The sequence below is a fragment of the Streptomyces sp. NPDC029526 genome, assembly GCF_040637405.1.
GTDB lineage: Bacteria > Actinomycetota > Actinomycetes > Streptomycetales > Streptomycetaceae > Streptomyces.
Genome location: NZ_JBEZWE010000005.1, coordinates 268631 through 320094, shown reverse-complemented (window position 1 = coordinate 320094; position 51464 = coordinate 268631). Strand labels below are relative to the sequence as shown.

At 74.4% G+C, this 51464-nt stretch carries 41 protein-coding genes and 1 pseudogene; 15 read left to right on the top strand and 27 right to left on the bottom strand.

Annotated features, from left to right (window positions below):
* Positions 1-141: 141 nt before the first annotated feature.
* From AB0F01_RS15965 to AB0F01_RS15940, 6 genes are all read right to left on the bottom strand, one after another.
* Complete coding sequence (locus tag AB0F01_RS15965; protein WP_362095109.1) at positions 142-1026, bottom strand: lysozyme; 885 nt, start codon at positions 1024-1026, stop codon at positions 142-144.
* A gap of 246 nt (positions 1027-1272) precedes the next feature.
* Complete coding sequence (locus AB0F01_RS15960) at positions 1273-1704, bottom strand: thioesterase family protein (protein ID WP_362095106.1); 432 nt, start codon at positions 1702-1704, stop codon at positions 1273-1275.
* A gap of 87 nt (positions 1705-1791) precedes the next feature.
* Positions 1792-2433 (bottom strand): hypothetical protein, encoded by a 642-nt coding sequence (locus tag AB0F01_RS15955; RefSeq protein ID WP_362095103.1) that lies wholly within the window; start codon positions 2431-2433, stop codon positions 1792-1794.
* A complete protein-coding gene (locus AB0F01_RS15950; RefSeq protein WP_362095101.1) occupies positions 2430-2636 on the bottom strand; it encodes a DUF397 domain-containing protein in 207 nt (68 codons plus the stop codon). Before AB0F01_RS15950 ends, AB0F01_RS15955 begins: the two co-directional genes overlap by 4 nt.
* Entirely contained in the window at positions 2633-3463 is an 831-nt protein-coding gene (locus AB0F01_RS15945; RefSeq protein ID WP_362095098.1) for a helix-turn-helix transcriptional regulator, read from the bottom strand. The genes AB0F01_RS15950 and AB0F01_RS15945 overlap by 4 nt, the downstream gene beginning before the upstream one ends.
* A 127-nt stretch (positions 3464-3590) precedes the next feature.
* A complete protein-coding gene (locus AB0F01_RS15940) occupies positions 3591-4799 on the bottom strand; it encodes a pyridoxal phosphate-dependent aminotransferase (RefSeq protein WP_362095095.1) in 1209 nt (402 codons plus the stop codon).
* An 82-nt stretch (positions 4800-4881) separates the two neighbouring features.
* Here AB0F01_RS15940 and AB0F01_RS15935 point away from each other — a divergent pair, with 82 nt between their 5' ends.
* The 5 genes from AB0F01_RS15935 to AB0F01_RS15915 all read left to right on the top strand — a co-directional run bounded on the left by AB0F01_RS15935 (position 4882) and on the right by AB0F01_RS15915 (position 9312).
* A complete protein-coding gene (locus tag AB0F01_RS15935) occupies positions 4882-5577 on the top strand; it encodes a helix-turn-helix domain-containing protein (RefSeq protein WP_362095093.1) in 696 nt (231 codons plus the stop codon).
* Positions 5578-5796: 219 nt separating this feature from the next.
* Positions 5797-6636, top strand: coding sequence for a type II CAAX endopeptidase family protein (locus AB0F01_RS15930; RefSeq protein WP_362095091.1), 840 nt, complete (start codon positions 5797-5799; stop codon positions 6634-6636).
* Complete coding sequence (locus tag AB0F01_RS15925) at positions 6633-7799, top strand: histidine kinase (RefSeq protein WP_362095088.1); 1167 nt, start codon at positions 6633-6635, stop codon at positions 7797-7799. The genes AB0F01_RS15930 and AB0F01_RS15925 overlap by 4 nt, the downstream gene beginning before the upstream one ends.
* Positions 7796-8455: a response regulator transcription factor gene (locus AB0F01_RS15920; protein ID WP_362095085.1), complete on the top strand. Its 660-nt coding sequence runs from the start codon at positions 7796-7798 to the stop codon at positions 8453-8455. The genes AB0F01_RS15925 and AB0F01_RS15920 overlap by 4 nt, the downstream gene beginning before the upstream one ends.
* Before the next feature lie 254 nt (positions 8456-8709).
* On the top strand, positions 8710-9312 hold the full coding sequence (locus AB0F01_RS15915) for a VanZ family protein (RefSeq protein WP_362095082.1): 603 nt from the start codon (positions 8710-8712) through the stop codon (positions 9310-9312).
* A 322-nt stretch (positions 9313-9634) separates the two neighbouring features.
* Here AB0F01_RS15915 and AB0F01_RS15910 read toward each other — a convergent pair whose 3' ends face one another.
* The 4 genes from AB0F01_RS15910 to AB0F01_RS15895 form a co-directional block, all read right to left on the bottom strand.
* Entirely contained in the window at positions 9635-10177 is a 543-nt protein-coding gene (locus tag AB0F01_RS15910) for an SMI1/KNR4 family protein (RefSeq protein ID WP_362095079.1), read from the bottom strand.
* Positions 10178-10406: 229 nt separating this feature from the next.
* A complete protein-coding gene (locus AB0F01_RS15905) occupies positions 10407-11219 on the bottom strand; it encodes a hypothetical protein (protein WP_362095077.1) in 813 nt (270 codons plus the stop codon).
* Positions 11219-12490, bottom strand: coding sequence for a VWA domain-containing protein (locus AB0F01_RS15900; protein WP_362095075.1), 1272 nt, complete (start codon positions 12488-12490; stop codon positions 11219-11221). The genes AB0F01_RS15905 and AB0F01_RS15900 overlap by 1 nt, the downstream gene beginning before the upstream one ends.
* A 45-nt stretch (positions 12491-12535) precedes the next feature.
* Positions 12536-14062 carry an IucA/IucC family protein gene (locus tag AB0F01_RS15895; RefSeq protein ID WP_362095072.1) on the bottom strand — a complete coding sequence of 509 codons (1527 nt, stop codon included), beginning with the start codon at positions 14060-14062 and terminating at the stop codon, positions 12536-12538.
* Between the two features lie 95 nt (positions 14063-14157).
* On the opposite strand from AB0F01_RS15895, the gene AB0F01_RS15890 reads away from it, so the two are divergent.
* Positions 14158-15738, top strand: coding sequence for an IucA/IucC family protein (locus AB0F01_RS15890; RefSeq protein ID WP_362095070.1), 1581 nt, complete (start codon positions 14158-14160; stop codon positions 15736-15738).
* Between the two features lie 43 nt (positions 15739-15781).
* On the opposite strand, the gene AB0F01_RS15885 is transcribed toward AB0F01_RS15890, so the two are convergent.
* The 12 genes from AB0F01_RS15885 to AB0F01_RS15830 form a co-directional block, all read right to left on the bottom strand.
* Positions 15782-17146, bottom strand: a complete 1365-nt coding sequence (locus AB0F01_RS15885) for an amidohydrolase (protein ID WP_362095067.1) — start codon at positions 17144-17146, stop codon at positions 15782-15784.
* A gap of 183 nt (positions 17147-17329) precedes the next feature.
* Positions 17330-19255 (bottom strand): TOMM precursor leader peptide-binding protein, encoded by a 1926-nt coding sequence (locus AB0F01_RS15880; RefSeq protein WP_362095257.1) that lies wholly within the window; start codon positions 19253-19255, stop codon positions 17330-17332.
* Between the two features lie 32 nt (positions 19256-19287).
* On the bottom strand, positions 19288-20043 hold the full coding sequence (locus AB0F01_RS15875) for an ABC transporter permease (protein WP_362095064.1): 756 nt from the start codon (positions 20041-20043) through the stop codon (positions 19288-19290).
* Entirely contained in the window at positions 20040-21050 is a 1011-nt protein-coding gene (locus AB0F01_RS15870) for an ABC transporter ATP-binding protein (protein WP_362095061.1), read from the bottom strand. Before AB0F01_RS15870 ends, AB0F01_RS15875 begins: the two co-directional genes overlap by 4 nt.
* Before the next feature lie 87 nt (positions 21051-21137).
* A complete protein-coding gene (locus AB0F01_RS15865) occupies positions 21138-22463 on the bottom strand; it encodes a M50 family metallopeptidase (protein ID WP_362095058.1) in 1326 nt (441 codons plus the stop codon).
* Positions 22460-23596 (bottom strand): lantibiotic dehydratase C-terminal domain-containing protein, encoded by a 1137-nt coding sequence (locus AB0F01_RS15860; protein ID WP_362095056.1) that lies wholly within the window; start codon positions 23594-23596, stop codon positions 22460-22462. Before AB0F01_RS15860 ends, AB0F01_RS15865 begins: the two co-directional genes overlap by 4 nt.
* Positions 23584-26580 (bottom strand): lantibiotic dehydratase, encoded by a 2997-nt coding sequence (locus AB0F01_RS15855; RefSeq protein WP_362095053.1) that lies wholly within the window; start codon positions 26578-26580, stop codon positions 23584-23586. Before AB0F01_RS15855 ends, AB0F01_RS15860 begins: the two co-directional genes overlap by 13 nt.
* Before the next feature lie 19 nt (positions 26581-26599).
* Positions 26600-28375: a nitroreductase family protein gene (locus tag AB0F01_RS15850; protein WP_362095051.1), complete on the bottom strand. Its 1776-nt coding sequence runs from the start codon at positions 28373-28375 to the stop codon at positions 26600-26602.
* Positions 28376-28759: 384 nt separating this feature from the next.
* The gene (locus tag AB0F01_RS15845; RefSeq protein ID WP_362095048.1) at positions 28760-30832 is read right to left on the bottom strand and encodes a TOMM precursor leader peptide-binding protein; all 2073 of its coding nucleotides are present in this window, start codon (positions 30830-30832) and stop codon (positions 28760-28762) included.
* Complete coding sequence (locus AB0F01_RS15840) at positions 30822-33326, bottom strand: TOMM precursor leader peptide-binding protein (RefSeq protein ID WP_362095045.1); 2505 nt, start codon at positions 33324-33326, stop codon at positions 30822-30824. The genes AB0F01_RS15845 and AB0F01_RS15840 overlap by 11 nt, the downstream gene beginning before the upstream one ends.
* A 314-nt stretch (positions 33327-33640) precedes the next feature.
* The gene (locus AB0F01_RS15835; protein ID WP_362095041.1) at positions 33641-35878 is read right to left on the bottom strand and encodes a BTAD domain-containing putative transcriptional regulator; all 2238 of its coding nucleotides are present in this window, start codon (positions 35876-35878) and stop codon (positions 33641-33643) included.
* 544 nt (positions 35879-36422) lie between these two features.
* Positions 36423-36593: a thiazolylpeptide-type bacteriocin gene (locus AB0F01_RS15830; protein ID WP_103543201.1), complete on the bottom strand. Its 171-nt coding sequence runs from the start codon at positions 36591-36593 to the stop codon at positions 36423-36425.
* Positions 36594-36794: 201 nt separating this feature from the next.
* Between AB0F01_RS15830 and AB0F01_RS15825 the strand changes: the two genes are divergently transcribed.
* Positions 36795-37709 (top strand): HipA family kinase, encoded by a 915-nt coding sequence (locus AB0F01_RS15825; protein WP_362095038.1) that lies wholly within the window; start codon positions 36795-36797, stop codon positions 37707-37709.
* Between the two features lie 11 nt (positions 37710-37720).
* Here the strand turns inward: AB0F01_RS15825 and aceB are convergent, their stop codons facing one another.
* Both aceB and AB0F01_RS15815 read right to left on the bottom strand, forming a co-directional pair.
* The gene (gene aceB, locus AB0F01_RS15820; protein WP_362095035.1) at positions 37721-39346 is read right to left on the bottom strand and encodes a malate synthase A; all 1626 of its coding nucleotides are present in this window, start codon (positions 39344-39346) and stop codon (positions 37721-37723) included.
* A 186-nt stretch (positions 39347-39532) separates the two neighbouring features.
* Entirely contained in the window at positions 39533-40147 is a 615-nt protein-coding gene (locus tag AB0F01_RS15815; RefSeq protein ID WP_362095032.1) for a nucleotidyltransferase family protein, read from the bottom strand.
* On the opposite strand from AB0F01_RS15815, the gene AB0F01_RS15810 reads away from it, so the two are divergent.
* Positions 40146-40691, top strand: a complete 546-nt coding sequence (locus tag AB0F01_RS15810; protein ID WP_362095030.1) for a DUF5955 family protein — start codon at positions 40146-40148, stop codon at positions 40689-40691. The genes AB0F01_RS15815 and AB0F01_RS15810 overlap by 2 nt on opposite strands.
* Positions 40692-40940: 249 nt before the next feature.
* On the opposite strand, the gene AB0F01_RS15805 is transcribed toward AB0F01_RS15810, so the two are convergent.
* Positions 40941-41750 carry an IclR family transcriptional regulator gene (locus tag AB0F01_RS15805; RefSeq protein WP_362095029.1) on the bottom strand — a complete coding sequence of 270 codons (810 nt, stop codon included), beginning with the start codon at positions 41748-41750 and terminating at the stop codon, positions 40941-40943.
* Positions 41751-42491: 741 nt separating this feature from the next.
* Between AB0F01_RS15805 and allB the strand changes: the two genes are divergently transcribed.
* The 3 genes from allB to AB0F01_RS15790 all read left to right on the top strand — a co-directional run bounded on the left by allB (position 42492) and on the right by AB0F01_RS15790 (position 46044).
* Positions 42492-43832 (top strand): allantoinase AllB, encoded by a 1341-nt coding sequence (gene allB, locus AB0F01_RS15800; RefSeq protein ID WP_362095026.1) that lies wholly within the window; start codon positions 42492-42494, stop codon positions 43830-43832.
* 51 nt (positions 43833-43883) lie between these two features.
* Positions 43884-44999: an allantoicase gene (gene alc, locus AB0F01_RS15795; protein WP_362095024.1), complete on the top strand. Its 1116-nt coding sequence runs from the start codon at positions 43884-43886 to the stop codon at positions 44997-44999.
* Between the two features lie 418 nt (positions 45000-45417).
* A complete protein-coding gene (locus tag AB0F01_RS15790) occupies positions 45418-46044 on the top strand; it encodes a dihydrofolate reductase family protein (RefSeq protein WP_362095021.1) in 627 nt (208 codons plus the stop codon).
* A gap of 214 nt (positions 46045-46258) precedes the next feature.
* Here the strand turns inward: AB0F01_RS15790 and AB0F01_RS15785 are convergent, their stop codons facing one another.
* The gene (locus AB0F01_RS15785) at positions 46259-46459 is read right to left on the bottom strand and encodes a hypothetical protein (protein ID WP_362095018.1); all 201 of its coding nucleotides are present in this window, start codon (positions 46457-46459) and stop codon (positions 46259-46261) included.
* A gap of 179 nt (positions 46460-46638) precedes the next feature.
* Between AB0F01_RS15785 and AB0F01_RS15780 the strand changes: the two genes are divergently transcribed.
* The 3 genes and pseudogenes from AB0F01_RS15780 to AB0F01_RS15770 all read left to right on the top strand — a co-directional run.
* Positions 46639-47892, top strand: coding sequence for a histidine kinase (locus tag AB0F01_RS15780; RefSeq protein ID WP_362095015.1), 1254 nt, complete (start codon positions 46639-46641; stop codon positions 47890-47892).
* Between the two features lie 165 nt (positions 47893-48057).
* A complete protein-coding gene (locus AB0F01_RS15775) occupies positions 48058-48735 on the top strand; it encodes a response regulator transcription factor (RefSeq protein ID WP_362095012.1) in 678 nt (225 codons plus the stop codon).
* Between the two features lie 85 nt (positions 48736-48820).
* Positions 48821-49237: pseudogene (locus AB0F01_RS15770) on the top strand (PaaI family thioesterase); the annotation flags it as partial.
* 238 nt (positions 49238-49475) lie between these two features.
* Here the strand turns inward: AB0F01_RS15770 and AB0F01_RS15765 are convergent.
* Entirely contained in the window at positions 49476-50498 is a 1023-nt protein-coding gene (locus AB0F01_RS15765) for a Gfo/Idh/MocA family oxidoreductase (RefSeq protein WP_362095009.1), read from the bottom strand.
* A 116-nt stretch (positions 50499-50614) separates the two neighbouring features.
* Between AB0F01_RS15765 and AB0F01_RS15760 the strand changes: the two genes are divergently transcribed.
* Positions 50615-51364, top strand: coding sequence for a GntR family transcriptional regulator (locus tag AB0F01_RS15760; protein WP_362095254.1), 750 nt, complete (start codon positions 50615-50617; stop codon positions 51362-51364).
* Positions 51365-51464: the final 100 nt, after the last annotated feature.

The following is a 51464-nucleotide window of genomic DNA, read 5'->3' as shown; positions in this document are numbered from 1 at the left end:
GGGGGTTGTGGGTGGCCCACCTCCGCGGGGGGGGGGGGTGGGGGTGGGGGGGGGGGGGGGGGGCGGCCCGGGGGCCGTGGGGCCCCCGGCTCCGCCGCGTGATCGCGTACGTGACGGGACTACCGTGACGGGACTACGGCGTCACGTGTTGTTGGCGAGCGCCAGCAGCCGGTCGCGGGAGCCGTTGAACTGGTTGCGGTCCACGTTGCCGGAGACGCCGCTCACCGAACCGGTGCTGGTGTACTGCCACACCGTCCAGGTGGGGAAGCCGCTGGGGATGGTCGGGGCCGAGGCGGAGGTCCAGTGCGCCACCCACAGCGGGCTCTTGGCGGACATGCCGGTCCAGTTGCCGGTGCACGTGTTCCACCAGCCGGCGGTCGTGTAGATGACCACGTCACGGCCGGTCCGCGACTTGTAGGCGGTGTAGAAGTCGTTGATCCAGGTGCGCATCTGCGTGGTCGACAGGCCGTAGCACATGGCCCCGTACGGGTTGTGCTCGATGTCCAGCACGCCCGGCAGGGTGAGGTTGTCCCGGGACCACGCGCCGCCGTTGTTGACGAAGTAGTTCGCCTGGGTGGCACCGTTGGAGAGGTTCGGGCGCGCGAAGTGGTACGCGCCGCGGATCACGCCGGCGCGGTGGGCGGCCGGGTAGTTCGTGTTGAAGCTGGAGTCCTTGTAGCCGGTGCCCTCGGTCGCCTTCATCCAGGCGAACTGGATGCCGGCGTTGCGCACCGAGGTCCAGTTGATGGCGCCCTGCCAGTGCGAGACGTCGATGCCCTGCACGCCGCCGGTCGGCGCCAGGACGCCCATCGACGGCTCGTCGGCGGGGACGTCGTCGTGGACGCGGGCGCCGACACCCATGTACGCCTGTCCGGGTTCGACGGTGACCTTGTCCCGGTCGGGCTGCGGCGCGGCGCCGGCCGTCCCGACGGTGGTGGCGGTGAGGGCGAGGGCGGCTCCCACCACGCCGAGCGCGGTGGCGATCCGTCTGGTGGGACCGGGGGTGAAGCGGGGGAGAGAGAACACGGGGCTGCCTCCTGACACATGTGGGGATGAGCGAAGGAGGTGACGTCGGCCGCTGCCACCTGGGCAGATACCTACAGTTGACGTGCGCGCGTCATTAGTTACGCACGTAGATTCCGGGCGTGTAAAGAGTCTTCGGCGCTCTCTGGTGGTCTGGTCCACTGTAGGAGCGGACGGCCTGGAAACTCGGCAACCGGACGGCGGAAACTTTCAGCGGGTGAAAGCTGAGCCCCGCTCGCCTCTCCCGTACTACAGCCCGAACAGCCCCGGATCGGTGGCCAGTCGACGGAAGACCTCCGCCGGGTCCGCCACCAGCTTGCGCCGTTCGAGGTCCAGCACCCCGCCGACCCCGGTCAGCTCCGCCGCCACGGTCCCGTCGGCCTTCGTGAGCTGCTGCTCGATGGTGAACGTCCGGCCGCCGCCCCAGCCGAACACGCAGCTGACGTCCACCTCGTCCCCGGCGAGCAGCTCACGGCGGTAGCGGATGGTGGTCTCCAGGGCGACCGGCCCCACACCCTGCGCGATCAACCCGGACTGGCTGATCCCGGCCGCCTGGAGCAGCGACCAGCGCGCGTGCTCCGCGTAGTTCAGGTACACGGCCTGGTTCAGGTGGCCCTGGGTGTCGGTCTCGTACCCGCGCACGGTCACCCGGACGGAGAACGGCTCGCTCGCCTCGCTCACTGCGTGGTCCCCTTCGTGGTGCGCGGTCCAGGGCCCGCCTTCACGGTGCCCGCCGGACGGCCCGGCCCCCCGATCCTGACACGCCCGTCACACCCGGCGCGGAGAGGCCAGCACGTAACGCGTCCGCGTCCTCGGCTCCGTGTACTCCCCGGCCTGCCAGCCCGCCCGCTCCAGCGTGCCCGCACAGGCCCGCAGCTCCCCGTCGTCCGGCGCGTACACGGCGACCGCCTCCGGCTGCGGCGTCTCCCGCACCCGGTAGCCGTCGCCGCCGTCCGGGCCGGCCGGACGGTGCCCGGCGGCCTCCAGGGCCAGCGCGGCGGCCTGCACCAGATGCCCGCGCTCCCAGCCGCACGGCCGGTCCGTCGCGCCGTCGGGGTTGGTCATCCGGCGCAGCTCCAGCAGGCCCTGCCAGGCACCGCGCACCTCCCGGAGCCGGGCCGGTCCGGACCCGGGTGACGGATCCTCACCGCCCACCCGCGCGGCGAACCCCCCGGAGGCGGACGCGGCGGGCGCCGCCCGCGTCTCCGTCGCCTCCGGCTCGGGCTCCGCCTCCCGCACCCGGTGCCCGGCGGGCGTCAGGAAGTGGTCGTGCGGAGGCCGCGGGTGCCGGAAGGCGAGCCCGCGCCGCACCAGCGCCGCCAACTGCGCGTCGGTCCCCTTCAGCCGCCCGGTCACGGGATCGGCGGCCTCGATGAGACGGCGCTGCGCGGCGGTGGGCGGTCGGGTCATCGCTCTCCGCAGGCGTAGGGCAGGAAGGCGGCCCAGTGGGCGGGGGAGAAGGTGAGGTGGGGACCCGGTATGTGCTTGGAGTCGCGGACGTGGACGGTGCGGGGGGTGGTGGCGATCTCGACGCACTCCGGGCCGTCGTTGGTGCTGTAGCTGCTCCTGAACCACTCCAGCGCGGAACCGTCCCGGGACGTGCGGTGGGTCATGGTGTCTCTCCCAGCACTTTCTCGATGAAGGCCAGCGACTCACGGGGCGTGAGGGCCTGGGCCCGGATGATGCCATAGCGAATCTCGAGCGTCTGGATCTCCTTGGGGTCCGAGATCACCCGGCTGAGCAACTGGACCTCCACGTGCCCCACGGTCACTCCCTCCCTCAGCCGCACCAGCTGGAGCGCCCCGGCGAGCCCCGCGTGCTCCTCGCGGTCCGTGGGCAGTACCTGGATCTCCACGTTCCGCCGCCGTCCGACCTCCAGCAGATGCTCCAACTGCTGCCGCATCACCATTCTGCCCCCGAGAGGGCGGCGCAACGTCACCTCCTCCTGGACGAAGCTGAAGACCGGGGCGGGCTGCCGGGTGAGAATTCCCTGACGTGCCAGCCGGGCCTCGACCAGCTCGTCCACCTGCTCCTCCGGGTACGGAGGCCGACGCATCCCGTAGAGGGCCCGCGCGTACTCCGGTGTCTGGAGCAGCCCGTGCACGACGTGGTTCGCGTAGGCGCACAGTTCGACCGCCTCGCCCTCCAGCTGGGCCAGATCCCGCACCTTCTTCGGGAACCTGGCCTTCGCCACCTCCGCCTTCAGTCCCGAGAGCAGGCCCTGCGCCTCCAGCACCCGGTCCGCCGCGTCGAGGAAGGAGCCCGCCGGCGCCCGCCGCGCCCGCTCCACCGAGGACACCTGCTCCTCGCTGTACCCGATCTGCGTGCCGAGCGCGGCCTGTGTCAGGCCCTGCCGCTCCCGGCACATCTTGATGATCCGCCCGACCGTCCGCAGGACGGCCGCCGACTCCTCGTCCGCGCCGTACGGTTCCACGCTCATGTCCCCACACCTCCGTCTGCCGCCCCGTGTCCAACCGGCCGTCGGCGCCGCACGTCACGCGTCGCGGCCCGGACAGGCCCGGACAGGGTCGTGCGGCGCCCGGACGCGGCCCGGGGCACCGGCGGGTCTACTGCCGGTAGCCGCCGAGGAACCGGCCGATCCGGCCGATCGCCGCCTCCAGGTCATCGGCGTGGGGGAGGGTGAGGATGCGGAAGTGGTCGGGGGAGGGCCAGTTGAAGCCGGTGCCCTGGACCACCTGGATCTTCTCCCGCAGCAGCAGGTCGAGGACGAACTTCTCGTCGTCGTGGATCCGGTGCACCTTGGGGTCCAGGCGCGGGAACGCGTAGAGCGCGCCCTTGGGTTTCACGCAGCTCACGCCCGGGATCTCGTTCAGCTTCTCCCAGGCCACGTCCCGCTGTTCGCGCAGTCTGCCGCCGGGTGCGGTGAGCTCGTGGATGGACTGGCGGCCGCCCAGCGCGGCCTGGATGGCGTACTGGGCGGGGGCGTTGGCGCACAGGCGCATGGAGGCCAGCATGGTCAGGCCCTCCAGGTAGTCCTTCGCGTGCTGCTTCGGACCGGTGACCACCAGCCAGCCGGAGCGGAAGCCCGCCACGCGGTAGGTCTTGGAGAGGCCGCAGAAGGTGAGGACCACCAGGTCGGGGGCGAGGGCGGCGGCCGAGTGGTGGACGGCGTCGTCGTAGAGGATCTGGTCGTAGATCTCGTCGGCGAAGACCATGAGGCCGTGCCGCCGGGCCAGGTCGAGGATGCCCTCGACGACCTCCTTCGGGTACACGGCGCCGGTCGGGTTGTTGGGGTTGATGATGACGACGGCCTTGGTGCGGTCCGTGATCTTCGCGGCCATGTCGTCCAGGTCCGGGTACCAGTCGGCCTGCTCGTCGCACAGGTAGTGCACGGCCCTGCCGCCCGCGAGGTTGGTCACGGCGGTCCACAGCGGGAAGTCCGGGGCGGGGACGAGGACTTCGTCACCGTCCTCCAGCAGTGCCTGCACCGCCATGGACACCAGTTCCGAGACGCCGTTGCCGAGGAAGACGTCGTCGACGTCGACCTCCAGGCCGAGGGTCTGGTACCGCTGGGCGACGGCGCGGCGGGCGGACAGGATGCCGCGCGAGTCGGTGTATCCGTGCGCCTGCGGCAGCATCCGGATCATGTCCTGGAGGATCTCCTCCGGCGCCTCGAAGCCGAACAGGGCCGGGTTGCCGGTGTTGAGGCGCAGCACGCTGTGGCCCGCCTCCTCCAGCGCGTTGGCGTGCTCGATGACCGGGCCGCGGATCTCGTAACAGACCTCGCTGAGCTTGCTCGACTGCCGGAACTCCATGCGCCCCTCCGGTTCACTGGTGATGCTTGGTTTTACCAAGTGGGTGCTTGGAAAGTCCAACGACATGTCTAGACTGCGACGCATGCCACCTCGCCGAAGCTACGACCAGTACTGTTCCGCCGCGCGCGCCCTCGACTCCGTCGGCGACCGCTGGACCCTGCTGATCGTCCGGGAACTGCTCGCGGGCCCACGGCGCTACACCGACCTGCACGCGGACCTGCCGGGCGTCAGCACCGACGTCCTGGCCTCCCGTCTGCGGGACATGGAGCGCGACGGCCTCACCACCCGCCGCAGGCTCCCCCCGCCCGGCGCGGCCCACGTCTACGAACTCACCGCACGGGGCGCCGCGTTGCTGCCGGTTCTCCAGGCCCTCGGCGCCTGGGGCGAGGAGGCGCTGGGGGAGCGCCGGCCCACCGACGCGGTGCGGGCCCACTGGTTCGCGCTGCCCCTGCTGCGGGCGCTGGACGGGGAGACGGGACTGGTCGAAGTCCGCCTGGACGAAGGGGTGTTCCACCTGAGGGCGGGCGCGTCCCCCGTGCACGGCGTGGGCTCCGCTGACGGGGGCGGACTCGTCCAGGGCGGCGGTGGCTTCCCCGGCGACGGTCCCGTCTACGGCGATGGTCCCGCGGACGGAGAGCCGGACGCGGTGCTGTCCCTGGACACGGACACCTGCACCGCCGTCAGCCGCGGCGACCTCGCCCTGACCGAGGCGGTCCGCGCGGGACGGGTCGTGGTCACCGGCGACGGCCCGCTCGCCAAGCGGCTGCGCGAGGCGTGACGGAAGGGGGCGGAGTCCCGCAGTCCCGGAGTTCCGGAGTCCCGGGGTCGCGGAGTCCCGCAACAGCGATTCCCCCCTCCGGAGGGACGGCACCGGGCTTGTCCCCCGTGCGAGCTACCGACAGGTGTCCACCGCGAGGTGACGATCTCCGAACGCCGTTTCCGTAGCGTCCCGTTGCAGCACGCGACACACCGGTCGCGGCCCGGCAGAGGGGTGTTCATGCGGTTCGTTCGGCAGTTCCTGACGATCCTGGTGGTGTACGCACTGAGCGGCGTCGCCGTCAACGCGGTGCGCGACAACGAGTGGTTCACGCTCGTCCTCGGTCTCGCGTCCGCCGCTCTGATCGTCCTCGTCTATGCCTGGGTCGTGCGGCGGACCGAGCACCGGCCCGCGACGGACGTGGCGCGGGAGGGAGCCGTGTCCCGGACCGCCTGGGGCATCCTGATCGGCGGCGGGATGTTCACGGCCGTCATCGTCAACCTCTACACCGCCGGGCACTACGACATCGACGGCGTCGGCTCGGTGACCGGCGCGGTGGGGCTGCTCGGCTTCATGGCCGCCGCCGCGGCGACCGAGGAAGTGGTGTATCGGGGGGTGCTGTTCCGGATCGTCGAGGAACACATCGGCACCTACGCGGCCATGGGGCTGACCGGTCTCGTGTTCGGCCTCTCGCACCTGTTCAACGAGAACGCCACCCTGTGGGGCGCGCTGGCCATCGCGATCGAGGCCGGATTCATGCTCGCCGCCGTGTACGCCGCCACCCGCAGCCTGTGGCTCGCGATCGGCGTGCACTTCGGCTGGAACTTCGCCGCGGCCGGCGTCTTCAGCACCGAGGTCTCCGGCAACGGCGCCAACGAGGGCCTCCTGGACGCCACGACGTCGGGGCCGGAACTGCTCACCGGCGGCGCGTTCGGGCCCGAGGGCAGCGTGTACTCGGTGGGCTTCGGAGCCATGCTGACCCTGGTGTTCCTCTGGCTGGCCCACCGGCGCGGGAACGTCGTCCCCTTCGGTGCCCGCCGGGCGGCCCGCCGCGACTCCGCGACTACACTGCCCCGGTGATCGATCGCCGACGTGTCCCGGAGCTGTGGCGCCGCCTCGATGTCACGGCCCGGGACCTCCCGCTCGGGATCCTGCTCCTCGTGGCGTCGGTCGTGCCGGGCTTCCACGGCAACGGCACCGAGTTCGGCGGTGTGCCGACCCGCCCCGCCGACGCGCTCGCCGTCGTCGCGGCCGTCCTGCAGAGCCTCCCGCTCGCCGCGCGCCGGCGGTGGCCGCTCGTCTGCCTCGCCCTGGTGTCCTGCGGTTTCGCCCTCGACCAGCTCCGCGGCTACCACCTCTTCGCGGGCATCGCGCTGCCCATCGCGCTCCTGAGCGCCGGGTCGTACCTGGAGCGGTTCCGGCGCACCACCCTGGTCGCCTCCACCGTGGCGTATGTGGCCCTGGCGGTCGCGCTGGACCGGACCGGGCCCGGCGAACCCGCCGCGGAATACGTGACGTTCTACCTGGCGCTGGCCCTCGCCTGGGGCATCGGCGCGTGGATGCGCTCCGCCCGCGCCGCCGAGGCCGAACGGCGCCGCCGCGTCGCCGAGGACGCCCGCACCGCGGAGCGCACCCGCATCGCCCGGGAACTCCACGACGTCGTGACCCATCACGTGACCGCGATGGTCGTGCAGACCGAGGCCGCCCGGTACCTCACCGCCTCGCCGGACCGCCTCGACCAGTCGCTGACCAGCGTCAGCGACACGGGCCGACGAGCTCTCACCGACCTGCGGCACCTGCTCGACCTGCTCAACCCCGAATACGGCACAGGCCACCGGAGTGAGGACCGGACACCGCCCGTCGGCCGGGTGCTCACGCTCGTCGAGCAGACCCGGCGTGCCGGACAACCGGTAGAACTGACCGAGGAGGGCACGCCCCCGGATGCGACCGGCAGCGCCGACCTCGTCGCCTACCGCGTCGTGCAGGAAGCCCTCACCAACGCGCTCAAGTACGACCACGGCAGCCGGACCTCGGTCCTGGTGCGCCACGGCGGAATGGAGATCACCGTGGAGGTCGGCACGGACGGTTCCGGCTCCCGGGCCGCGTCCCCCGGCGGCAGCGGGCGGGGACTGGCGGGCCTGCGCGAGCGGGTCGACGTCCTGGGCGGCGACTTCGAGGCGGGCCCCCGGGCCGACGGCGGCTTCCTCGTCCGCGCGCGGATACCCATGGGGACCCCGGCGTGAGCGCGCCCGTCCGGGTCCTCGTCTGCGACGACCAGGCGCTGATCCGCACCGGCCTGTCGACCATCATCGACGCCCAGCCCGACATGGCCGTCGCCGGCGAGTGCGGGGACGGGCGGACCGCGGTCGAACTGGCCGGGCGGCTGCGCCCGGACGTCGTCGTCATGGACGTGCGCATGCCGGTCCTGGACGGCATCGAGGCCACCCGGCAGCTGGCCGGCGCCGGGGTCGAGCACCCCGTGAAAGTGCTCGTGGTCACCACCTTCAACCTCGACGAGTACGTCTACGAGGCCCTGCGGGCCGGCGCGAGCGGCTTCCTCCTCAAGGACGCCCCACCGGACCGCCTCCTGCACGGCATCCGCACCGTGGCCACCGGCGCGGCCCTGCTGGACCCCGACGTGACGCGCCGCCTCGTCGGCCACTACGCCGCCCGCATCCGGCCCGCCGGGGGCAGCCCGCAGGACACCCCGCTCACCCCCCGCGAACTGGAGGTCCTCCGCCTGATCGCGGACGGCCGCTCCAACAGCGAGATCGCCGCCGCGCTCGTCATCAGCCAGGAGACCGTCAAGACCTTCGTCTCCCGCATCCTCACCAAGCTGGGCCTGCGCGACCGCGTCCAGGCGGTGGTGTACGCGTACCGGCAGGGGCTGGTGAACTAGCGCCGCGATCAGCATCGTTCCCGCCCGGTGACCGCCCTGGGCGTCGCGGCCGTGCTGAGGGCTGAGGGTGTGCCGGCCTCGGTGCCGAGCAAGTGGTCCGCCCGGACGTGGCGTTCGGGAAGCAGGCCGGTGGCGGGCAGCGTGAGACACGGCGGAAAGGGCGTGCATCACCCCGTGGTCTGCCCCGGGACGAGCCGGGGCGAGCGGCAGCCGTAGGTTGGTCGCCCCGCCACGTCACCGAATCCGAGGTTCTCATGCCCCTCTGGCAGACGATCTTCCTCGTCACGCCGGTACGCACGGTCGTCGTGCTGCTGGTCGCCCCGTTCGTGGTGGCGGTGTTCCTCGCGCTGTCGGCACGGCGCGCCGAGGCAATGCGCGTGGCAGGGCTGATCGGGCTCACCCTCTATGTCCTTCTCGTGCTCGTCGCCACGTTCTCACTGAACCGGTCGGAGGGCGGGGGCGGCGGGCTTTCGCTCGGTTCGCTCGGATACCTCATGTCCGGGGGCGAGAACCTGGGAAGCATGGAGAAGGACATGATCGTCAGGCAGTCGCTCGCCAACGTCCTGATGTTCGTGCCCTTTCCCGCCCTGATCAGGCTCTCCTGGCCGCGGACCGGGCGGTGGACGGCCCTTGGTGCCTGTGTGCTCCTGACCTTCCTGATCGAGACGTGTCAGTTCCTCGTCGGAGGAGGGCGGGTGGCCGACGTCGAGGACTTCCTGCTCAACTCCCTCGGCGGAGGTGTCGGCCTGCTGGTCCTCGTGGCTGCGCAGGCGGTGTGCAGGGTGGTCGGAGGGGGAGCCGGAGCGGGTGCCCGGCGGAAGCGCGAGAAGCGCGTCACGGCCGGTCAGCGCACCTGATCAGGCGCGTATCGGGTCGGCTCACTCACCGTCACCCGGCAGCGAAACGGGTCCGCCGGTTCGGTGTGAGCGCATCGCGGTGGGACGTCCCCGACCCAGTGGGCTTTTTCAGAACAGCCACTGATCGGGTGACTTGGGTCGAGTCAGGACGAGGACCGCAACGCACAGGGCTTCCGCGCCGTTGAGGGAGGAGTTCGAAGTCTCAACCCATCGACTGGGTCAACCTCGACGGGTTCACCGCTCCCACTCCGTAACCGGAGCATGAGAAGCACCCCGGGACGTTCTTCGGCTCCAGGGCAATCCTGTTCACGGCCTCGGGGCGTCATGACCAGACAAGTCGCCCTTCAGCAACCGAACAGACCGGATGGTCTCCCGCGCCGATCCTCGTCAGCATCTCCGCCACGGAGTCGAAGTAGTCAGCCAATGACGCGTACTCGCCGGTGACCGTGAGTTCACCCACGAACCATCTGCCGACACGTCCGTCCCTCGCATCGATGAAGTGTCCCGCCCAGCCGTCCTGATCCGACACGAACGGGATCCACTCCTCGCGCCATTCGCTCCCGCCGGACAAGGGGTGATTCGTATAGAGCTTCTCCATCGCCCGGATGCCCAGAAAGAAGCTCGCCTCGTCCGGGAAGCCGGCGTAACCGCAGCAGGCCGTGTCATCGTCCACCTGGTCCCCGGGAACATCCAGGTTGCTCTGCAACAGCCACGCCCGCAGTTCCTGAGGCAACAAAAGACCCATGCGCTCCTCGGCGGCCGCGAGCATCCACTCCGTGGCCGGGCCGGGCAAGTCCGCGTGATCGACCGGAGCATACTCCTCAAGAAGATCCATTACGCGGGCCCAGCTCTCCACCACACTCATCCCCCCGCTGCCTCTCTGCACGGATTCGCTATGCCACTCAACCGGCTCACCTACTGTGATTCGAACACCTCCCTCGACGGCGCGGAAGCCCTGCGCACTGCGGTTCTCGACCTGACGCGACCCGAGCCATCCGATCAGTGGCCACTCTGAAAAGGCTCAGTGGTCCGGTCGGCCGTCCGCACACGGGAGGCCCGCACAAGGCGGGCCTCCCTGGGGTGTGTTGCCGGTGTCAGGCGCCCGGCGGCACCCGTGAGGGGCGGCCGGAGCCGCGGGTCAGGCGGTAGCCGGCGACGCCCGCCAGGGCGGCCAGGGCGCCGCCTGCCGCGGTCCACAGCCAGCGGTCGGACCACCAGCCGGAGGCCCAGCCGTCCTCGGGTTCCAGGGCTGCCAGGACGGCGGAGGCCGAGTCGTCCTCCTGGTCCTCGTCCGCAGCCGTTCGGGCCGCGATGCCCGGGACCAGCGGCTCCGACAGGGAGCCGTCGACCGCCGCCGCGCCGCCCATGTCCTTGGACTCGACGCGCAGTTCGGCGTTCACCGCCTGGCCTAGGTCGGCCGCGGACATGCGCAGCGCCGTGAGCCGCACGTAGTAGGTGCCCGGCAGCGGGTCGTTGGCCCACGGCTCCGACCAGGCGCGGACGGTGCGCAGCACGCAGGTCAGCTCCACCGAGGGGGTGTCCGCGGGGGCCGTGCGGGTCTGGGCGCCGTACTGGCAGGCCTGGCGGCGGCGCAGACCGTCGTACACGTCGACCTGCCAGGTCTGGGCGGCGTGTGTCTCGGGGAGCTTCACCGTGGCCCGCACGGTGGGGCGTTGGCCCGCGTCCGCCGGGAACGACCAGTACAGGTAGTCGCCCGTGGAGGCGCGCGCGGTGGCGGTCTGCCCCTGCTCGACCTCCGTCGCGGTGCGGAACGAGGTGCCCGCGCGGGTGGGGCCCGCGCCGTCCCCGGACGCCTCCGGGGAGGGCGAGGAGTCGGCCGCGGCGGGCGCGGCGGCCAGGCCGAGGGCCAGCAGGGCGGTACTCAGTACGCGTACGGCGCGGCGCATCAGTGGGTCCTCCAGACAGCGAACCGCCAGCGGGACAGCCAGCCCCACAGCAGGCCGGCGACGAAGCCGGTGACGAGCAGGGCGCCGAGCAGCCACCAGCCGCGGCCCAGGCCGAAGGAGGCGACGTCGGACGCCTCACCGGGGCCGTCCACCACGTCGAGCGTCAGTTCCAGCGGCAGGCCGGGGGTCGTCTTGACCCCGGAGCCGGGTGTGAAGGACGTGGTGACCGCCAGGCACACCGTCTCGGCGGCCGGTTCTCCCTCGTCGTCGTCGCGTTCCGGCTTCGGGTACCGCAGGCCGGTGGAGAGCACGTCGGTGCGGCCGGTGCCGGTGGCCTCACCGCGCACGATCTCGCGGCCGTGGACCGTGACCGCGCGCAGCAGCACGCCGTGGTCGGGGCGCACGGCGCGGTCCGCCGCCACGCTCACCGAGGCGCGCAGTTCCTGTCCCGGGAGCACGTCGACGCGGTACCAGCGCTGCCGGTCGAAGTCCTGGCGGTCGGTGTACAGGCCGGACTTCAGGGTCGGCGCCTGGGTGCAGCGGTCGCCGCCCTCGGTGGCCACCGGCGTCACCACCGGCTCGGCCGCCCGGTCCACCAACTCGTTGACCCGGTCGGTCAGTTCGTCCTGGTGCTCGACGGAGGTGTAGGTCCCGCCGGTCGCCTCGGCGATGCAGCTGAGCTGGCGGCTCAGCTTGGCGTTCGGCACCAGACCCAGGGTGTCGATGGTCAGCCCGATGCCCTTCGCGGCGATCTCCCGGGCCACCTCGCACGGGTCGAGCGGGGCGCAGGTGTCCTCGCCGTCGCTGATCAGCACGATCCGCTTGGATCCGTTGCCGCCGTCGAGGTCGTCGGCGGCCTCGAGCAGGGCCGGGCCGATCGGGGTCCAGCCGGTCGGGGTGAGCGTGGCCACCGCCGTCTTGGCCTCCGTGCGGTCCAGCGGGCCCACCGGGTAGAGCTGAGCGGTGTCCTTGCAGCCCTCCTTGCGGTCGTCGCCCGCGTAGTCCGCGCCGAGCGTGCGGATGCCGAGTTCGACCTCCTCGGGCGTGGCGTCCAGCACCTCGTTGAACGCCTGCTTCGCCGCCGCCATCCGGGACTGCCCGTCGATGTCCTTGGCTCGCATCGACCCGCTCACGTCGAGGAGCAGGTTGACCTTGGGCGCGTCCCGGCCCGTCGGTTCGTCGGCGGCCGCCCCCGCGGGGAAGGCCAGTCCGGCCGTCAGGGCGGCGAGCAGCGCACCGGCGCCTGCCACCGTCCGTCTTCTTGTGATCATCGGGGGATCCTATGGACGGTGGCTGACGCCTTTCAAAACGGGCCGTCAGAAGCAGGCGACTTGAAGCGGATTGGGCAGTTCCGTCCACTGGTCCCCGGCGGTGCCCGGAGACATCCGCATCAGCGTCAGCGCCTTCGCGGGCACCGGCCCGCCGGTCAGCGCGTCCAGGTCCGGACCGCTCGGAACATCCCGCACCGCGCCCTCCAGCACCGCCCGCAGCTGCGCTCCCGAACCCGCCGTCCCGGCCAGCGCACCGGCCACCAGGGAGCCGAACAGCTTGCGCCGCAACGCCCGTTCGTCGTCCGTGACGACCCGGTCCGGCACCTCGGGCGGGACGTCGATGCCGTGCCGGGCCAGCCGGGCCGGGGAGACCCGGATGTCCGCCAGGTCGCGGTAGACCAGCCGCAGCGGCTCCCCGGCCGGCGACAGCACCACCAGCAGGTTCTGGCCGTGCGCCTCCAGCGCCACCCCCAGCTCCAGCAGCCGCAGCCCCACCGTCAGCGCCAGCCGCGCCAGCCGCACCGTCCACCCGGGCCGGTCCGGCAGCCCCGTCGTCACCAGCGCCGCCACCGGCACCACCCGCTCCCCGGCCGCCGCGTACTCCTGCGGCGAATGGCGCAGCACCGCCGCGAAGTCCGGCGAACCGGCCGCCACCGCCGCCACCGTCCGCGTGACGTGCAACAGCCCGCCCGCACGGGCCGCCACCGCCTCCCCGAGGACCGACAGGGCCCCCGAGGCGGCCACCGAGCCCAGCGAGATGTCCCGCACCGAGGACGTCAGCCGGGCGCTGAACGCCGTCTTCACCTGCGGACCGCCGGGCAGCGCCAGGGTGCGCAGCGCCATCAGCGGGTGGGCCGCCAGCCGCTCGGCAGCCGTCCGCTTCAGCACGTGCGCCTCCTGCCACGGGTGCACCGGGACCAGGAGCCGCCCCCCGTCGCGCAGCCACCCGGGCCAGGCGCCCGACACCAGGCACTCCTCCGCCGGCACCGGCAGCAGCCCCAGCCCCACCACCGGACGGTGCTCGGGCCCGTAGGCCAGCTGGTCCGCCACGGACAGCCCCGGCCGGGAACGGCACGAGGGGTGGAACGGATGCCCGTCCACCACCCGCTGCTCCCACTCCCAGTCCCGCACCGGCCACTCCTCCGGCCGATCCGGGCGCGCGTCGTGGCCCGGGTTCGCCGCCCGGGACAGTGCCAGCGAGGCGACGCTGTGCCCCAGTTCGGCGGCGAACACCGCAGAGTGCGGCACCGCCAGGTCCGTCACCAGCCGCGCCGGGTCGGCGTACTCCCGCCCGCCCAGCCGGACGGCCGTGACGTACGCCGCCGTCGCGTACGGATCGGCCGGCGGACCACTCAGGATCCGGCCGTCCGCCGGCCGCAGCACGACCCCGTCCCGGCTCGTCTCCCGGACCCCCGCCCACGGCAGCGGATCATGGACCAGACCCCTCCACAGCCTGGTCAGCACGGCCGCACGGGCACCGGGCAGCGCCCGCGCGTAACGGGCGGCGAGGTCCGGCCGCCGGGCGGCCAGTTCGTCGCCGATTTCGGCCTCCGCGGAGGGGGAACGGTGCACGGGCGGGCTCCTGTGGGTACGACCGGGACGGCACGAACGGGCCGGCCACGCCAGACATACTGATCGTCACCGCCCGTACAGACCGTAGGGAATCAGTGGAACGCGTGGACCTTCTTCCCCCGCCGGCGGACGACGACGCGGCCCGCCGCGACGGCCTCGCCCGCCGCGCCGACGCCTACGCCGCCGTGCCGCTGCTGAACTGCCTGCTGCGGGAGGTGGGCGAGCCGGTCGCCGACACCGACGGCCGCCGCACCTACCGGCTGCCCGGCTCGGGCCGGCTGCTGCGGGTGCGCGGCACCAGGCGCCCCACCGCCCCCGAGGTGCGCACCGCGGGCGGCTGGCAGCCCCTGGGCCACCCCGAACTGGTCAAACTCGCCGCGGAAGAACTGCGCCGCCACACCGGCGTCCCCAACCACGAACTGCCCACCGAGATGACCGACAGCCGGGACGTGGTCGCCGCCCTCCTCGCCGCCCGCGCCCGCTCCGACCCGCCCCACGACCCCTACCTACGGTCCGAGCAGGCCCTCGTCACCGGCCACACCCACCACCCCGCGCCCAAGTCCCGCGGCGGCGGCCCGGCCGCCGCCTGGCTGCCGTACGCGCCCGAGGCCCACGCCCGTTTCCCGCTGGCCCTGCTCGCCCTGCGCGAGGACACCGTCGTCGACGAGGGCGACACCTCCGCCCTCGACCGCCTCGGCAGCGCACCGCCCGGCTACCGGCTGCTGCCCGCCCACCCCTGGCAGCTCGACCTGGCCGCCGCCCGCCTCGCGCCCGCCTTCGCCGACGGCCGCCTCCTCCGGCTCGGCACCACCGGCTCCGACACCTGGCCCACGGCCGCCGTCCGCACCGTCTACGCACCCGGACGGGACCTGTTCCTGAAGTTCAGCCTCGACGTGCGCATCACCAACGACATCCGCCGCCTGTGGCGCCACGACCTGGACCGGCGCGCGCACACCGACGCCGCCGCCCGCTCCGCCCTCGCCGCCTTCGACGGCCCGGCGGCCTGGCTCAGCGACCGCGGGCACCGCACCGCCGACTTCGCCGACGAGGAACTCGCCGTCGTCGTGCGCGACGGGCTGCGCCGCCACCTGCTGCCCGGCGCCACCCCCTACCTGGCCGCAGCGCTCGCCGAGGGCTTCGACGGCAACCCGCTCGCCGCGGCGGCCGACCCCGACGCCTGGTGGGAGGCGTACCTGGCCCGGGTCGTCCCCCCGGCGCTGGCCGCCTACGCCCGGCACGGGGTCGTCCTGGAGGCGCACCTGCAGAACACCCTGGTCGCCATGGGCACCGACGGGCGTCCGGCCCAGGCCCTGTTCCGGGACGCCGAGGGCGTCAAGCTGCTGGCAGGGGCGGGACCCACCGGCCGGGCGGCGGGTGCGCCGCCCGGGGTGTCCCAAGAGGCGGGCTGGGAACGGCTGGTCTACTGCCTGGTCGTCAACCACCTCCTGGAGATCGCCGCCGCCCTCGCCGACCACCACCCCGGCCTCGACCCGTGGCCCGCCGTCCGCCGCGAACTGGCCCGCGCCGGGCTCCCCGAGGCCACCGCCCTGCTCACCGCGCCCACCCTGCCGGGCAAGACCAACCTGCTGCTCCGCTGGACCGGCGCGGACGGTGCGGACGCCCGCTACCGCCCGCTGCCCAACCCGCTGGCCGCGGGGCCGTCGACGGGACGCTGAACACCCGCCGGACGCGGGCCGCCGCCAGGACGCCGGACCGGCCTCACCCCACCCCGAACCGGTCCAGTGCCGCCCCCGCCAGCGCGGCCACCGCCGGGCGCAGGGCGCTGCCGACGTGCGGGGCGAAGTACGGGGAGTGGTTGGGGGCCAGCGGCGCCGCGCCCGGGCCCCCGGCCGTCGCCCGGCGCCACTCCTGCGCGCCCACCACCCCCAGCATCCAGTACACCAACGGCACCCCACGCTGACCGTGCAGCTCCTGCCCGGCGTCCCCGAACAGCGGGAAGTCCTCCGCCGCCATCGAGCCCGGCCAGTCCAGCACCCGCCGCCTCCCCAGCAGGGCGGTGTGCGCGGCCCGTACGGCCGAGGCGGTGTCCGGGTCGCACCACAGCGCCGCCGACCGCGAGGTGACGGTCACCTCCGGCTCCCGGGGGGAGCCCGCCACGGCACTCTCCGCCCGGACCACCCGCCGCACCTCCGCCAGCGCCTCGTCGAGCAGTTCGTCGCTCGCCGCTCGCACCGCCACCCCGAGCACCGCCCGGTCCGGGATGACGTTGGCGGCCGTCCCGGCCCGCAGCGTGCCCACCGTCAGGGTCACCCGGCCCTCCCCGGCCCCCGGGCCGGCGACGGCGTCCTGGAGCCGGGTGACGACGGCGGCCGCCGCGACCACCGGGTTCACCGCCAGGTGCGGCGTCGCCACGTGCCCGCCCCGCCCGTGCAGCACCACGTCGAGGGCGGCCCCGGCGGCGGTCGTCGGCAGGGCGGGCGCCGACCCCGCACCCGGCGGCGCGCCGTGCGCGACCGTGCCCGCCGGCAGCGGCGCCGCGTGCTGGGCGAGGACCACGGACGGGCGGCCGAACCGCTCGTACAGCCCGTCGCGCAGCATCCGCGCCGCTCCGTCCAGCGTCTCCTCCGCGGGCTGCCCCACCACGACGAGCGTGCCCCGCCAGCGGTCGGCCAGGCCGGCGAGGAGGTCGGTGGCGCCCGCCGCCGCGGCCAGGTGCAGATCGTGGCCGCAGGCGTGCATCGCGTCCGTGCGGCTCGCGTACGGCAGCCCCGTCCGCTCCCGCACCGGCAGCGCGTCGAGCTCCGCGCGCAGCCAGACCCGTGGCCCCTCCCCGTTGCGGAGCACGGCGACCACGCCGTGCCCGCCGACGCCCCGGGTGACCTCGCAGCCCGCCGCGGCGAGCCGCCGGGCGAACCGGTCCGCGGTGCGGGCCTCCTGCCCGGAGGGCTCCGGGTGGGCGTGCAGGTCCAGGTAGAGCGCCAGCGCGGGCCGCAGCACGCCCCCCGCACGGTCGAGGAGGTCCCCGGGGCCGACGCGAGCGGTGGCGCCGTCGCCGGCCGGCTCCTCGGGCGGGGCGGCGCGGGCCGGGGGCGTCGGACGGGGGGAGCCGGACGGTGGGTTCATCGGCGCGCTTCCGTTCGGGCCCGGGCCCCGCGCGCTCGGCGGCGGGACCCGGACGATGGACGTCGGACCGTCGGGACCGGTCGGGAGGAACCGGCCGGGAGAGCCGGGAGAGACCGGTCTCTCCCGACCGGCCGGAGGGACCGGTCGGGAGAGGCGGGATGAGGGGATTCGGGAGGGACCGGATCAGGGGAAGGGGTGCGGGGCCCGGCGGATCTCCGCGTCGGTCAGGTCACTGCCCCGGTGCCCGCCCCGGCGCAGCGCGGTGCGCAGCCGGGGCATCAGCAGGGCCCGCTGCCGGTTCCAGCCGAAGTCGATCGGCAGCAGTCCGGGCACCACGGTGGCGACCGTCCGCAGCCCCATCGCCTCCTGCTCCGGCGGGGTCTGGTCGACGACGATCACGTCGTGCCCGGCCCCCGTCAACTCGTCCACGACGGCGGTGACGTCGTCGCGCAGGTCACCGGTCCGGGGGCGGCCGTGCCGCTCCCAGTCGCCGTACAGCTCCGCGAACGGGCGGGCGGGGGACGGTTCCAGGTAGCTCGCCGCGTGCGCGGCCATCCGGGGCAGCCCGTACAGCTGTGGGTGGTCCTTGAGATGCCGGACCAGGGTGAAGTCGTCGGCCATGGCCTCCAGTTCGGCCCGCCGCTCGGCGGTCTGCCGGGCCAGGTGCGGGATGTAGCTGAGCACCTCGGACAGGGCTCCCTCGATCGCCGCCCGCGGGTCCAGGGAGGCCGCCGCCGCGAACGACAGGGTGCCCGGCCCGCCGTCCCGGCGGACCCCGACCACCGTGACGGCGGGGACCGCCAGGTCGATGCGGTTGTCGAGGACGTGGACGTCGTAGCCCTGGAGGGCGGCCCGCTCGGCCATCGCGGTGGCGGTGGCGCTGCCGACCGTGTCCAGGTCGACCCGGGGCAGCCGCGCCGAGCCGTACCAGGCGTTCAGGAACGCGTCCCGTTCGACGAGTTCGAGCAGCCCGCCCAGTACGGCCTCCTCGGCGCAGCCGCCGATGGCGCAGCCGTTGGAGCACTCGAAGACGAAGTTGTCGCCCGCCGTCGGGATGCTGTAGTACACCAGCCGCGACGGCACCAGCACCGGCCGGTCGTCGCGCAGTGACCACCCCCACTCCCACGGGACGGGCCGGCCCGGGTCGAACGGCTCCACCAGCGGGTCGTCGCGGTACGTCTCCGGACCGTACAGCCCGCACTCCGCGGGGTCGACCGCGTCCGCCCGCAGGTCGTCGTAGCTGCCGACGACCGGGGCCCGGCCGCCGCGTCGACGGGTGCCCGCGTACCGCTCCAGCCCCTCCAGGAACGCCAGCCGGCGGCTGGTCGCGAAGGAGTTCTCCTGCCCGCTCCAGGTGACGTCGTGCAGCCCCGCGTACCCCCGCACGAAGGCGCTGCCGGCCACCGGCGCGGTCGTGGACGAGGTGACGTCGTTCCAGGTGCCGGCGCCGAGCGCCCCGCACACCGGGTTGGCCAGGGCCTCGGTGGGCAGCGGGTGCGCGAAGGCGGACCGCAGCCGGTAGGTGTCCGGGGCCGGCTTCGGGCGGGGCACCGGCGACAGCGACGGCACCTCGTCCCGCGCGAGCACCCGCGGAGGCCCGGCGCAGTGCGGGCACAGCGGGTCGGCGAGCAGCGGATACGTCCGCACCGTCAGGTCCGCCAGGTCCAGCCGCGTCACCCGGGGCAGCGCCCGGTCGGCCGGGTCCCCGGCCGGCGGCCTCGGGCGCGGCCCGTGCAGCAGGGCCTCGCACAGGGCGGCCACCGTGTCCCGCAGGTGCGCCGTCAGCACCGGCCACTGCCCGGCAGGGCGCGGGCCGTCGGGGCCGCCGGTCTCCAGGGCGTTGCGCTCACTGCGGCTGCGCAGCCGCTGCCAGCGCACCGCGAGGCAGCGCCCGCAGGCACCGGCCCGGCCGTCGCCGCCCCACGGGCCCAACAGCACCGCCGAGGCGGTGACATGGACCAGCGCGCCGGGCCGCTCCGCCGCCCACGGATCCGGCGCCCCCGTGTCGCCGCCGCCCGCGCCGACGGCGCCCACGGGCACCACCCGGGGCGCGGCGGCACCGAAGCGGCCGTCGAGGAACTCCTGGAGGGCGTCCCGCGCCCCGGCCATCGGATGCGGCAGCAGGCCGCTCGCGGGCGCCGTCACGAGCTCTTCGTCCAGCGGAAGAGGCGTGCCGCGAGCACCCCGAACACCACGGCGAACACGACGAGTCCGGCACACCCCACCCCGATGTCGGACAGGTCGCCGCGGCCGGTCAGCGCCGCCGACACCGCGTCGTTGAGGTACCGCAGCGGCAGGACCAGGGAGATCTTCTGCAGCCAGTCCGGCATGGCGTCCAGCGGGAAGAACGAACCCGACAGGAACGCCATCGGCAGCATCAGGAAGTTGGCGATCGCGGCCACCGACTCCGGGGTGTTGCCGATGCTGCCGACGATCACCCCGAGCAGCAGGAACGTGGTGATGCCGAGGACCAGCACCGGCAGCAGCAGCGGCCACCGGGACGCGGGCACCAGGTCGAAGCCGGGCAGCATCGCCACGCCCACGAACAGCGCCGACTGCACCAGCCCCACGCCCACCGCGAGGACGTACCGGGACCCGATGACGGCGGACAGCGGTGCGGGCGACATGCGGATCATCCGCAGGATGTCGTCCGCCCGCCACTGCATCAGCGTGAACCCGATGCCGAACACGGCGGCGTTCGCGACGCCCCAGGACAGCACTCCGGCCGCCGTGTACGACAGGTAGGAGAAGCCGCTCTCCTCCACGTCCCGGCCGCGGAAGATCAGGCCGAAGACGACGAGGAAGATCAGCGGGAAGGCGAAGGTGAAGAAGACGGTGGTCTTGTCCCGGACCTGCGCGCGGTAGCCCGCCGCGGTCAGGGCGGTGTAGGCGCTCATGCCTGCTGCTCCTGGTGGTTCGGGGCCCGGTCGTCCGGGGCCGTGACGCCGTCCGTCCCGCCGGCCCGGCGGGCGGTGATGTCGAGGTAGACGTCCTCGAGGCTCGGCATGCGGGTCTGCACGCCGTCCAGTCCGGTGAGCGGATCGAGGGCGGCCAGCACCCGCCCGGTCTCCCTGGTCTCCAGCACCAGGTGCCCGCCCTGCACGGTGACCCGGTCCACGCCCGGCAGTGCGGCGGCCCCGGCCTCGTCGATCCGGCCCACCGGCACCAGCAGTTTCCCGCCCGCGCCGAACGAGCCGATCAGGTTCTGCGGGGCGTCGGTGACCACGAGCCGCCCCGCGACCAGGATGCCCACCCGGTCGCAGAGCGCCTCCGCCTCGTCCAGGTGGTGCGTCGTGTAGACGATGGTGCGGCCCTCGGCCTTGAGCCCCCGCAGCACCTCCCACAGGTCGCGCCGCCCCTCCGGGTCGAGGGAGGCCGTCGGCTCGTCGAGGAAGATCAGCTCCGGTCCGTGGACCAGTGCGGAGGCGATCGCCAGCCGCTGCCGCTGACCGCCGGACAGGTCGTCGACCCGGACCCGGTGCCGGTCGCCGAGGCCCACCGACTCCAGCGTCGCGTCGACGGCCGCGCGGTCCGCGCCGTAGAGCGCTGCGACGGTCCGCAGGTGCTCGTGCACCGTCTGCCGCACGAAGAACGCCGACGACTGGGTCTGCACGCCGAGCCGGGGCAGCAGCCCGGTGTTGCGCGGCCACGGGGACTCGCCGAACACCGCGACGGAGCCGGAGTCGGCCTTGCGCAGCCCCTCCATGATCTCCACCAGGGTGGATTTCCCGGCGCCGTTGGGGCCCAGCAGCCCGAAGAACTCGCCGCGCAGGACGTCCAGGGTGACACCGTCCACGGCCCGTCGGTCGCCGTACTGTTTGGTCACGTCCCGGACCGTGACGGCCGGTGGGGTCCCGTCGCCGGTGACGGGGGCGGTGGGGGTCATGTGCGGTACCTCATTCATCGGTCGAGCGGTCCTCGGTGCGGGGGGTGGGCCGCGGGTGGTTCCGGTGCGGCGTCGGCGGGGGCGTCGGACGGGTGGTCGGCGGGGTCATCGCATCACCAGCAGGGCGACGGCGGTACCGCTTCCGGCCACGGCGAGCAGCACCAGGGCGACCGCCGTGACCGCGTACGCGGTGTGCAGACGGCGGGCCCGCGGCGGGTAGGCGGCGACCGCGTCCCGGCCGCGCCGCCGCAGCCTCACGTAGGCCAGCGTCTCGGGGGCCAGGTTCGCGGCGCCCACGGCGTGGCTCAGCATCCGGTAGCCGTCCAGCGGCGGCAGCGGCACCAGGTTGCTGAGCGCCTGCACGATGCCGACGAACAGCATGCCGGTGAGCGGCGCGCGGGCCGGGTCGGACGGTTCCAGCAGCGCCCACCACAGCCCGAAGGGCAGCAGGAGCAGCAGGTTGACGTGGGCTCCCGCGGCGGCGACCACGAGCTTGGCCCGACGCCCGGGAAGGAACAGGTAGTTGCCGACCGTGCAGTACATCATCATGGCCGGGAACCGCCAGCGCAGGCCGATCTCCGTGACCTCCCCGCCGTAGTGCCGGGCGGCGACGCCGTGGGCGAGTTCGTGCGCGCAGACGCTGAACCACAGGAACACCGCGAACGGCACCAGCAGCAGGGGCCGCGTCAGCAGCTCCAGGGTGCCCTCCAGGGCCGCCCCCGGGTCGGCCAGGACGGCCACCGTCATCACCAGGACCGCCGCCAGCAGCGGCAGTTGGACCCCGGCGCGCAGCAGCGGGCGCAGCATGCGGTGCAGCCGCCCGGTGGTGGCCTGCGCGTCGGCGACGGTACGGCGGCTGCCCTTCCAGACGGTGCCGGTGCGGGCCGGGGGCGGCTCGGGCGGAGCCGGGTCCGGGGAGCCGTCGAGCAGGCCGCGCGTGCCCAGCAGCCCCAGCAGCCGCGTCCACTGCTCCGGCGGGAGCCGCCGCCGGAAGCGTTCGGCGTACGCCGCCTCGACGGCGTCGGCGTCCCGGGTGCCGTCGAGCAGGCCGAGGACGAACCGCTCCCGGGGGCCGATCTCGAACGCGGCGCCGCTGACGGGGTGTTTGACCAGGTGCACGGTCCGCGGACCCCGCAGCAGCGCCGGCCCGATCAGCACCCCGTCGCGCAGCGCGGGCCGGTACGCCCGCACGGCGTCGGCCGGGCGCGGCGGGGCGGAACCGTCGGGGGCGGCGGCCGGTGCGGAGGTGGCCGGGGCGGCGGCGCCGGGGTCGGGAGCGTGCGGCGCGGAGCCGCCCGGGACCGGGTCGGCCGGGACGCTGCCGCCGCGGGCGGTTCCGTCGGGCGCGGGGTCCGCCCGGTCCGCCCGGTCCGGGCGGTCCGGGCGGCCGGGCGCCGGGGCACCGGCGGCCCGGCGGTCGGTGGCGCTCACGAGGCGTCTCTCCGATCCCCGTCGGCCTTCGGATCCCGCAGCACGCGGCCGAGGACGAAGGCCAGGTACGCCTCGTCCCGGATGGTCACGTGCAGCCGGTTGTTCGTCATGTGCATGTACGGCGAGAGCAGGCGGGGCAGGACCGCCGGCACGTGCGTGACGGTCACCAGGGGGGCGGCGTCCGGATCCTCGGCCCGCTCCTGCCCGGCGTCCTCGCGCGCCGGGCCCTCCCACGCCGGGAACGCCAGGTCCCCGCGCTCCGTCAGCTCCACCACCCGCGCGCGCAACTCCAGGCAGTGCTCCGCCCAGCGCCGCAGGAAGGGCGGCAGCCGGTCCGTGCCCCCGTCCGCCACGACTCCGCGCAGCATCGCGAACCGGGCGCCGAGCGCGGGCGCCATCTGCGCGTAGGTGCGTTCGTACTCCGTGGAGCCGATGAAGCCGGTGCCGGGGAACAGCCGGTGCCAGAAGGCGTAGTAGGAGTCCAGGTAGTCGGCGAGCCGGTCCTCCTCGGGCAGGAAGCAGCTCGCCATCACCATCATCAGCTGCGCCGACGTGCCGAGCAGCACCGTCCGCACGTGCAGGTTCATGGTCCGGTACGCCTCCAGCACCAGGTCGCTGGAGTGCCGGAAGTGCCACTCGGCCAGTTCCACCCCGGCCGGGCCGCCGTACTTGGCGTACTCGGGCGCGTAGACCTCGTACGAGCGGGAGTTGTTCGGCCGCAGGTTCATCCGGCCGTCCGGGCCCATGTAGCGGGCCCGGTCCTCGCCGGGGAACTCGATGTCGAACAGCGAGTTGTAGAAGTCCTTCAGGAACCCGGAGTCGACCTCGTAGAGCGCCGGACGGGTCTTCAGGAAGCCGTCGATCGCCTCCTCGGCGCGGCGACGCACCTCCGGTTCGGCCTCCGGGCCGCTCGGCCGCAGTCGCAGCCGCACGTGCGGGCCCTCCAGCCAGTAGTTGATGAAGAAGTAGCCGGACAGCAGGCCGTCCGCGGTGAGCCCGTCGACCAGCGGGCGCACGCAGTTGACCAGCAGGGGCTGCGGGTTGGCGGCGTAGAAGACGTGCAGCGCCAGCCAGGGCGACGGGTCCGCGCCGGGTGCCGGACGGAACGCGGCGGGCTCGGTCAGTTCGGGCATGACGGGGAGACCTCCGTGGGGGACGAGGGCAGGGGGCGGGTGGTGAAGGTTTCCACGGCCAGCTCGGCCACGTGCCGGCCGCGCGCGGAGGTGAGGTGCAGGGCGTCCTCGGCGGGGAGCATCTCCCGGAACGTCACCCGGACACCGGGCCCGCGCTCCACCAGCGCCTCGAACGCGGCCAGTGAGAGCGCGCTGTCGAAGTCGACGTACAGGGGCTTGGCACCCAGGGGCCCCCGGTCGGGGGCCAGCACCGTGGCGAAGCAGCGGTCGGGCAGCCCGTGCGCCCGCTGCCAGCGCAGCCACGCCAGGTAGTGATCCTCCTCACCGGCCCCGGGCTCCCGGACCGGCAGCACCCGGGCGTCCGCGGTCCAACTGCGGCGGCTCACCACCACGTTGCCGTGCCGCACGCGCGGCCTGCGGGTGACGCCTTCGACGGGTTCCCCCTCCGGGACGCCCGCCCACACGTCGACGGGGGCCATCGTGCTGGGGGAGAGCAGCAGCAGGGTGCGCGGGATCTCCGGCAGCGCGATCGGCACCAGATAGCCGAGGTACACCGGGACGACCTCCCGGCCCAGGCGGCGCGAACGCAGCACCAGCCGCCCGGCCCGCTCGTCGTGCTCGACGTACAGGTCGTCGAGGTGGATGCGGGCGTCCTCCGGTACCGAACTCGTCTCGCCGGGGCAGACGATGTGGTGCCCGGTCAGCCGGCCGTGCAGGTTGAGGTTGCTGCTCACCGGCCCGCCGGTGACCTCCGCGAACACCGCGCCTTCCGGCGCCCGGGCGGCCATCTCCTCGCGCAGCGTCGCGGAGAGACCCGGCCCGTCGTCGCCGCCGGCGGCCGGTCCGTCGCCGTCGTAGAGGTGGGTGAACCGGCTGAAGGGGAAGGCCAGTCCGCCGTACGACTTGTTCAGGACGACCAGATCACGGTCGGGTCCCTCCGCGCCCCGGCAGAGCTGGAGATGGTGGCTCTGGGGGGCGAAGTGCCCGGTGAGCGGCTCCAGTCCGGCCGCGGTTTCGGCCAACAGCTGCTCAGGAAGTTCCAGTTCCTCCGCGTCCCGGCCGTCCTGCCACAGGGCGCGCATGCCGTCGTGGAAGTGGCGGCGGGCACGGTCGAGGGTGCGCATCTCGTCCTGCCCGAGCCAGTTCTCCTCCGGGACGTAGGCGCCCGAGGCGTCGAAGGGCACGCGCCGGCCGGTGAAGGACACGTACTGGTCGAAGAAGTCCTCGTGGAAGTCGTGCACGAGGCCCAGCAGGTCGTCGCAGCGGCCCCCGCGTCCGTAGCGGGCGAGGAAGAAGCCGAGCAGGGTGACGCGGTGCGGCAGCGTCAGGTCGAACAGCGGCAGCACCCCCTCCACGGCCCGCAGCGCCCGCCCGGTGTCACCGCCCAGCACCCCCGGACCGCACACCAGGTCGCCCCCGGTGTCGACGTCCTCGTACACCAGGGTCTGCGGCAGCGTCGGCTCCTCGGCCCCCAGGTCGCGCTGCGCGTCCAGCAGGCCGGCGCGCAGGGTGCTCAGCAGGCTGCGGCGCTCGGCGGTGTCCGCCCGGGGGTAGCGGTCCAGGCACCGCGCCGGGCCGTCCAGCAGGCCGGCCAGCCGGTCCGCCCAGGGCACCGCGAGGGAGCGCAGCGCCTCCTGGTAGGATCGCAGCGGGTCACGGCTGTGCACGTCGGTGCGCAGCACCGGGACCTGAACCATGCCCAGGTCCAGCAGCGCCGACGCGTACCGCTCGCACTCCTCGCGCCCGGCGCCGTGGTCGCGCTCCAGCCGGTCCACCAGGTCCCGGTGCCGCACCGGCTCCTCGCGGTCGCCGAGCCACTCCAGGAGGGCCTCCAGGGTGCCGCTGCTGCGCAGGAAGAACAGCCGGTCGCGCACGGCGTCGAAGGTCACCGCCGCGCTGTCGTCGCCCGCGGTCATCACGTGCCGCACGTAGCGGATGCGGTCGGCGTCGCGCCCCCAGCCGGGGGACAGCACCAGGGGCAGGTCGCGGCGGCGCTCCGGGTCGGCCGTGATCAGCTCCGTGAGCCGGGTCAGCACCACCACGTTGAGCCGGACATGGCTCACCCAGTCCTCGCCGCACGTCAGATCGGCCCCGTCGTCCCCGGGCGGACCGGCGAAGGTGCCGAGGCCGACACCGGTGAAGGTGCTGAACGGGCTGGTCTTGCAGGCGGTGCGGTACAGGTACGTCAGCGCCGACCGCTCGATCTTGCGCAGCCTGCTGCCCGGCCGCCCCGAACCGTCCTTCAGGTAGGAGTCGAGCCGGCCGTCGAGGGCGGGCGAGGCGAGCAGCAGGCCGTGCCGCAGCCGGTCGTCGGCCAGCGCGGTGCGCAACGCCCGTCGGCTGTCGTTGAGTTCGGCGGCGAGCAGGTCCCCGCCGTCCGCGCGCAGCTCCTCCAGCCGGGCGCGGTCGCGCAGCCAGTCGGCGGTGCGCCGGCCGGTGTCCGGGTCCCGGTCCGTCACCAGGCGGACGGCGGCCTCCGGGTCTGCGGGGAGCCGGTTGTTGAACACCTGACGGCGCAGGTTGATCAGGGCGCGGCGCGCGGCGGCGTCGCCGGGCGCCTCGTCGGGGCCGGTGGTCGCCTTGACCAGGGTGTGCAGCAGGTCGCTGAGTTCCGCCCCGGCCGCGGTCAGCCGGGTCTCCTCGGTGAGCACGACCTCCGCCCAGCGGCGGGTGCGGGGGCAGCGCAGCCCGTGCACGGTCTCGACCGGCAGCCCGGCCGCGCGGAGCAGGAACCGCCGTCCGGGCTCCCAGTGGGTGCCGGCGGGGCCGGGCAGGGGCGCGGGTGTGGGTGTGGGGCCGGGCAGGGTCGTGGGTGTGGGGCCGGGGAGGGTTGTGGGTGTGGGTGTGGGTGTGGGTGTGGGTGCGGGGCCGGGGGTAGGGGCGGGCGCGGGTGCGTCGGCTCCGTCGGCCGGGCGCGGGGCCGTGGCCGGAACGGGGTCCGGGGCCGCGGTGGGGTCCGGGGTGCCGGACTCGGTGGGTGTCATGAGCAGTCCTCTGCGGCCGTCAGGCGATCTCGTGGCGGAAGTCGGCGGACCCGGGCCGTTCGTGACCGAGGGCCATGATGAGCAGCGGGGCCTCGTCGCTCTCCGTCAGCCCCAGCCGCTCGGCGTACGACACGTTGTCGAAGCCCAGGGCCACCCCGGCGCCCAGCCCCAGCGCGGCGGCGGCCACGTAGAAGCTCTGGGCGACGGCCCCGGCGGTGCCGACGGCGAGCCGGTAGCCCCGGTCACCGACGGCGTCCAGGACGGCCGTGGTCCGCACCGTCGGCACCAGGACGGCACCGGCCTGCTCCAGGTTGTAGTTGGCGAGGAAGTAGTTCCGCTGGAGGAACTCCCCCTGTGGGCCTGGATGGACAAGGCGCAGCTCGTCCCGGTCCGGGTCGTAGGCGTAGGCCCCCTGCGCCACGTCCTGGACGTGGTTGACGAATGCGTAGAGCCGGGCGAGGCGGAGGCCGCCGGACGGGTCGCTGTCACCGGCCAGCCGGGTCTGCGCACAGGCCGCCAGGACCGCCGACAGTTCCCCGGCCCCGGTCCGGCGCCGGGCGTCGAACCGGCCGAAGCTGGAACGGCGTTCACGCAGCGCCCGGCGCACACCGGTGCCGGGGAGGGCGGGCGCGGGGAGGGGGACGTGTGGGGTGCCGGTGGCGGGAGCGGTGCCGATGGCGGTGGTGGCGGTGCTGGCGGGAGCGGTGCCGGTGGCGGTGGGGGCGGGAGCGGTGTCGGTGGCGGCGGCAGCGGCCAGGGCGCCGGGGGCGGGCCGGGTGGTGGCACCCGCCAGGGTCGCGGCGTGCATGGCGTTCAGCGCGTCGAACTCCAGCAGCCTGCGGGAGCGTTCGGCGTCCCGGTGCCGCGCGGCCGGCCGGTGCCTTGGGTCCGTGCGCGGCCGGCGGTCCATTGGGGCGGCGGGTTCGGGGGTGTCCAATGCAGGGGTGACCGATTCAGGGGTGCCCGAATCGGGGGTGCCGGGTTCACGGGCGCCGCCGGGTTCCTTGTGCGCCCAGTGCAGGGGCACCACGCCGAACACCGTCTCCTGCTCTCCCCGCACGCCCAGCAGCTCGTTCAGCCGGGGCTCGTCGAACCACAGCACCGGCGCGACCCGCAGGCCCCGGGGCGCGGCCCAGATCCGCCACGTCTGCACCAGGGTGCCGAGGTCGGTGCAGACCACGTGGAACGAGAAGCTGTTGTACTTGAAGGAGTTCTGCCAGTACTTGACCGAGAGGACGAGGTACTGGTCGGTGTCCAGGGCCTCCGCGGGGGCGTCGGCGCCCAGGGCGTCCCGCACCCGGTCCGTGACGTCACCGGTCAACAGCCGCTGCAGAGCGTGCCGTTGGACGTCGTAGTGGTGCAGCCCCGGGGTGAGAGGCGCGGACGGGCCGGACGCCCAGTGCACGGCCATCGGGTAGAGCCCGCCCCCGCCCGCCGTGCCGCGCGACCAGTTGGCGTGGGTGTGGAACGGCAGCCCGGGCAGGTCGGTGTTGGCCTGGATGCCGAGGCGCCGCCCGGTCAGGCCGTAGGAGTCCCGCAGCATCGCCGACAGCAGCGGCACGGTGAACCCGGGGGAGCGGTCCGCGTCCCGGGCGGGAACGGAGTCGGGCAGCAGCCCCGGCGCGACCGGGACGTCGGCCAGGTCCTCGGTGCCGGGCAGGGCGAACGCCGGTGCGCCGGGATAGAACTTGCCCTTGCGCGGGCCGTCGTCCCAGTCCACGACGTGGTCGGTGGGCTCCATCGGGACGCGGCCGCGGTGCAGGACCGCGTGCGCGTACTCATGGGCGTACCCCATGGCATCCCCCTTTCCTTGTGTCCTTCTGGCTTCGGTGCGAGCAGCGCTCTCGATGTGAGCGGTGCTCTCGGTGCGGGCAGTGCTCTCGGTGTGAGCGGTGCTCTTGGCGTATGCGGTGCTCTTTAGGTGAGCGGTGCTCTCGGTGTGAGCAGTGCTCTCGTGCGAGCAGGGCTCTCAGGCGTGAGCGGTGCTCACCGCCGTGAGTCGTGCTCTCGCGCGAGCACTGCTCCTGCGCGGGAGCACTGCTCTCGATGTGCGCGGCGTCGGCGGTGCTCGTGGGGCTTCCGCTGGTGACGGTGCTCGTGGTGCTCACGGCGCCCCCGCTGTTCACAGCGCCCGTGGGGTTCACGGTGCTCATGGTGGGCGGGGCGATGCGGTGGCCGGTCATGGGAATGGGTGGGGGCCGGGGTTGAGGTCCGCCGGGGTGAGGTCGTCCGGCCGCAGGCCGGCCTCCCGCAGCGCGGTGAACATCCGTGGCAGGTGCCGGGCGCGTTGCCGGCTCCAGCCGAAGTCGAGCGGGAGCAGCCCCGGAACCAGCACCTTGACGGTGTGCAGGCCGAGGGCGCGCTGCTCGGGCGCGGTCTGGTCGACGACGACCACGTCGAACCCGGCCTCCGTCACCGCCTCCACGGCCGCGAGCAGGTCGTCCCGCACGTCCGGACCCGTACCGTCCGCACGGTCCCAGCGCAGCGAGGCCACCTCCCGCGGTTCCACGGCTCGGGTTCCGGGGGCCGGGCGTAGCAGGAAGTCGGCGAAGCGGCCCATCTCCGGGACCGCGTAGACCAGCGGATGGTCGTGCAGGCTGGTGATCCGCGTGAAATCGGCGGCCATCGCGCGGTAGGCGGCCTCGTCGCGCCGGAAGCGCTGCAGCAGTTGCACCGAATCGGTGGCGATCTCGCACAGGGCTGCCGCCAGCGCGGCCTCCGGGTCGAGAGAGGCCCCGGCGCCGAAGCACATGCGGGCCGGGCCGCCGTCGAACCGCTCCGCCACGCCGGTCACGACCGGCACCGGGAAGGTGATCCGGGTGTCGAAGAACCGCGCCCGGTAGCCGTACAGGGCCATGCGCTCGACCATGAACCGGGTGCGCGGTTCCGTGCTGGTCGCCGGGTCGATCTCGGGCAGCGGCTGTCTCCCGTGCCACGCCAGCAGGAAGGCGTCCCGCTCCAGCACCTCCATCAGCCCGCTCAGCACGGCCTCCTCCAGACTGCCCCCGGAGGCGCAGCCGTTGGAGCTCTCCTGCACGAACCGGTGCTCGATGCCCGGCTTGTGGTAGTAGGCGAGGATCTCCGGAACCGGCCGGGCGCGCCCGTCCCGCAGCGACCACCCCCACACCCACGGGACCGGGCGGTCCGGCGCGAAGGGCGGCACCCACGGGTTCGCCCGGTGGAACGCGTCCGTGTACAGGCCGGTCTGCCGGGGGTCGACGGCGTCCGGGCCGAGTTCGTCCAACGTGGCGGTGAGCGTGACGGCGCGGCCCCGGGCCCGCATCCCGGCGTACCGTTCGAGGCCCTCCAGCACCCCGATCAGGGTGCTGTCGTGGTATGTGTCGGTGTGGCCGCCCCAGAACGTCTCGCGCAGGTAGTCGCCCGAACGGCTGGAGAAGCAGCCCACGGTGGCGGAGGTCGTCGGCGAGGTGACGTCGCAGACGACGGACGGTCCGACCGCGCCCCAGTGCGGGTTGGCGAACGCGTCCACCTGAAGGCCGTAGGAGTCCACCGGTCGGACCCTGCTGACGCCCGGCCGGTACTTGGGCGCCGGGCGCAGGTCCAGGACCGCGGCCTCGTCGGTCACCGGCTTCGGGTGCGCGCACTCGGGGCAGTCCGGCTCCGGCACCAGGGGGTGGTGACGCACCGTCAGGCGTTCGAGGTCCACCAGCCACACGTCGGGGAACGGCCGCCCCTCCTCCCCGGCCGGGTCCGCGGCCCGCCGGGCGATCAGGGCGGCGACGGTGTGCGCGGCGAAGGGGACCAGGTACGGCCACGGGCCCGCCTCCCGGGTCCCGCCCCGCAGTTCGAGCCCTTCCCGCAGGCCGACCGAGCGCACCGACTGCCAGCGGCGCCGCAGACAGGTCCCGCAGCCGGGGCGCCCCCCGGCGGGCCACGGGCCGACGACCACGTGCCGCCCGTAGAGGTGGACGGGGAGGACGTCGGCGGCGGATCCGGCCCGGGCCCCGCTGGCTCCGCCCTCGGGCGGGTGCGCCGCGTGCGTGCCCGAGGTGCCGAACGCGTCGCGCACGCCGAGGGCACCGACCGTCACGGCGGGCGGTGGCGGCTGCGGCGCAGACGTCAACTCGGCGAGGGCGCGGTCCAGTTCAGCGGCGAAGTCGCGGCAGGCGGCGTCACGGGTCCGGAGCGCCGCCGGTGTGGCCCCGGAGCGGGCACCGGTGTCGTGCGGGGTGAGTGGGGTGGCGGGCGTGGCGCGCGGCACGGTTCCTGATCCGGCGAGGTCAGTCGTCATCGTCGGCCGCCTTCGTGAGCAGGACCCGGACGGTGTGGATCCCGGCGGCCGGCAGGTCGGCGGCGTGGGTGGGCACCACCACGGCGTCCCGTCCCGCGGCAGCCAGCCGTTCCAGCACGTCCGTCCAGGACACCGGAGCGGGCGGCGGCCCCGCCGACTCCACCGGTCCCGACTCCACCGCCGCCGACTCCACCGCCGCCGACTCCACCCCCGACTCCACCGGTCCCGCTGCCCCCGGCTCTGCGGTGACCGGTATCAGCGCCGCGTCGAGGTCGGCCAGCAGCGGGTCCCCGGTGTCGGGTTCGCCCAGTACGCCCTCCGCGGCGAGCTGGACGGTGCCGAGCAGGTCGCGCAGCGCGTCGACCGCCGCCGCGGTCCGGTCCAGGGCGGCCCCGACGGCCCACGGCGCCGGCCCGTCGGCCTCCGCCGAGGCGTGCCGGGCCTCCTCCGAAGCGTTGCGGGCCTCCGGGCCCGGACCGGTGGCGCCCGGACGGGTCCTGGCCAGGACGACGGAAACCCCGCTGCGGTCCGTCTCGCCGAGGTCGAGGAGTTCGACGTCCAGCCCCATGTGCTCGGCCGACCGCAGCAGGAAGACCGCTTCCGCGTCCCCGTCCAGCTCGGCCGGGGCCAGCGGTGCGACCCGGCCGGTGCCGCGCACCGACCGGCGCAGCGCGTCGTGCGCGAGCGCCGACAACAGCCCGGCCGCCGCGGCCTCCGGCGCTCCGCCGCCCGCTCCCGCCCCGGCCCGGGACGGCTCGAACCGGCGGTCCTGGTTGTCCGGCCCGAACGGGCGCACCGCACCCGCGGGCACCAGTACCTGTTCCTTCGTCAGCAGCGAGGTGCCGGCCACCCAGCCCGCCACCGGATCACCCCCGGCCCCGGTGGCCGTGGTCAGCGCGTCCGGGGACACGCGCGGCAGGGGAAGAGGACGTTCCTGCGCCCGCGCCCCGCGCCCCGCCCGGTCCGCCTCCGACGCGTGCGCCTCCGGGGTACTCGTCGGACCGGCGACGAGCGCGGGGACCGGCACGGTGGCGGCGGGGACGACGTGCTCGGCGTAGACCGCGGCGGCGGCGTCCAGGGCCCGCAGCCGGGCCCCGGCCGTGTGCTGCACGTCGAAGGCGGCCACGGTCCTGGTGCCGGCCGCGCCGAGACCCACCTCGACGGCGCCGACCTTCAGCGGGGTCTGAGTGACCGGCTCGTCCGCGTACCGGGTGAACACGCCGACCGACGGCCGGAGCGCGAGCGCGCGGCGGTCGAGTTCGGCGAGCGGACCCTCGCTCGCGTCGTCGTCCGGTGCGGCGGCCACCACGGGTTCGAAGACCGGCCGCGGCGGGGCCGCCGTGAGGTCGACGGCCTCCGGAAGCGCCGGCGCGGGACGGCAGAACGGGCAGCGCGGATGCGGCAGCAGCCGCTCCGCCAGGACGTCGAAGGACGCCATGTCCTGCACCAGGACCTGCCCCCGCGTCTCGGCCGGCAGCGCCCCGGTGACCAGCCGGAACACCTCGTAGCCCAGCAGGTTGCCGAGCATCGCCGCGAGCGGGCCGCGCGGTGCCGTCCCGCCGTCCGTGTCCAGGGCCAGCCCGCTCCACAGCTCGGCGGCCACCGCGGCGTCCGCCGCGTCACCGTTGGCGCCGAGCCGCAGCGCCGCGCAGGCGACGCAGCCCGCCGCGTCCCCGGCGGCCCGCGTGGTGAGCGGGCCGACCACGGCACGGCCGCCGAACGTCCACGCGGGCAGCAGCACCCGGCCCTCGGGGACGCCGTCGCCCAGCAGGCCGACCGCCGTCCGGAACGCGTCGCGACCGCACGCCGCGACCACCACGTCGTACCCCTCGAACGCCGCCCAGCCCGCCCGGCCGGGACCGGCCCCCGTGCCGGGCAGCACCGTCACCTCGGCCGGGCTGCCCTGCGCCGTGTACCGGGCCGCCTCGGCCCGCACCGCCTCCAGATCCCGTGCGGTGGCGTGGCCCGTGGCGAGCGACTTTTCGACGGCGACGGACGCGCAGCCGTTGCGGATCAGCGACAGGGCGGCCCACCGGGCGACCTGGCCGTCCCCCAGCACGGCCACCCGGGTGCTGCGGAACGCCGCGAACGCCCGCTCGGCGCCGTCGGCGTAGTGGTCGATGTAGGCGATCTGCTGGGCGAAGCGGTCGGCGACGGCCGGCGGCAGCGCCTCCGCCGACGCTCCGCCCCCACCGTCGGACCCTGGGGGAGCGGGCACCGAGCGGGCGAAGCCGCGCGTGTAGAGGGCCTTGACCAGCCCGCCCACCATCGCCTTCTGCGGATCCTTGAAGCCCGCGCAGATCTCGGCCACGGTCCGGCTGCCGTCCAGGTGCGGGACGAGGAGCGTGGCGAAGCGGTAGGCGGAGGGGGAGGTGACCTGGAACCCCCCGTCGGCGTTGTGGAAGATCACGCCGCCCGGCGTCTCGGTGAACAGCACGTCGCGGCGCACCCTGGGCCGGGTGTCCGCGGTCTCCTCGTACGGCGTGGTGGACATGCTCGGGTCGTACCTCCGGGTGGGGGCCTGGCGGCCGATGCGGGTGGACGAGCGGTGGGAAGCGGTGGGGGTGGGAGGCGGTGGGGAAGCGGTCCTGGGGCAGTCGGTTCCGGCCGGCTCCGCTGCCCCGTGAGTGCGTGAGTGCGTGAGGGTGTGCCGGTGCTTCCGGATGCGTCGGTATCAGTGGATGTGCGGTGGTATGGGCGTCCGTTGGTGGGTGTGCGGGGGTGGGGTCTGGGGGCAGGGGGCAGGGGTTGGAGGGGTTTGGGGTGGTGGCCCGCCGGCGGGGGCGGTGCGGGCCGGGAGCGGGCTGGTCAGGTGGCCCCGGACGGCAGGGCGTGCCGGGCCACGGGCGGGAGGGGATGCGCGGCCTCCCCGGACCGGGCGGCGCGGTGCAGCGCGTGCGCGCGGAAGAGCGTGTTCATCCGCAGCCGGCCCGGTTGTTCCTCGTCGAGGAGGCCGCGGTCGAGGAGCTGTTCCAGCACCTCCTCCGCACGCGTCTCGGGCACCGCGAGCGCGCCGGCCGCCTCCGTCGGGGTCAGCTTCCCGTCCAGCCGTGCCAGCCGCAGGTGCGCGTCGGCCAGCGGTGCGGGGAGCCGGCGCAGCGCACCGTCGAGGATCAGCGGTACGGACATCCGGGGGTCGTCGGGCAGCGCCAGCCGGGCGGGCAGGTCCCGGCGCAGCCAGGCGGCGCAGTCGGCGAGGCGCTGGGCGGGACGGGTCAGCAGCCGGGCCGTCACGATGCGCAGCGCCAGCGGGACGTGCCCGCACAGGTCGGTGAGCGCGCGGGCCGCGGCGGGCTCCGCCGCCACCCGTGGCCTGCCGAGGACCCGGGTGAATAGGTCGTGGGACTCCTGCCGGGGCAGCGCCCCCAGGTGCAGTACCGCGGGGCCGTGCGTGGCCACCAGGGCCGCCAGCCTCCTGCGGCTGGTCACCACGACGGCTGCCCCGGCGGTCTGGGTGGCCGTGCCGGCGAGCAGGTGGCGCACCTGGTCCGGGTGCATCACGTCGTCCAGCACCACCAGGCGGGCGCAGTGGGGCGTCCCGGGCGCGAGCCGGGACCGCAGTTCCGCCGCCGCCTCCTCGACGGGCCGGGGCGTCCCGTCGGGCGTCGTGAGCGACACCAGCACGGCACCGCCGGGATACCGGTCGGCGACCAGGTGGGCGGCGTGCCGGGCCAGCGCCGTCTTGCCCATCCCGGGACCGCCGGAGATCACCGCCGTCACGGGTGCCGCGCCGTCCTGCGCGCGGTCCGTTCGGCTCAGGTGTCCGACGAGGTCGGCGGTCTCGCCGACCCGCCCGGTAAAGCCGGGCACGCTCGGCAGCCGGGGCGCGGGGACCGTGCCGTGCGCCGGACCGCCGACCGGGACGAGCCGGCGGTCCGGCTGCTCGCCGGGGGAGGACGGCCCTGCGCCGGGGCGGCGCGGCTGGTCGCCGGAACCGGACGGCCGGTGGTCGGGGAGGGCCGCCGGGTCCTCGGGGACGGCGGTCCGGCCGGGGAGGAGGGAGGGCCCGTCCCCGAGGCGGGAAGGGGCGTCCGAGAGGCCGGGGGGAAGCTCGCCGCGGGGCGTCGCACCGTCGGCCGAAACGATTCCGCTCCGACCGTCCCCGGCCCCGGCGTCCACCCGATCGCCGCCCCCCGTACCGTCGGGGCTCATGCTGTCGGGGAGACCCGGACCGCCGCAGAACGCGTGGACGTCGGAGGGGTGAACAGTGCCGGGAGCGCCGGGAGCGCCGGGCGTGGCGCCGGGCGGTGCGCTGCCTGTGGCCGCCGCGGAAGCCGCGGCGGGGGAGGCGGCCTCGCCGCGTGGGAGACCACGCAGCTCCTCGCCCCGCAGGATGGCCAGTTCCAGGGACCGGAGCGGTGGGCCGGGGTCGACCCCGAGTTCGTCACGGAGCCGGCCGCGGATCCGGCGGTACTCGGCCAGCGCCTCGTTCTGCCGTCCCGCTCCGTACAGGGCCCGCATCAACTGCGCGGACAGGCCCTCGTGATGAGGGTAGGCTCCGGTGGCCTCCCAGAGGTCCACGAGGACCTCACGACATCGGCCCTGCGCCAGCTGCAGCTCGCAGACCCGCTCCAGCGCGCGCAGCCGCTGCTCGGCGAGCCGGGGCACCTCGTCGCGGTGCAGCAGTTCCGAGGGGACGTTGGCGAGGAGCGGTCCGCGCCACAGCCCCAGAGCCGTGCGCAGCAACGGCAGTTCGGCCTCGCCCGCGCCGGACGCCTCGGCCGTCAGACGGCGGAAGTGCAGCAGGTCCAGGGTGTCGGCGTCGGCGGTGAGGCGGTAGCCGCCGGCGACCGCGACCACCATCCGTTCCGCGATGCCGTACTTGGCGAGCAGGCGGCGCAGGCGGAGTACGCAGCTCTGGAGCGCGGACTTCGCGGTGGCCGGCTGTTTCTCCCCCCAGACCGCCTCCAGGAGGCGGTCCGTGGGGACCACTTCGCCGGGCCGGAGCAGCAGCGCCGCGAGCAGGGACGTCGGTTTCGCCGGTGGCAGGACCACCGCGTCACACCCGTCCGTCACGCTCAGCGGGCCGAGCAACTGAAAACGCACAGCCTTCCCCCGTTGACCCTCGAACTCCTGCCGCCTCGGCCGGCGACCGGCTCCTCGCGGACCGGTGGTGCTGCCGCCGTGCCTGACCCACCGGGAAGCGGTGGCTCACTCGTGCTCCCTTTTCTCGCCCCGGACGGGGAGAGGCGGAAGGTGTGAAGCGGTTGCGTGCTTACGCCGTCGTTCTTGTGGCAGTCGTGAGTGTCTACCGGCGTAGAACGGGGGTCAAGGGGTGGTCGCGGAATCACTTGTGGACGAGTTCAGGTTACTGACGAATCGTCAACTCCCAGAAGAATTCGCATTGTTACAGGTCGTCGCCCGAACGGGGATCGGGGGCCGGGGCGTCGCGGGGGCATTCGTCGTGTGAAAAGCAAGCGCCTACGTGACCCGGCGTTCGCCGAACCGTGCCGAGGAGTTCATCCCGCCCCGTGGGTCCCTGCCGGCCGCTCCGTCCCGTCGGGCGAGCGGTGTCCGGGCACGCCTGACACCCGGCCCGCCCCGCCCCCGGTGGGGACGGCGCGGGCCGGGTGTCACCGCACCGCCGGGGTCAGGCGGAGCAGGAGGTGGTGCTGCAGGTGGAGCTGGACGTCGAGGTGGAGCTGGTGCTGGTGCAGCCGGCCAGCACGACCTCGCTGGCGTCCGAGTAGTCGGAGATCTCGAAGGTCTCGGCCTCGAGCTCGAGGATCTCGTCGGCGAGGGTGCTGAGGTTCTTGTCCATGACGTCTCCCGAAGGGGTCGGGGCGGACCACCGTCACCGGGGCCGCCGTGGCTACCTCGCCCAGTCCAGCCGACCCCGCTCACCGTTCGGCTGCCTCCCGCTGTCATACCGCTGGCACGCCGCGCCGGCCGGAGCGGGCACCCCGGTGATCGGGGACCGTGGACGGCAGCGGCCCGGGAGGACGTCGCGTAGCCTGGCGGGATGCTCACCGAGGTCACCGCCACCCATTACCTCACGCACCTGCGGGAGGGCGGTTCCGTGCCGGGGCTCGTCGAGGCCGACGACCTCGGGACCTACGTCGTCAAGTTCACCGCCTCCGCGCAGGGGCGCAAGGCGCTGGTCGCCGAGGTGATCGTCGGTGAGCTGGCGCGGGCGCTCGGGCTGCGCTTCCCGGAGCTGGTGCTGGTGCGCTTCGACCCGGCGATCGCGGCCGGCGAGCCGCACCAGGAGGTGCGGGAGCTGCACGAGGCCAGCGCCGGGGTGAACCTCGGCATGGACTACCTGCCCGGCGCGCGGGACTTCACCCCGGAGGTGGCGGAGGTCTTCCCCGTCGATCCGCTGGAGGCCGGCCGGATCGTCTGGCTCGACGCGCTCACCGTGAACGTCGACCGCACCGTGCACAGCTCCAACCTGATGGTGTGGCCGACCCTCGGCACCGTGCCGCCGCGCCTGTGGCTCATCGACCACGGCGCCGCGCTGGTGTTCCACCACCGCTGGGACGGGCTCGACCCGCGCAAGCGCTACGACTTCCGGCACCACGCGCTGGGCTCCTACGGCCCCGACGTGCGCGCCGCCGACGCCGAGCTGGCGCCCCGGGTGACCGAGGACCTGCTGCGCGCCGTCGCCGCCGAGGTGCCCGACGCCTGGCTGGCGGACGATCCCGCGTTCGCCACGGCGGACGCGGCCCGGGACGCCTACGTGCGGTACCTCCTGGCCCGGGTGCGGGCGTCCGGGGAGTGGCTGCCCACGGACTTCCCGAGCGCCGGGGAACTCGCGGAGGAGAACGCCCGGCGCGCCGCCCGCACCCGGCAGGGGCGGCCCGACTGGCTCAAGCAGGTCCCCGACCTGCACGGCAAGCCCGCCGCCCGCCAGGACTGGTCGGTGCACCTCGGCTGACGCGCGGGGCCTCAGCCCCGGAGCTGCTGGTAGGCGGGCAGGGTGAGGAACTCGGTGTAGTCCTCGTCGAGGGAGACCCGCAGCAGCAGGTCGTGGGCCTGCTGCCAGGCACCCGACGCGAACGCCTCCTCGCCCGCCTCGGCCCGCAGGGACGCCAGTTCCGCCGCGGCCACCTCGCGGACCAGGTCGGCGGTGACCCGCTCGCCGGTGTCGAGGACGACGCCGGCGTTGATCCACTGCCAGATCTGGGAACGGGAGATCTCCGCGGTCGCCGCGTCCTCCATCAGGTTGAAGATGGCGACCGCGCCGAGTCCGCGCAGCCACGCCTCGATGTAGCGGATGCCGACCTGTACGGCGTTGACCAGACCGGCGTGCGTGGGCTTGGCGTCCAGCGAGTCCACGGCGATGAGGTCCTCCGCGCGCACGTCGACGTCCTCGCGCAGCCGGTCCTTCTGGTGCGGCCGGTCGCCGAGCACCCGGTCGAAGGACTCCAGGGCGATCGGCACCAGGTCGGGGTGGGCGACCCAGGAGCCGTCGAAGCCGTCGCCGGCCTCCCGGTCCTTGTCGGCCCGCACCTTCTCGAAGGCGACCTTGTTGACCTCCGGGTCCCGCCGGGACGGGATGAACGCGGCCATGCCGCCGATCGCGTGCGCGCCGCGCCGGTGGCAGGTGCGCACCAGCAGTTCGGTGTACGCGCGCATGAACGGGGCGGTCATCGTCACCGCGTTGCGGTCCGGGAGGACGAACCGGGGCCCGGCGTCACGGAAGTTCTTGATGATGGAGAACAGGTAGTCCCACCGGCCGGCGTTCAACCCGGAGGCGTGGTCGCGCAGTTCGTAGAGGATCTCGTCCATCTCGTACGCGGCCGTGATCGTCTCGATGAGGACGGTGGCCCGGATGGTGCCCTGCGGGATGCCGAGGTGGTCCTGGGCGAAGACGAAGACCTCGTTCCACAGGCGGGCCTCCAGGTGCGACTCGGTCTTCGGCAGGTAGAAGTACGGGCCCTTGCCGAGGTCGAGCAGCCGCTGGGCGTTGTGGAAGAAGTACAGGCCGAAGTCGACCAGCGCCCCGGGCACCGGGGTGCCGTCCGCGTCGGTGAGGTGGCGCTCGTCCAGGTGCCAGCCGCGCGGGCGCACGACGACCGTCGCCAGTTCCTCCGCGGGGCGCAGGGCGTAGGACTTGCCGGACACCGGGTCGGTGAAGTCGATGGTCCGGGTGAAGGCGGCGATCAGGTTCAGCTGCCCGGTGACCACGTTCTCCCAGGTGGGCGCCGAGGCGTCCTCGAAGTCGGCGAGCCAGACGCGCGCCCCCGAGTTGAGCGCGTTGATGGTCATCTTGCGGTCGGTGGGCCCGGTGATCTCCACCCGGCGGTCGTTCAGGGCCTCGGGGGCGGGGGCGACCCGCCAGGAGTCGTCCGCGCGGATCGCGGCCGTCTCCGGGAGGAAGTCCAAGGTGGCGGTACGGGCGATCTCGGCGCGGCGTTCCGCGCGGCGGGCCAGGAGTTCGTCACGCCGGGGGGTGAACCGCCGGTGCAGCTCGGCCACGAAGGCGAGCGCGGCCTCGGTGAGGACCTCGTCCTGCCGGGGCAGTTCCGGGGCGTCGACGACGGCCAGCGGGGACGGCGCTGGTGCGGACATGTGCTGTCACTTCCTTCGCGAGCGTGGCACCGGGTGCCGGGCGACCCGGGGTGGGACGGGAGCGCCCGGTACGCACGCCGGACGCTTCTGAGCAGTGGATAGTAGTTTCCTCATGGTGGAAGTTCAATGTTTTGTTGAGGCGGGGCTCGTCGGCGCGGCGGCGGCTGGCTCTCCGTGCCATCCCGCTCACTCGAGGTGCGCGAGATCCGCCTCGGTGTCGATGTCGTACGCCGCCGCCACGTCCCCGCACTCGACCGCCGTCAACTCGCCCGCGTACTGCCGCAGATAGGCGCGCGCCCCCTGGTCGCCGGTCGCGGTCGCGGCGATGCCCGCCCAGTGCGCGTCACCGAACAGGACCGGATGGCCGCGCACACCCTCGTAGACGGCCGAGACCAGCGAGTCGCCCGCCCGGTACGCGGCGAGGACCCGCGCGACCGCCTCCGCCCCGATCCCCGGCTGGTCCACCAGCGTGACCAGGGCCGCGCGCGCTCCCGTGCCGGCCAGCGAGTCCAGCCCGGCCCGCAGGGACGTGCCCATGCCCTGCTCCCACTCCGGGTTGTCGACGAGGACGCAGCCGGGCAGCGCGGCACGGGCGCGCACCTCCTGCGCCGCCGCACCCAGCACCACGTGCACCCGTGCACAGCCGCCGGCGCGCAGCACCCGCACCGCGTGCTCCACCAGGGGCCGTCCCCGGTGGGTCAGCAGCGCCTTGGGGCGCCCGCCGAGCCGCCGGCCGCCCCCCGCCGCCAGCAGCAGACCCGCCACCGTCGGTACGTCCCCGCCCTCACGCAACTCCGTCATGAGCCCTGCATACCGCACACGCCGGGGCGTGCGCGGGCGGCGCGAGCGGGGCGCGGAAGGGCGCGCGCCGATGGCCGCCCTGGGGCAGAGCGTCACTCTGCGGTGCAACTCGATGACGCAGCGGGCTGGCGCAACGGGCCCGGGGTGGCGTTTACTGGCGCGCACCGGTCGGGCGCGATGCCGGGCCGGGCAGGGAGGCGCACACCGGCGTGCGAGGGGGAGGACCGTGTTGCGGAGCGTCGAGCAGAGGCGGGTGGCAGCAGGGGACCGCGAGGACCCACGGGTGACGGAGCTGCGCACCGCCGTAGCCCGACTGCGTCGCCAACTCGCCGCTTATCCAATGGATTTCCCCGACCGGAGCATCGCGGAGGAGGAGCTCGCCGCCCTCGATGCCCTGGCAGCCGACGGCAGTCGGGACCTGCCCCGGCTGCGGCGCTCCCTGCTGCTGGTCGCCGGGGCGATCGGCTCGATGAGCGCCCTGCGGCGGGGCGTGCAGGACGTGCGCGCCGCCGTCGAACTCCTCGCGGCGCCGCCGCGCGGCTGACCCCGCCGGGATCGTCCGTCCGCCGCCGCGCGGCTGACCCCGGGGGGATCGTCCGTCCGCCGCCGTCCGGTGTCTCCGCGGACGCGGAACGTCGACCGTCGCCCGGAGGTGTTCATCGCTCCGGGTGCTGCCGTCGGCCGGTGCGCTCGCGGGCGTGGGCCGTCCGCCGCCCGGTGCGCTCGCGGGCGTGGGCCCTCCGCCGCCCGGTGCGAGCCGCCCCCGGTGTCCCGCTCGGCGCTGCTCTCGCGGTCAGGCGGTGGTGCCGCCGCCCGCCGCGGTCAGGACCTCCGAAAGTTCCGCTGCCACCTGCTGGAGCACCGGCACGATCCGCTCCGTCGCCGACTCCGTGACCCGCCCGGCCGGGCCCGAGATGGAGATCGCCGCAGCCGTGGGGGAGTCGGGAACCGGCACCGCGAGGCAGCGCACGCCGATCTCCTGCTCGTTGTCGTCGATCGCGTACCCCTGCCGGCGCACGTCCTCGAGCGCCGCGAGGAAGCCCTCCGGTGTCGTGATGGTCCGGTCCGTCGCGGCCGGCATCCCGGTGCGGCCGAGCAGCGCCCGCACCTCCTCGGGAGGGAACCCGGCCAGCAACGCCTTGCCGACACCGGTCGAGTGCGGCAGCACCCGCCGCCCGACCTCGGTGAACATCCGCATCGAGTGCTTCGACGGCACCTGCGCCACATAGACGACCTCGTCGCCGTCGAGCAGCGCCATGTTGGCCGTCTCCCCGGTCTCCTCCACCAAGCGGGCCAGATGCGGACGGGCCCAGGTGCCCAGCAGCCGGGCCGCGGACTCGCCGAGCCGGATCAGCCGCGGACCCAGCGCGTACCGGCGGTTGGGCTGCTGGCGCACGTAACCACAGGCCACGAGGGTGCGCATCAGTCGGTGGATGGTCGGCAGGGGCAGGCCGCTGCTCGCGGACAGCTCGCTGAGGCCGACCTCGCCGCCCGCGTCCGCCATGCGTTCCAGCAGGTCGAAGGCCCGCTCCAGGGACTGGACGCCACCGCTGGGGGCGGACGTCCGGGCGGATTCGTGGGTGCTGGCGCTGGACGTCGGCACGACGCGTTCCTTTCGGGGCGGACGGGCGGGCACGCGGGAAGCCAGAAGCCTACCCGGCGGCCGGACGGCGGCCCGTTCGTGCGGAGGCACGTTCTGTGTGGTGGAAGTCTAATTCCGATTAGTGGAAACATCCAGAGCTGCGGATGCGGGCGCCGCCCGGCGTCCGCGACTCTTGACGGTGGACGGCTCGGGGTGAAGACTCCTTCAACAGAACGTTGAATTCGGCAGGTGGGTCGCGGTCCGGCCGCAGGGCCGACAGGCCACCCCGCCCCGCCCCGGGCGACCCCCGCGCCGACGGAACGCGCGGGCCACGGCGGGCGGCCCCCGCCGGAACGAGGTGCGGGCGGTGCAGCACGAGCACAGACCGGCCGAACCGGCCAGAACCATCGACCCGGCCGAACCGGCCGACCCGGCCGCCGGAGGAGAACCGCGTGGCCGGAATCCGGCGGACCGGTGGACGGACCCGGCCCGGCCCGAGGGCGCGGAAGCGGGCGACGACGGCGGAGCCACCGGGGCCGGAGCCACCGGAGCGGCGACCGCCGGGAGGCGTGCGGCGGGGTGGGCGTGATGCGACCACCCCGGTGGACCGACCGACGACATGGACGAAGAAGCCGACAACGAAGCTGACTGACGAAGCCGACGACGAAGCCGACGAAGAAGCTGACTGACGAAGCCGACGACGAAGCCACCGACGAACGACGCCAAGGCGATCGCCAGAATCCAGATGACGAGGGGGTACGGGTGTCCGACACCGAACTGGTGCTGCGCTCGACGCGCGTGATCACACCGGAGGGCCTCCGTGCCGCGTCCGTCGCGGTCGCCGGCGGCACGATCACCGCCGTCCTGCCGCACGACGTCCCTGTCCCCCGCGGGGCACGTCTGGAGGACGTCGGCGACGACGTCCTGCTGCCGGGCCTGGTCGACACCCACGTCCACGTCAACGACCCCGGCCGCACCGAGTGGGAGGGCTTCTGGACCGCCACCCGCGCCGCCGCGGCCGGCGGCATCACCACCCTCGTCGACATGCCCCTGAACTCGCTGCCGCCCACCACGACGGTGGACCACCTGCGGATCAAGCAGCGGGTCGCCGCCGCACAGGCGCACGTGGACGTCGGGTTCTGGGGTGGTGCGCTGCCGGACAACCTCAAGGACCTGCGCCCGCTCCACGAAGCGGGAGTGTTCGGCTTCAAGGCGTTCCTGTCGCCCTCCGGCGTCGACGAGTTCCCGCACCTCGACCAGGACCGGCTGGCCCGCGTCCTCGCCGAGATCGCCGCCTTCGACGGCCTGCTGATCGTCCACGCCGAGGACCCGCACCACCTCGCCTCCGCCCCGCCCTGCAGCGGCCCCCGGTACGCCGACTTCCTCGCCTCCCGCCCGAGGGGCGCCGAGGACACCGCCATCGCGCGGCTCCTCGGCCTGGCCCGCAGGTTCGGCACGCGCGTGCACATCCTGCACCTGTCCTCCGCGGACGCCCTGCCCCTGATCGCCGAGGCCCGGGCGGACGGGGTGCGCGTGACCGCCGAGACCTGTCCCCACTACCTGACCCTGACCGCCGAGGAGGTCCCGGACGGCGCCAGCGAGTTCAAGTGCTGCCCGCCCATCCGGGAGGCGGCCAACCAGGACCTGCTCTGGCAGGCCCTGGCGGACGGCACCGTGGACTGCGTGGTCACCGACCACTCCCCGTCCACGGCCGACCTGAAGACCGCCGACTTCGGCACCGCCTGGGGCGGCATCTCGAGCCTCCAGCTCAGCCTGTCCGCGGTCTGGACCGAGGCCCGCCGACGCGGCCACGGCCTGGAGGACGTGGTTCGCTGGATGGCGGAGAGCACTTCCCGGCTGGCCGGCCTCGACGACCGCAAGGGCGCGATCGCCCCGGGTCACGACGCCGACTTCGCCGTGCTCGCCCCCGACGCGACCTTCACCGTCGACCCGGCGGCCCTCCAGCACCGCAACCGCGTGACCGCCTACGCGGGCCGGACCCTGCACGGCGTCGTCCGGTCCGCCTGGCTGCGCGGCCGACGCATCATGACCGACGGCGATTTCACCGCACCGGAAGGCCGCCTGCTCACCCGGCACCCCTGACCCCGGCCCCCACACCGGCTCCCGACTCCCGAAAGGCAGGACCCGATCCCCGTGACGGCGAATCTGAGCTTCACCGGCGACGCGCACCCCTACAGCGGCGGCGACCCGTACGCGGACTACCGCACGGCCGACCTCCCCTTCCGCAGGCTCACCGACCTCGCCGACCGGCGGCTCGGGGCCGGTGTCATCGCCGCCAACGACGAGTTCTTCGCCCAGCGCGAGAACCTGATCCTGCCGCAGCGCGCCGAGTTCGACCCCGAGCACTTCGGTCACAAGGGCAAGGTCATGGACGGCTGGGAGACCCGGCGCCGCCGCGGCACCTCGGCCGCCCACCCCTGGCCCGTGGCCGACGACCACGACTGGGCGCTGATCCGGCTCGGCGCGCCCGGCGTCGTCCGCGGCATCGTCGTGGACACCGCCCACTTCCGGGGCAACTACCCCCAGGCCGTGTCCGTCGAGGGCACCTCGGTGGCGGGCTCCCCGTCCCCGGAGGACCTGCTCTCCGACGACGTGAAGTGGACGACGCTCGTCCCGCGCACCCCGGTGGGCGGCCACGCGGCCAACGGTTTCGTCGTCTCCGCCGAGCAGCGCTTCACCCACCTGCGCCTCAAGCAGTACCCCGACGGGGGCGTCGCCCGGCTGCGCGTCCACGGCGAGGTCGTACCGGACCCGGCGTGGCTGACGGCCCTGGGCACCTTCGACGCCGTCGCCCTGGAGAACGGCGGCCGTGTCGAGGACGCCTCCGACCGCTTCTACTCGCCCGCCGACCACACCATCCAGCCCGGCCGCTCCCGCAAGATGGACGACGGCTGGGAGACCCGGCGCCGCCGCGACCGGGGGCACGACTGGATCCGCTACGCGCTGACCGGCCAGGTGGCGGTCCGCGCCCTGGAGATCGACACCGCCTACCTGCTCGGCAACAGCGCGGGCTGGGCCTCGGTGTCGGTCAAGGACGGCGACGACGGCGACTGGCGGGAGATCCTGCCCCGCACCCCGCTCCAGCCCGACACCAACCACCGTTTCGTCCTCCCGGACGCGGCCGTCGGCACCCATGCCCGCGTGGACGTGTTCCCCGACGGCGGCATCTCCCGCCTGCGTCTCTTCGGCTCCCTGACCGACCATGGCGCCGCCGCGCTCAGGGCCCGCCACCAGGAACTGGGCGGCTGACGCGCCGGGACGGGGGCGCCCCGGCCGGCCCCGCCCGCCGGGCCGGGCACTCCCTCGGGGCCGCGCCCCACGCGCGCCGGTCCGTCCCCGCTTGCGGGTGCGCTCCGTGCCGGGCGGGACCGCGCGTGCTCCCGGCCGTGCTGCTCCCGTCCGTCTCCTCGGGCGCGCCGTCGGCGGTGCTCCCGTACGGCGCCCCGGGCGGGTCCCCCGGCGTGTTCCTGCGCGTCTTCCCGAGCGTGTTCCTGGACTGTGAAGAGGTGTGCTCCGTCATGCCCCCATCCCAGAGCCCCCGTGCCCGGAGCACCGGCGGTCGGCGGACGTCGACCTCGGCGCCGGTCCGCGCGACCGATGAGATACGGGCCCCGCGGCGGTCACCACTCCCAGCACGCATCGAACACCTCGAAAGGCAGGTTCCGCCATGGGCCGGCTCGTAGTCACCGCGTTCGTCAGCCTCGACGGCGTCCACCAGGGCCCCGGTGGCCCGGACGAGGACACCCGCGACGGCTTCCGCCAGGGCGGCTGGACCGTCCCCTTCGTCGACGAGACGTTCGGCGCGTTCGCCGCCGAGAACTTCACGCGGGCGGGTGCCTTCCTCCTCGGCCGCCGCACGTACGACATCTTCGCCGCCTACTGGCCCCGGGTCACCGACCCCGGCCACCCGATCGCGGGACCGCTCAACCGGCTGCCGAAGTACGTCGCCTCCCACACGCTCACCGACCCCGGCTGGTCCCCGACGACCGTGATCTCCGACGACCTCGCCGACGAGGTGACCGCGCTCAAGGAGCGCACCGACGGTGAGCTCCAGGTCCACGGAAGCGCCGCCCTCGCCCGGTCCCTGTTCGCCCAGGACCTCGTCGACGCCCTGCACCTGGTGACCTTCCCCGTCGTCCTGGGCGCCGGACGCCGCCTGTTCGGGGAGGGCTTCCTGCCGACCGCCTTCCGCCGCACCGGGGGGACCCTGACCGACACGGGGGTCTCCCTCCAGACGTACGCCCCGGCCGGCCGCCCGGAGTACGGGGCGTTCGACCTGCCGGAGGACGCCTGACGGCAGGGCGGGGACGGCGGGAACGGCGGGAGGGGCGGGAGGGGCGCGTGCGAAGGACACGAGGGACCGGGGCGGCCGGAGGACGCGGCCGCAGGAGCGGGACGGCCGGGGGCCGGACCGGCATACAAGCCGCCAGGCCCGCGGCCCACCGACGCCCGAGGCTCACCGGCGCCCGCGGCCCAGGGCCGCCCGGCCCGTCGGCCTCCGGTCCCCGTCAGCCTGACGGCCGGCCCTCCGCGGCGGCGAACAGGGCGAAGCCCAGCACCAACAGGGCGACGCTCGCGTAGAGCTCGTAGCCGTCGAGGAACCCGACGCGCTGCACCAGCCCCCAGTCCCAGTCGGTGAACGCGCTCACGAGACCGGCCAGCCCTTGCACCACGGCGACGAAACCCAAGAATCCCAGCACCTGCTTCATGCCGTCGACTCTGGCGCCGCCGAGCCCTCCCGGGGATCGGCCGTGGGGCGGTCCCGGGGCGACGAAGGACCATGATCGGCGGCGGTCGGTCCTCCTGAAGTCGGGGCCGCCGCGACTTCGGTCGCCGATCCGCCCGGGACGCGGTCTGCCGGGCGGGTCCCTGCGTAGATTCGTCGACCGTGACTGGTGACAAGGCGGCGACGCGGACCGCCCCGGTGTTCACGGGGCGCCGGTGGTTCTTCCCGTCCGCGCTCCTCCACGAACTCGACCCCGATGCCGACCGCTCCGCGCGCCGCCCCCGACGCACCGTGCGGGACTGGGTCGTCGACTTCGTGTGCTTCCTGCTGGCCGTGCTGGTGGGCCTGCTGGGCGCGGAGACGCTGAGCCGGAGCCCCCACGTCCCGGGCGGGCTGATCGCCGTCGACCAGGTGCTCGGCGCACTGTCCTGCGCCGCCCTCTGGCTGCGGCGCCGATGGCCGCTGGGGCTCGCCGTCGCCATGGTCCCGGTCAGCTTCGTCTCGGAGACCTCCGGCGGGGCGGCCATGATCGCCCTGTTCAGCCTGGCCGTGCACCGCCCCTTCCGCTACGTGGCCTGGGTGAGCGCGGCGATGCTCGGCCTCGTCCCGCTGTACTTCTGGTGGCGCCCCGACCCGGACCTGCCCTACTCCGCCTCGATCGTCCTCCTCGTGGTGCTGACGGGCGCCGTCGTCGGGTGGGGCATGTTCGTACGGTCCAAACGGCAGCTCCTGCTGAGCCTGCGGGACCGCGCCCGGCGGGCGGAGACCGAGGCCCGGCTGCGCGCGGAGCAGGCGCAGCGGCTGGCCCGGGAGGCCATCGCCCGGGAGATGCACGACGTCCTCGCCCACCGGCTGACCCTGCTGAGCGTGCACGCGGGCGCGCTGGAGTTCCGCCCCGACGCCCCGCGCGAGGAGATCGTGCGCGCGGCGGGCGTGATCCGGGAGAGTGCCCACGAGGCACTCCAGGACCTGCGGGAGATCATCGGGGTGCTGCGGGCCGGGGAGTCGGAGGAGGGCGGCCGGCCGCAGCCCACGCTCGCGGCACTGGACACGCTGGTGGCCGAGTCCCGGGAGGCCGGCATGAGGGTCGGCCTGGATCTCCGCGTCCGCGAGGGCGACACCGTGCCCGCCGTCGTCGGCCGCACCGCCTACCGCATCGCCCAGGAGTGCCTGACGAACGCCCGCAAGCACGCCCCCGGCACGGAGGTCACGGTGACCGTCACCGGCGGCCCGGGGGAGGGGCTCGCCGTGACCGTCACCAATCCCCCTCCCGGCGCTGACGCGCCGCCCGTACCCGGCGCCGGACAGGGCCTGATCGGACTCGTCGAACGGGCGACGCTGGCCGGCGGCACCCTGGAGCACGGGCCCGCCCCCGACGGCGGGTTCGCGGTACGGGCACGGCTGCCGTGGCCGTGACCCGGCGGCCGTGCGGCGCCGACCCGACCGGCCCGCGGTGCCGGCCGGGGGCGCACCCGGTGCCGTGCGGCGGCGGTCCGAGGCCGGGCGAGAGAGGCACGTCCGCGGGTCCGGGCGGGGACGCCCCGTGTCCCCGCCCCTCCCTCCCGTGATTACGTACCGTCCATGACTGCGATCAGAGTGCTCCTCGTGGACGACGACCCCCTGGTGCGGGCGGGGTTGTCCTTCATGCTGGGCGGCGCCGACGACATCGACATCGTCGGCGAGGCCGCCGACGGTGAGGAGGTGGGCGACCTCGTCGACCGGACCCGGCCCGACGTCGTCCTGATGGACATCAGGATGCCGACCGTGGACGGCCTCGCCGCGACCGAGGCGCTGCGAGGCCGTGCCGAAGCCCCACAGGTCATCGTGCTCACCACGTTCCACGCCGACGAGCAGGTGCTCCGCGCCCTGCGCGCGGGCGCCGCCGGGTTCGTCCTCAAGGACACCCCGCCCGCCGAGATCGTCGCCGCCGTGCGCCGCGTCGCGGCCGGGGAGCCCGTGCTGTCGCCCGCGGTCACCCGGCAGTTGATGGCCCACGCGGCCGGCTCCGCGGCCGACACCCGCCGCGACCGCGCCCGCGACCGGCTGGCGGTCCTCAACGAGCGGGAGCGCGAGGTCGCCGTCGCCGTCGGCCGGGGCCTCGCCAACGCGGACATCGCGGCGGAGCTGTACCTGAGCGTGGCGACCGTCAAGACCCACGTCTCCCGCATCCTGGCCAAGCTGGACCTCAACAACCGGGTGCAGATCGCCCTGCTGGCCTACGACGCGGGCCTGCCCGAGGAACCGCCCCGGCGGCCGTAGCCTCCGCACCCCCCGACTGCCCGCCCGGCCCCCTCCTTCGTCCACCGTCCCCACTTCCCACGTCCGCACCGAGGAGCCCGAACCGATGCCGTCGACACCCGCACTCGACCTGACCGCCGCCCGGCGCGTCCTGGACAGCCAGCCCTTCAGCAGGCTCGTGGGCGCGCGGGTGACCGACTTCGGGGACGGCGCGGCCACCCTGGAGATCGACATCCGTGAGGAACTGCATCAGCAGAACGGATACGTGCACGGCGGGGTGGTGTCCTACGCCGCCGACAACGCGCTCACCTTCGCGGGCGGCACCGTGCTCGGGGCGCACGTGCTGACCGGCGGTTTCTCCATCCAGTACCTGCGCCCCGCCACCGGACGGACACTGCGCGCCCGCGCCGAGGTGGTGCACGCGGGCCAACGCCGGGCCGTCGTCCGCTGCGACCTGCTCACCGTCGCCGCCGACGGCACGGAGAGCCTCTGCGCCGTGGCCGAGGGCACCGTCCTGCCGGTCAGCGCCCCGAACGGCCTTTGCACACGGGGGAGTCGGGCGTGCTGCCGTGCACAAGGAGGGTTAGACCAGCCGGTCGTCCCCCGGCGGGTGAGCGGGCGACGTGATCGCGGGCCCCTGCCCCGCGCGGGCTCGGCAGCGGGCTCCCGACCACCGGCCGAGGACCCGCCCGGGGCCCGCCTGGGGCCCGCCTGGGGCCAAGGACGGAGACCACCCGCCGCCCGCCCGCTCATCACCCGCCTCAACCGAACGCCGCCTCCCCTCCGCCCGGGATCTCCGCAGGCCGTACCGCCCGGCGCTCCCGCCGGGACAGCTCGCACGCCTCCGCGATGCGCAGCGCCTGGAGGGCCTCCCGTCCGTCGCAGGGGTTGGCCCGCTCACCGCGCACCACCTCCACGAAGGCGATCAGTTCCGCCTCGTAGGCCGGGGCGAACCGCTCCAGGAACCCGGTCCACGGTTTGTCCGCGGCCGGGGGCCCGGTCGGCTCCGTGGACGCGATCGGCGTGCGGTCGTCCAGCCCGACGACGATCTGGTCCCGCTCCCCGGCCAGCTCCATCCGCACGTCGTACCCGGCACCGTTCATGCGGGTCGCCGTGACGGCGGCGAGGGTGCCGTCGTTCAGGGTGAGGAGCACCGCGCCGGTGTCGACGTCGCCCGACTCCCGGAACACCGGGGGCCCGGCGTCCGATCCGGCCGCGTAGACGTCGACGATCTCCCGGCCGGTCACCCAGCGCAGGATGTCGAAGTCGTGGATCAGCGTGTCCCGGTACAGGCCGCCGGACTGCGCCAGGTACCCGGCGGGCGGCGGCTCCGCGTCGCTGGTCATCGCCCGCACCGTGTGCAGACGCCCCAGCCGCCCGGAGCGCACGGCCTCGCGCGCTCCGGTGTAGCCCGCGTCGAACCGGCGCTGGAACCCCATCTGCAGCACCGTCCCCGCCGTCTCCACCTCCGCGATGGCCTGTAACGTCCCCGCCAGGTCCAGGGCGATGGGCTTCTCGCAGAACACCGGGAGACCCGCGCGGGCCGCCCGGCCGATCAGTTCGGCGTGGGCCGGCGTGGCGGTCGTGATCACCACGGCGTCCACGCCCCAGGTGTAGATCTCGTCCACCCCGGGCGCCGCGGTCTCCCCGAGCCGGTGCGCGAGCGCCTGCGCGCGCGCCGGGTCGGCGTCCGTGAGGATCAGCGAGCCGACGTCGCGGTGCCTGCTGAGCGTGTGGGCGTGAATGGTGCCGATGCGGCCTGTACCGATGACCCCGATGCGCATGGAATCAAGGTGCGGCCCCCGACCCTCCCTGTCAATCCGTATGTCCGGACAACCGAACTACACTACTTCCCGTCAACAACCAGCGGGGCTACGCTCGGGCCGTGCCGAAACCAGGAGTGGACCCGACCGGCCGGCTGGAGCTGCGCGTCGACCGCAGTTCCCCCGTCCCGCTGTACTTCCAGCTGTCCCAGCAGCTCGAAGCGGCCATCGAGCACGGCGCACTGACCCCCGGCAGCCTGCTGGGCAACGAGATCGAGCTGGCGGCACGGCTGGGGCTGTCCCGGCCGACCGTCCGCCAGGCCATCCAGTCCCTGGTCGACAAGGGACTCCTGGTGCGACGCCGGGGCGTCGGCACCCAGGTGGTGCACAGCCAGGTCAAGCGCCCCTTGGAACTGAGCAGCCTCTACGACGACCTGGAGGCCGCCGGCCAGCGCCCGGCCACCCGGGTCCTGGTCAACACCGTGGTGACGGCCTCCGCCGAGATCGCCGCCGCGCTGGGCGTTCCCGAGGCGGCCGACGTGCACCGCGTCGAACGGCTCCGGCTGGCCCACGGCGAACCGATGGCGTACCTCTGCAACTACCTGCCCTGCGGCCTCCTCGATCTGGACACCGCGCAGTTGGAGGCGACCGGGCTCTACCGGCTGATGCGGGCCGCGGGCATCACCCTGCACAGCGCCCGTCAGACCATCGGGGCCCGCGCCGCCACCGCCGCCGAGGCCGAGCGGCTCGGCGAGGACACCGGCGACCCGCTGCTGACCATGCAGCGGGTCACCTTCGACGACACCGGCCGTGCGGTCGAGTACGGCACCCACACCTACCGGCCCGACCGCTACTCCTTCGAGTTCCAGCTGCTCGTCCGGTCCTGAGGAGGCGAGGTCCGGAGGCCCCGTGAACTCGAGGGCCCGTGAGCTTGAGGCCTCGTGAGCCAGAGGGCCCGTGAGGTGTCGAGTGCCGGTGAGCCTGAGG

What these genes read in the sequence shown, in the direction of transcription:
- AB0F01_RS15955 (WP_362095103.1), bottom strand. Translation starts at nt 2,433, where the DNA reads ATGACCCGACCGCCCACCGCCGCGCAGCGCCGTCTCATCGAGGCCGCC.
- AB0F01_RS15950 (WP_362095101.1), bottom strand. Translation starts at nt 2,636, where the DNA reads ATGACCCACCGCACGTCCCGGGACGGTTCCGCGCTGGAGTGGTTCAGG.
- AB0F01_RS15945 (WP_362095098.1), bottom strand. Translation starts at nt 3,463, where the DNA reads ATGAGCGTGGAACCGTACGGCGCGGACGAGGAGTCGGCGGCCGTCCTG.
- AB0F01_RS15940 (WP_362095095.1), bottom strand. Translation starts at nt 4,799, where the DNA reads ATGGAGTTCCGGCAGTCGAGCAAGCTCAGCGAGGTCTGTTACGAGATC.
- AB0F01_RS15935 (WP_362095093.1), top strand. Translation starts at nt 4,882, where the DNA reads ATGCCACCTCGCCGAAGCTACGACCAGTACTGTTCCGCCGCGCGCGCC.
- AB0F01_RS15930 (WP_362095091.1), top strand. Translation starts at nt 5,797, where the DNA reads ATGCGGTTCGTTCGGCAGTTCCTGACGATCCTGGTGGTGTACGCACTG.
- AB0F01_RS15915 (WP_362095082.1), top strand. Translation starts at nt 8,710, where the DNA reads ATGCCCCTCTGGCAGACGATCTTCCTCGTCACGCCGGTACGCACGGTC.
- AB0F01_RS15910 (WP_362095079.1), bottom strand. Translation starts at nt 10,177, where the DNA reads ATGAGTGTGGTGGAGAGCTGGGCCCGCGTAATGGATCTTCTTGAGGAG.
- AB0F01_RS15905 (WP_362095077.1), bottom strand. Translation starts at nt 11,219, where the DNA reads ATGCGCCGCGCCGTACGCGTACTGAGTACCGCCCTGCTGGCCCTCGGC.
- AB0F01_RS15900 (WP_362095075.1), bottom strand. Translation starts at nt 12,490, where the DNA reads ATGATCACAAGAAGACGGACGGTGGCAGGCGCCGGTGCGCTGCTCGCC.
- AB0F01_RS15885 (WP_362095067.1), bottom strand. Translation starts at nt 17,146, where the DNA reads ATGAACCCACCGTCCGGCTCCCCCCGTCCGACGCCCCCGGCCCGCGCC.
- AB0F01_RS15880 (WP_362095257.1), bottom strand. Translation starts at nt 19,255, where the DNA reads ATGGCCGGGGCGCGGGACGCCCTCCAGGAGTTCCTCGACGGCCGCTTC.
- AB0F01_RS15875 (WP_362095064.1), bottom strand. Translation starts at nt 20,043, where the DNA reads ATGAGCGCCTACACCGCCCTGACCGCGGCGGGCTACCGCGCGCAGGTC.
- AB0F01_RS15870 (WP_362095061.1), bottom strand. Translation starts at nt 21,050, where the DNA reads ATGAATGAGGTACCGCACATGACCCCCACCGCCCCCGTCACCGGCGAC.
- AB0F01_RS15860 (WP_362095056.1), bottom strand. Translation starts at nt 23,596, where the DNA reads ATGCCCGAACTGACCGAGCCCGCCGCGTTCCGTCCGGCACCCGGCGCG.
- AB0F01_RS15855 (WP_362095053.1), bottom strand. Translation starts at nt 26,580, where the DNA reads ATGACACCCACCGAGTCCGGCACCCCGGACCCCACCGCGGCCCCGGAC.
- AB0F01_RS15850 (WP_362095051.1), bottom strand. Translation starts at nt 28,375, where the DNA reads ATGGGGTACGCCCATGAGTACGCGCACGCGGTCCTGCACCGCGGCCGC.
- AB0F01_RS15845 (WP_362095048.1), bottom strand. Translation starts at nt 30,832, where the DNA reads ATGACGACTGACCTCGCCGGATCAGGAACCGTGCCGCGCGCCACGCCC.
- AB0F01_RS15840 (WP_362095045.1), bottom strand. Translation starts at nt 33,326, where the DNA reads ATGTCCACCACGCCGTACGAGGAGACCGCGGACACCCGGCCCAGGGTG.
- AB0F01_RS15830 (WP_103543201.1), bottom strand. Translation starts at nt 36,593, where the DNA reads ATGGACAAGAACCTCAGCACCCTCGCCGACGAGATCCTCGAGCTCGAG.
- AB0F01_RS15825 (WP_362095038.1), top strand. Translation starts at nt 36,795, where the DNA reads ATGCTCACCGAGGTCACCGCCACCCATTACCTCACGCACCTGCGGGAG.
- aceB (WP_362095035.1), bottom strand. Translation starts at nt 39,346, where the DNA reads ATGTCCGCACCAGCGCCGTCCCCGCTGGCCGTCGTCGACGCCCCGGAA.
- AB0F01_RS15810 (WP_362095030.1), top strand. Translation starts at nt 40,146, where the DNA reads ATGAGCCCTGCATACCGCACACGCCGGGGCGTGCGCGGGCGGCGCGAG.
- AB0F01_RS15815 (WP_362095032.1), bottom strand. Translation starts at nt 40,147, where the DNA reads ATGACGGAGTTGCGTGAGGGCGGGGACGTACCGACGGTGGCGGGTCTG.
- AB0F01_RS15790 (WP_362095021.1), top strand. Translation starts at nt 45,418, where the DNA reads ATGGGCCGGCTCGTAGTCACCGCGTTCGTCAGCCTCGACGGCGTCCAC.
- AB0F01_RS15785 (WP_362095018.1), bottom strand. Translation starts at nt 46,459, where the DNA reads ATGAAGCAGGTGCTGGGATTCTTGGGTTTCGTCGCCGTGGTGCAAGGG.
- AB0F01_RS15775 (WP_362095012.1), top strand. Translation starts at nt 48,058, where the DNA reads ATGACTGCGATCAGAGTGCTCCTCGTGGACGACGACCCCCTGGTGCGG.
- AB0F01_RS15765 (WP_362095009.1), bottom strand. Translation starts at nt 50,498, where the DNA reads ATGCGCATCGGGGTCATCGGTACAGGCCGCATCGGCACCATTCACGCC.